The following is a 56764-nucleotide window of genomic DNA, read 5'->3' on the forward strand; positions in this document are numbered from 1 at the left end:
CGCTGGCGTACCGCCGCGCAACACGATCCGGCGGCGGCCGAGCCGCTCGACGAGCCGCGCATCGCCGCGGCCGTCGCGCGCACGCTGGCCGCGCAGAGCGCGGGCGCGGTGCGCGCCGTGTTCAACCTGACCGGCACCGTGCTGCACACGAACCTCGGGCGCGCTCTGTTGCCCGACGACGCGGTGCGCGCGGTGGTCGACGTGCTGACGCGGCCAGTCAACCTCGAATTCGATCTCGCCACGGGCCGCCGCGGCGATCGCGACGACCTGATCGACGATCTGCTGTGCGAACTGACGGGCGCGGAAGCCGCGACCGTCGTCAACAACAACGCGGCGGCCGTGCTGCTGGCGCTGTCGGCGCTGGCGACGAAACGGGAAGTCGTCGTGTCGCGCGGCGAGCTGGTCGAGATCGGCGGAGCATTCCGCATTCCCGACATCATGAGCCGCGCGGGCGCCAGGATGCGCGAGGTCGGCACCACCAACCGCACCCATCTGCGCGACTACGCGGAAGCCATCGGCCCGCGCACCGCGCTGCTGATGAAGGTGCATTGCAGCAACTACGCGATCAGCGGCTTCACGAAGGAGGCGACGCTCGCCGAACTCGCGCCGCTCGCGCGCGAGCACGGGCTGCCGGTGGCCGTCGATCTCGGCAGCGGCACGCTCGCTGACCTGTCGCAATGGGGCCTGCCGCACGAGACGACCGTGCAGGAAACCGTCGCCGCCGGCGCAAACGTTGTCACGTTCAGCGGCGACAAGCTGCTCGGCGGGCCGCAGGCCGGCCTGATCGTCGGCGATCGCGCGCTGATCGCGAAGATCAAGAAACATCCGCTCAAGCGCGCGCTGCGTGTCGGCAAGCTGACGCTCGCGGCGCTCGAGCCGGTGCTGCGCCTCTACCAGTCGCCCGAGTTCCTGCGCGACCGGCTCACGACGCTGCGGCTGCTGACGCGCCCGCAGCGCGAGATCGCCGAGGCCGCCGAACGCGTGCGTCCGGCGCTGCAGGCCGCGCTCGGCAGCGGTTTCGACGTGACGGTCGAGCCGATGTTCAGCCAGATCGGCAGCGGCGCGCTGCCGGTCGACCAGTTGCCGAGCGCCGGGCTCGTCGTACGCACGGCGGACGGCAAGCGCGGCGGCCGTGCACTGGCGCAGCTCGAGAAACGGCTGCGCGAATGGCCGCGCCCGGTGATCGGCCGCGTCGCCGACAATGCGCTGCGGCTCGACCTGCGCTGCCTCGAAGCCGCCGACGAGGCGGTGTTCGTCGCGCAATGCGTGCCGCTCGCGGGGCCGGCTGCATGATCGTCGGTACCGCGGGGCACATCGACCACGGCAAGACGACGCTGGTGCGCGCGCTGACGGGCGTCGATACCGATCGCCTGAAGGAAGAGAAGGCGCGCGGCATCTCGATCGAGCTCGGTTACGCGTATACGCCGCTCGACAACGGCGACGTGCTCGGCCTGATCGACGTGCCGGGCCACGAGAAGCTGATTCATACGATGGCGGCCGGCGCATGCGGGATCGACTTCGCGCTGCTCGTGATTGCCGCCGACGACGGCGTGATGCCGCAGACGCGCGAGCATCTCGCGATCCTGCAATTGCTCGGCGTCACGCATGGCGCCGTCGCGCTGACGAAGTGCGATCGCGTCGATGCCGCACGCGTGGCCGAAGTGCGTGACGAGATCGCCACGTGGCTGAACGACTCCACGCTGGCCGGCGTGCCGATTTTCGAAACGCGTGCGACGGCTGCGGACGATCCGGGCGTCGCCGCGTTGAAGCGTTACCTGGCTGACGCGGCGATCGCGTGGCGCGCCCGCCGCGACGACGGGCTGTTCCGGCTCGCGGTCGATCGCGTGTTCACGCTCGCGGGGCAGGGTACCGTCGTGACGGGCACCGCGTTCGCGGGCCGCGTCGCGACCGGCGACACGCTCGCGATCGTGCGCACGGGCGGCGCGGCGCGCGTGCGCAGCATCCACGCGCAGAACCGGCCGGTCGAGGCCGGCCGCGCGGGCGAGCGTTGCGCGCTGAATCTGGCCGGGGTCGACAAGGCCGATGTCGAGCGAGGCGACACCGTCGCCGATGCGCGGCTCGTCGCGACCTCGCCGCGTCTCGACGTCGAGCTGACGCTGCTCGTGGATGCGGGGCTCACGCTGACGCACTGGGCGCCGCTGCACGTGCATCTCGGCACGCTGCATCGCGTCGCGCATGTCGCGCTGCTCGACGGCGATACGCTCGCGGCCGGCCAGCGCATGCGCGTGCAACTCGTATTCGACGAGCCGGTGTTTGCGCTGCCGGGCGACCGGTTCATCGTCCGCAATCCGCAGGCGACGCGCACGGTCGGCGGCGGCCGCGTGCTCGATCCGTTCGGGCCGGCGCGCAAGCGTCGTACGCCTGCGCGCCGCGCATGGCTCGACGCGCTGGCCGAATGGCTCGACGCGGGCCGCCTCGATGCGCTGCTCGCGCAGGCGCCGCTCGGCATCCCGCGCGCGATGCTCACGCATCTGACGGGTTTCGCGCCGAATGCGCTGGCCTTGCCGGAAGACGCGCTGGCGATCGGGCCGCGCGACGCCGCGTCGAACGACGGCGCGGTGATTGCCCGGGCGCACTGGCGCGCACTGCAGACGCGGGCGATCGATACGCTGCGCGCGTATCACGAGCGCATGCCCGACGAGCAGGGGCTCGACGCCGCGCGGTTGCGGCGGATGTCAGCGCCGCTCGCCGGCGATGCGCTGTGGCGCGCGCTCGTCGATGTGCTGGTGGCCGGCGGCGAAGTCGCGCGAAGCGGGCCGTGGCTGCACCTGCCGTCGCATTCGGTAAGCCTCGAGCCGCGCGAGGAGGCGCTGGCGCAGCAACTGCTGCCGCTGATTCACGCGGGGCGCTTCGATCCGCCGTGGGTGCGCGACCTGGCCCGTGACACGGGCGCGGCCGAGGACGCGGTGCGCGCGTTGCTGCGCAAGCTCGCGCGGCGCGGTGACGTGCACCAGGTCGTGCGCGACCTGTTCTATCACGCGGGTGTGGTGCGCGAACTGGCGGAACTGGTCGCGCATCTCGCGCCGTTGCGCGCCGGCGGGCTCGATGCCGCGACGTTCCGCGATGCGACGGGGCTCGGCCGCAAGCGCGCGATCCAGATTCTCGAGTTCTTCGACCGGGTTGGGTATACTCGCTTCCACCGCGATCTTCACCTCCTGCGGCCTGACAGCGGTTGGGCGGGTATTCAGGCGTAGGCGCTCGTTGTTCTTTGGGTTCTTTTCCCCACGGAAGGCATTCGTATCCGGTGGTACGGCTGGACTTCAAATCCAGTTGGGGGTGTCAGACACTCCCGGGTAGGTTCGACTCCTGCTGCCTTCCGCCATTCGCCATTCCCGACGCGGAGTAAAATGGCGCGCATTGGTCGATTTTGGTGATTTCATGGATTCGTCCGTATCGCTTCTGCTGGAAGCCGTCGATGCCGACAAGGCAAAGCTGGACGCGGCGCGTCCGCTTCCGCCGCACACGCTGGCGTCTTTGCGCGAAAAGCTGATGCTGGAGTGGACTTATCATTCGAATGCGATCGAAGGCAACACGCTGACGTTGCGGGAAACGAAGGTCGTACTCGAAGGCATTACGGTCGGCGGAAAGTCGCTGCGCGAGCATTTCGAGGCCACCAATCATCGCGACGCGATTCTCTATGTCGAAGAAATCGTCGGCAAGCAGGAGACGCTGTCCGAATGGCAGATCCGGAATATCCACGGGCTGGTATTGAAGGGGATCGACGACGGCGAGGCCGGCAGATATCGCCGGGAGAACGTCGTGATCGCAGGCGCAAGCACGACGCCCCCGGATTTCCTGCATTTGCCGGCTGAAATGGCCGCGCTCATCGATTGGGATACGCAGGCGGGAGCAATGCATCCGGTGGCGCGGGCTGCCGAACTGCATACGCGGTTTGTGAAAATCCATCCGTTTGTCGATGGCAATGGAAGAACGGGGCGGCTGCTACTCAATTTCGAACTGATGAAGTCTGGCTATCCGCCAGCGGTCATTCGCAAGGAAGACCGGCTGGCTTACTACGATACGCTGGACGAGGCGTGCACGACCGGCGACTACAGCGGCATCACGCGCCTGGTGGCCGAGTCAGTGCAGCGCTCGCTCGACGCCTACCTCGGCGTGCTTGGATTGCGCACGTAACGGGCCATTCCGAACACCTCTCAGGCTGGTTCGATCACTGAGGCGTCGTGTCCGGGCCGGTTACTTCAACTCCTGCTGCCTTCCGCCACCCCGTTTCATCTTGTCGACCCGACACGCTTCAATCAACGTGCAATTGCACGACAGCACCGGCGATTGCATTCGCCAAAACTTGATCGGGAAAAGCACTAAAAGTTTGCGATTTTTTTTCGGGCTATAGTCGAATCACTGAAGGTAGACGCGGCGTCCCTTGCCGATACCGTTCAGGTAATGACTGTAGACGGGTGCTGTATGAAAAATAAAATCGACAAGACCGCCGGACCGATCTGGGGCGTGGCTGCAGGACTGCTTCTTGCTGGTGCAGGATTGAGTCTCGGCATTTTCCCGACGTCCCTGCAAAGCTCGGGAAGCGCGAACGACTTCATGGCGTCCGGTATTGCGATGCTGGGCATCTTCCTGGTCGTCTATGCCACACACGAGTTGCGAAGAAGGCGTCCGCACTGAGCGCTCATGTGCTGCTGATCCACCCAGGATGATCCGGGCCGGTTTGCCGGCTCGCGAATACGCACGTCCGTCGCGGGCTACGTCTTGCTGATTTCGTGTTGATAAACGAGTTCGACGATGCGCTTCGTCGGAATGCTGGCGCGCAACCCGTCGACGCTGTCGATCGGAAACCACTTGCATTTCTCGATCTCGTTGTTCGCTTGCGGCGTCTGGTCCGGGCCGACTTCGGCGAAGAACACGTGATGGATCTTCGCGAGGCCGGTGAACTGCATCGAGTAGACGAGATGCTGGCCGGTCATGCCGGTTTCTTCGGATAACTCGCGATGTGCGGCTTCGAGCGGCGTTTCCCCGCGCTTGATCGTGCCGCCGGGAAGGGCCCAGCGCGACGCCGCACGGGCAACGAGCAAGACTTTCTCACCGCGGTAGCAGACGATGGTCGCACGTTCCTTGACCGGGACGGTGCTCGCTTCGGGGGCGTTGGTGGGGGCGGGGGTTTGAGGCATGAAGCAATTCTAACCATCGCGGATCGATCGGCAAAGCGGGTCTGACGTGGTTTGACGATCGATCGTCACCGTCGAGTCTCCGGCCAGGCCGCCCCTGCGTTTCGCAGATTCGAATCCGTGCCCGGCCGGCGCCCGGTCGTCCGCGCCCAGGGGGCGGGACGTCGGCATGAAGTGTGCGATGGCTCGCCCTTCGCTTCGAATCGGGCGACGTTATCCCTCGATGCGGGACATGTCGACGAACATCACTTCCCAGATATGTCCGTCGGGGTCTTCGAAGCTTCGACCGTACATGAAGCCGAGATCCTGCCGGGCGTTGACGTCTGCCTTGCCGCCATGCGCGCCCGCAATGTCGGTCAGCCTGTCCACGCTCTCGCGATCGTCGGCGCTGAGCGCGAGCATGACCTCGCTTTCGCGCCGGGAATCGACGATCGGCTTCTTCGTGAAGCGCGCCCATTTTTCATGCGTCATGAGCATGACGAAGAGCGTGTCCGACAGCACCATGCAGGAACTCGTGTCGTCACTGAACTGCGGATTCATGCTGGCGCCGATGGCGGTGTAGAACGCCGTCGCCTTTGACAGGTCCCGCACCGGCAGGTTGATGAACAGTTGCCTGGACATAGGCGGTTTTCTCCTTCGAGTTGTGGTCGAAACAACGAGTCACGTGCCCGGGTTGCGGTCGCGCGGGAGGTTGCAATCCGGATGTCGTTCAATCAGTTCGTACGGCAGGGTGCCTTTCATGACGTCGCGGCGCCGGCGGCTGAACCCGCTTCTCCCGATCACAGGAGATGCAGGCCGCCGTCGCACTCGATGACGCTGCCCGTGGTGTAGCCATTTCCGATCAGGAAGGCGATGGCCTGCGCGACGTCGTCGGGCTCGCCGATGCGTCCCACGGGCAATGCGCTTGCGTGTTGCTCGAAGAAGGCTTGCCGGGCGTCGTCGGGTAGGCCGTTCCACCACGGCGTCTTCACCACGCCGGGCGAGACCGCGTTGACCCGGGTTGGCGCCAGTTCGCGGGCCAGTACCGGCACCATTGCCTCGATGGCGGCATTGATCGCGGCCAGGCCGCTGGTACCCGGGTTGGCGACGCGCGCGGAAATGGCGGTGACGAAGGTGATGCTGCCCCCGCTGCGCAAGGTCGGCAGGGCCGCCTGCGCCGCCTGGACATGTGGCCAGAACTTCGCGTCGAAGCCGCGCCGCAGGCTGCCCAGATCGAGTTCCCTGAAAGGGCCGGCTCCGTCGCCGCCACTCAATGCGATCACCAGGTGGTCGATGCTCCCGGCGCTCGCGAAGAAGCGCTCCAATTGCTCGCGCTGTGCCCCGTCAAACGCGTCGATACGCACCGATCCGTCGATCGATGCCGTCGCGGCCTGCAACTTGTCCGCATCGCGTCCCGTGGCGATCACGTCGTAGCCGGCGCCGGCCAGTCGCCGGACGGTCGCGAGGCCGATGCCGGACGAGCCGCCCAGTACCACCACCCTGCCAGTGTCGTTGTGCATTGCCTTCCCCGGTGTTTGCGCTACGGTTGTTGCAGCGCCTGGAGATAGCATGCATGCTTGACCGACTATCACTCCAATTGTTTGCGATGATGACTTCCATCATTGAGAATGATCTTCGTCGATTCGATCTCAATCTGCTGCTCGTCTTCCATGCACTCATGCAGGAGCGCCACGTCACGCGTGCGGCGGAGCGGTTGTTTCTTGGTCAGCCCGCGGTGAGCGGGGCGCTGAAACGACTCCGGGCGGCGTTTGGCGACGAGTTGTTCGTGCGCGGCCGGTCGGGCATGGAGCCGACCCCACGCGCGCTGGAGCTTTCCCGGCAGATCGACGCGCTGCTGATCGGTCTTCACGAGACCATGCGGGCGGGGCAACCGTTCGATGCCCGAAACGCCAGCCGGACCTTCCGCATCGGTGTGTCAGAAGCGATAGCGGTCACGTTGTTTCCCGCGTTGTTGAAGATGCTTTCCGCCGAGGCGCCGGGCGTGAAGCTCATCTCCCTGGATACCGACTGCCACCGCGTCTCCAGCATGTTTGAACGAAACGGGATCGAGATTGCGTTGGGGGTGTTCAACGAGTGCGCGCCATGGCAACAGCAGCGCATTCTGCTCGACTGGCGCTTTGTCTGCCTCTACAACCCGAAGCTGATCCGGCCGCGAGGCGAATCGCTGAGCTTGCGCGAGTTTCTGGCGTATCCGCATGCGCTGACTTCGTTCAAGGGCGAGCTGCATGGATTCATCGACGAGCGGCTGGCGTCGCTGGGCAAGCAACGGCGCGTGATATTTTCCAATCCTCACTTTGCGACCCAGCCTTTCATCGCGCGCGACAATCCGGTGCTGGTGACGGTGCCCGACTATATCGCCCGGATCTGGAGCCGTAGCCTGGGCTTGCGCATCAGCCCGTTGCCGTTCGATACGCCGATGCATCAGGTCAGTGCGTTGTGGAAGACCGCGCATCAGGGGGATAGCGGCCTGCGCTGGCTCATCGGATTGACGGAGCAGGCGGCCCGCATGAACTGAGTGATTGGCGCGTGCGTGGCGCGCCGATCCCGGGCAACGCGGACGGGACATACTCGTCCGCCATGAAAAAAGCCGCGCGCCCGATGCACCGGGAGCGCGGCTTGCGGGGGCGCCGGTCAGGCGTCGCGCCGTTACTTCTTTTCCGGCAGGAACCAGTTCATCACGAGCGCGCAGATGCCGCCCGTTGCCACGCCCGATTCCAGCACGTTCTTCAGCGCGTGCGGCAGGCTGTTGAGGATGTCCGGCACTTGCGACACGCCGAGGCCGAGCGCGAGCGACACCGCGATGATCAGCAGTGCGCGACGATCGAGATGGACGCCGGCGAGGATGTTGATGCCCGATGCGGCCACCGCGCCGAACATCACCATCGCCGCGCCGCCGAGCACGGGCTCCGGCACGGCCTGCAGCACGCCGGCGACGACCGGGAACAGGCCGAGCACCACGAGCATCCCCGCGATCCAGATGCCGACGTAGCGGCTGGCGACGCCGGTGATCTGGATCACGCCGTTGTTCTGCGCGAACACCGAGCTCGGGAACGTGTTGAACACGCCGGCCAGCAGCGAGTTCGCGCCGTTCACGAGCACGCCGCCCTTGATCCGTTGCATCCACACCGGGCCTTCGACCGGCTCGTTCGAGATCTTGCTGGTGGCCGTGACGTCGCCGATCGCCTCGAGCGACGTGACGAGGTAGATGATCAGCATCGGCACGAACAGCGCCCATGAGAAGCCGATGCCGAAGTGCAGCGGCGTCGGGACCTGGAACAGCGCGGCCTGGTGCATGCCGGTGAAATCGAGGCGGCCGAGGAACGCGGCCGCGAGATAGCCGATCACGAGTGCGATGACGAGCGCGGTGCTGCGCACCCACACGATCGGCACGCGGTTCAGCAGGATGATCGTGCCGAGCACGAGGCCGGACAGCGTCAGGTTCTCCGCGCTCGCGAAGGTGCCCTTGGCCATCGCGCCATAGCCGCCGCCCATGCTGATCAGGCCGACCTTGATCAGCGTGAGGCCGATCAGCAGCACGACGATGCCGGTGACGAGCGGCGTGATCAGGCGCTTCACGAACGGCAGGATGCGCGACACGCCCATCTCGACGAACGACCCGGCAATCACGACGCCGAAGATCGCGGCCATCACGGTCTCGACCGGCGTGCCTTGCTTGACCATCAGGCTGCCGCCGGCGATCAGCGGGCCGACGAAGTTGAAGCTCGTGCCCTGGACGATCAGCAGGCCGGCGCCCAGCGGGCCGAAGCGCTTGCACTGGACGAAGGTGGCGATGCCGGAAATCACCAGCGACATCGACACGATCAGGGTCGTATCGCGGCTGGACACGCCGAGCGCCTGGCAGATCAGCAGGCCGGGCGTGACGATCGGCACGATGATCGCCAGCAGGTGCTGCAGCGCGGCGACGAAGGCGACCATCGGCGCCGGCCGGTCGTTCGGGCCGTAGACGAGGTCGCGGGCCGAATCTGCGGCGTCGGCGCCGTGGGCGGCGGGTTGGGCGGGGGAGGCGGGTTGCATGGCGAGCGGGCCGGACAAGGTGGAAAGTGCGGCATTTTAGCCGAACGGCCCGCCGGCACCGCTGCAATAGCGGGGATTCGGCGGATCGGGAAAACGGTGGCGGATCGGTGCCCGGGCCGGCCGTGGCCGCGGCGAGCGTCGACTAGCGGGCCCGCCGCGGTGCGGGCGCGGTCGGGGTGCGGGTCGGGGCGGTAATCGCATGGAACCCGGGCAGCTCGGGAATCCGCTGCTCCATGAACTGCAGGAACGTGCGGGTCCGCAGCGGCAGATACCGGCGCGACGCATAGACGAGGTGCAGCGCATGCGGTGGCACCATGTCCCACTTCGGCAGCAACCGGACGAGCTGGCCGCTGTCGATCAGGTCCTGAACGAGCCACGCCGGCCCGCTGCCCACCGCGTTCCCGGCCAGGAAGCATTCCCGCAGCGCCATCGAACTGTTCACGCGATACCGGCCGCGCACCGGAACGACGACTTGCTCGTCGCCGCGCGCGAAGGCCAGTTCGTTGCCGATGTCCGCGCGCGCGTAGCCGACATACTCGTGCTTCGCGAGGTCGTCCGGCTGGCGGAGCTTCGGCGCCCGCGCCACGTACGCCGGCGTGGCGACCAGCAGGCGCGGCGACGACGCGATGTGGCGCGCCACGGCATCCGGCGGCAGCAGCTGGCCGAGGCGAATGGCGACATCGACGCCTTCTTCGACGAGGTCGATCACGCGGTCGGTCAATTGGAGCTCGACCTCGATCTCCGGCCACGCGGCGAGGAATTCGAGCACGAGCGCGTTCAGTCTCAGCTCGCCCAGCCCCAGCGGCGCATTGACGACCAGCTTGCCGACCGGCCGCACCGTTTGCCCGCGCACCTCGGCCACCGCGCTCGCGTATTCGTCGATCACGCGCTTGCAGCGATCGTAGAACCGGCGGCCTTCGTCGGTGGGCGCGAGGCTCGTGGTCGAGCGTTCGAGCAGGCGAACACCCAGTTCCTTCTCGAATGCGGCGACGATCTTGCTGATCGTCGGCTGGCCGGTGCCTTCCTCCCGCGCGACCGCCGAGAAATTGCCGAGCTCGATCGCGCGGACGAACACACGCATGGATCGCAGCGAATCCATCTCATTCCTTTATGGCATGACCCTTATTCAAGTCTCCCATATTCCTGCGCAATGGAGAATGACCTAACGTTCGCGAACCTTCAATCCCTGATGAGGAGTCGACATGAACGAGGCAACGCAATCTTCGGCACTGGACGGTGCGCACGTCGTGGTATTCGGCGGGAGTTCCGGAATCGGCCTCGAGGCCGCGGCCGCCGCGAAGGCAAAAGGCGCCAGTGTCACGCTGGTCGGCCGGGCCCGCGCGAAACTCGAATCCGCCGCACAGGCGATCGGCGGCGCGCGCGTCGCGGTGGCCGACATCGCGGACCGCCATGCCGTGCAGGCCGTATTCGACACGATCACGCGCGTCGATCACCTGGTCGTCACGGCCGGCCGGTTCATTGCCGGCAAGCTGAACGAGACCGATCCCGATCTCCTGCTCGCCGCGTGGCAGGAGCGTATCGCCGGGCCGGTCTACGCGATCCGCGCTGCGTTGCCGCTGATGCCCGCGACCGGCTCGATCGTGCTGACCGGCGGGCAACTGTCGGATCGTCCGGCCGCGCAGGGCACGTCGGTCATTGCTGCCGCCGTGCGCGGGGTCGAGGCGCTGGCGCAGTCGCTCGCGCTGGAACTGAAGCCGATTCGCGTGAACGTCGTCGCGCCCGGCTTCGTCGAGACGCCGCTTTACGACGCGTTCGGTTCGGAAGCGCGCGATGCGATCCTCGCGGGCGCGGCGGCGGCATTGCCCGGCGGCCGCGTTGGGCGCGCCGATGAAGTGGGGGAAGCGATCGCGTTCCTGCTGGGCAACGGCTTCATGAATGGCGAGATCCTGCACATCGATGGTGGCGGGCGGCTGGTCTGAGCCGTGCCTCAGCCTGCCGCGCGCGTGCCGGTGCGACGTGCCGGTGGGCGCGGCGCGCGGCCGTCCGGATACGCGCGCTGGCAGACGGCGATGACCGCATCGCGCAGGCGACGGTGCACGGGGTCGCCGTGCATGCGCGGATGCCATAGCGCGGACACGAGGATCTCGGGCAGGCGCACCGGGATCTCGAAGCTGCGCAGCCCGAGGGCTTCCGTGAGCCCCGGCGAGAACGCGTTGCCGAGGCTCGAGCGCGGCAGGAGCGCGATCAGGTCGGTGCTGGCCGCGACCCGCATCGCATCGGGGTAGCCCGGTACGACGACCTGTACGGAGTGGTTCGAGCCGGCCTTGTTGGTCGAGTCGTCAGCCGGACCGCCGAAATCGCCCAGCTGCGACGCGATCACGTGACGGCAGGCCGCATAGCGCGCGGGCGTGATCCGGCCCGATGCGAACAGCGGGTGCCCGGCGCGCGCCACGGCGACGTGCCAGTCGTGAAACAGCATGCGGGTGTGCAACTCGGGGGCATCGTCGCCGCGTTTGCCGATTTCCAGGTCGACGGTGCCGTCGCGCAACGCTTGCGGATCGCGGTCGGGCTTCGGGACGAAGCGGATGCGCACCTGCGGCGCGATTTCGCCGAGTGCGGCGACCACCGGGCCGGACAGCATTTCCATGAACGAGGCGGCCGCGCGGACGGTGAACGTGGAGGCGTGCGTCGCCATGTCCACGTCGGCCGTCGCCGGCCGCAGCACCGCGCGCGCATCGCTGGCGATCGCATGCACGCGGTCGCGCAACGCGGCGGCGTGCGGTGTCGGCACGAGCTTGCGCCCGGCGCGCACGAGCAACGGATCGGCGGTGGCCATCCGCAGCCGCGTGAGCGTGCGGCTCATTGCCGATGTGCTCAGGCCAAGCCGGCGCGCGGCGCCGGTCACGCTGCCTTCCGACAGCAGCACGTCGAGCGCGGTGACGAGGTTCAGGTCGATGTCTTCCATGGCGACAGGATACGCTTCCGTGCGATTTGACATGGCGTTGGATGCAACTACAAGTTGAATCGGGTGCGTCTGGCGCCTTTCGTGGTGCACACCTATAGTGGCTGCATGACGAAACCCGGCAAAGGCGGAAACCATGCAATCCACTGAATCGAACCGAAACGTCCCTGCGCTCCTGCTCGTCGCGGCCTCGCGCGGCCTCGGGCTCGCGATGGCGGAGGCGTTCCTGGACAAAGGCTGGCGCGTAACGGGCACCGTGCGCGCAGGATCGGGACGCACGAAGCTGCACGAACTCGCCGACCGGTTCGACGGCCGGCTCGACATCGAGACGCTCGACATTTGCGAACCGGTGCAACTGGCCGCGCTGCGCGAGCGGCTGGCGGGCCGGCGCTTCGACATGCTGTTCGTGAACGCGGGCACGACGAACGAGCCCACCGAAACGATCGGCGAAGTGACGACCGACGAGTTCGTGCGCGTGATGATCACGAATGCGCTGGCGCCGATGCGTGTGATCGAGACGCTGCAGGATCTCGTGACCGACGATGGCCTGATCGGTGCGATGTCGTCGGGGCAGGGCAGCGTCGCGAACAACGTCAGCGGGATGCGCGAGGTCTATCGCGGCAGCAAGGCCGCACTGAACCAGTTCATGCGCAGCTTCGCGGTGCGCCAGGCCGATACGCGGCGTGCGATGGTGCTGATGGCGCCCGGCTGGGTCCGCACGGAACTCGGTGGGCCGGATGCGCGCCTGACGATCGAGGAAAGCGTGCCGAGTCTCGTCGACGTGCTGATCGCAAAGCGCGTGCGCCCGGGGCTCGAATATCTCGACTATCTGGGGCGGACGGTGCCGTGGTGACCGCGAACTGACACCGGAAGGCGCGGCCGCCACGAGCGGATTCACCGTCCCCGGGAAACTACCGATATGGTTGCGAGCGCAACTAGAATCGCTGCGTCGCACAACCGGATGCGCTTGACATGCCCGCGTCCGGCGCCGTAAATTGCCCCGGCAGATCTAGATAAGAGACTATCTGTAAGATGGTCTCTCCATGCGTCGATCGCATCTGCAATGTCGAGCCTCTTACAGAACAAATATACGGAGGCCGATTGTGCAAACGATCGCGGTCAAGCTTCATGGCATTGAAGACGTCATCTCCTTTCTCGACACGCGCCCCGGTATCGCGGGCAGGGCGGGACTCGTCTGGTGGCTGTCGCTCGGCGGGCTGTTTCTCGACGCATTTTCCAACTCGGCATTGAGCGCCGGCCTCGGGCCGATGACGCACGAATTGCATCTGTCGGCCGCGCAGGTCGCGTGGATGACGTCGTTTGCGTCGTGGGTCGCGATCGCGTTCAACCCGATCGGCGGCTGGATGGCCGACCGGTGGGGGCGCGTGCGGCCACTGATCGCCGCGAAGCTGCTGTCGGTGATCGGTGCGCTGCTGGTGGTATTCGCACCGGATTTCAACACGATTCTCGCTGGCCGCTTCTTCGTCGGGATGGCGTACGGGATCGATTTCGCGATCGCGATGGCGATGCTCGCGGAATTCACGCCGGGCCGCCTGAAGAGCCGGCTCAATACGTGGCAGGGCATGTGGTACACGGCCGTCTGCCTGAACCTGCTGCTCGCGCTGCTGTTTCACGCATGGCAGGTCGGCGATTCGATCTGGCGTTACTCGGTGGCGGCCACCGCGGTGTTCGGCGCTGCGATCCTCGCGCTGCAATGCGCATTCCTCGTCGAAAGCCCGATCTGGCTCGCGCGCAAGGAGCGTCTCGACGACGCGGCCCGCGCGATGACGCGCATCTACGGGCAGGCATTCGTTGCCGCGCCCGCGCATGAACGCACGCCGATCGTCAATCCGGCGACGCGCGGCTTCGCGAACGTGCTGCTGATCTTTCGCGGTGTCTACCTGCCACGCACGATCCTGGCCGCGACCGTCCAGATCGGTCAATCGATCGAGTATTTCGCGATCGGTTGGTATTTGCCGCTGATCAGTGCCGCGCTGTTCGGCAAGGACTTCGTATACGCGACGCTCGGCGCGCTCGTGTTCAACCTGTTCGGGATCGTCGGCGGCTTTTCGTCGTCGACGGTCGGCCGCCGGGTCGGCCTGCGCCGCGCGTCCGCGATCGGCTTCGCGGCGGTGTGCGCGATGCTGGTCGTGCTCGGGCTGTTCCATGCGCGCATGCCGCTGTGGCTGTCGGTGGTCGTGCCGTCGCTGTTCATCCTGTTCCACTCGGCCGGCCCCGGCGCGAACGGCAAGAGCCTGTCGTCGCTGTCGTTTCGCGGCGAGCTGCGCGCGGGTGCGAACGGCATCGTCGGCGCGCTCGGCTCGATCGGCGCGGCGCTCGGCCTGCTGGTCTTCCCGCTGTTTCGTGCGCGCTACGGCCTCGAACACACGTTCCTGATCCTGGCGATCGTGCCGTGCGTCGCGAGTGCGATCTGCTTTGCGATCCGCTGGGATCCGACGCGCACGACGATCAATCCCGACAACGAACCCGACGCGCCGCACTTCGGCGACGATGCACGCGTCACGTCGGCCTACCTGAACCCCGCCATCGAGAAAACGCCGCGATGACCGATTCCCGAAACGTCATTCTCGCCATCGACGAAGGCACGTCCGGCACACGTGCCGCGCTTGTCGACGCGAGTGGGCACGTGTCGTGCCTTGAATACCTGCCGCTGTCGGTCGACAGCCCGCGGCCGGGCGTCGTCGAACAGGATGCGAATGCCATCCTCGACAAGACGCTCGCGGTCTGCCGCGCCACGCTCGCGCAAGCGCAGCGACTGGGCGTACGCGTCGTCGCGCTGGCGCTCGCGACGCAGCGCGCGACGGCCGTGCTGTGGGATACGCGGACCGGACGCGCGCTCGTGCCCGCGATGGTCTGGCAGGACACGCGTCATGCCGCCGAGCTCGACCGTCTCGCGGCCGACTGGGATCGCGTGCTCGTGCCGCAGGTCGGCCGGCCGGCAGGCGTGCGTTCGCCGTATCTGTGGGCCGTGCATCAGATGCGTACGTCGCAGGCCGTTGCCGATGCGCATCGCGCCGGCTGTCTCGCGTTCGGCACGATCGATACGTGGCTGCTGTGGCACCTGTCGGAGGCGCGCGAGTGCGTGACGACACCGACCAACGCCACCTCCGCCAGCGCGTACCTGCTCGGCGAGCATCGCTATTTCGAATCGTGGCTCGACGCGCTGGGCTTTCCGCACGCGTTGTTGCCCGCGCTGCGCGAGGATGCCGACGCGTTCGGCCGTACGCGCGAAGACCTGCTCGGTATCGACGTGCCGATCCTCGCGTGTGCGGGCGACCAGTTCGCGGGCGCCGTCGGTCTCGGCTGCGTCGAGCGCGGCCAGGCGATGTGCGTGCACGGCACCGGCAGCTTCGTCGACTTGCTGACCGGCACGGCGCGCCCGGACGCCGGATCGCACGCGCAACCCGGTCACGCGCACGACGGCACGCTGGCGATGACGGCGCGGCGGCATGGCGGCGTGTCGCATTACTCGCTCGAAACCTTCGTCGCGACGACCGGCTCGGCGTTGCGCTGGGTCTGCGAAAAACTGCGCTGGTTCGACGATCCCGCGCAGATCAGCGCGCTGGCCGGCACGGTGCAATCGGCACGCGGCGTGACGTTCGTGCCGGCGCTCACCGGCCTGCGCGTGCCGCGGATGGAGCCGAACGCGCGTGCACTGCTGTCGGGCATCTCGATCGCAACGACGCAGGCCGAGGTGGCGTACGCAGTGCTCGAAGGCATCGCGCATTCGGTCGCGTCGTGCATGGAGGCCAACCAGGCCGTCGCGCGGGCCGACGTCTCGGAGCTGATCGTCGGCGGCGGCCTCGCGGGCAGCGACACGCTGCTGCAGATCCAGGCCGACGTGAGCGGTGTACCCGTGCGGCGGATGCGCGAAGGCGATCGCGCGAGCCTGCGCGGCGCGGCGTTTCTCGCGGGTGCGTCGGGGCTGCTGTGGGATTCGCTCGACGCGGCCCGCGCGACGCTCGTCACCGACGCCGTTTTCGAACCCTCGATCGACGCGGACAGCCGGCAGCGCCGGCGCGCGGCCTGGCATGCGCGGATCGCATCCGAGCTCGCGCACGCGGCCGATTTCGCTCATGCGTGAGCACGGAGAACGACCAGCATGATGTTTTTGCCATCCAGAAAACCCCAGACGGACCGGGCCGGCATGACGGGCACCGAGCCGCTGCGCGTGAACCGCGACGACCATCTGGCGCGACTCGAGACGGACACGTTCGACGTGCTGATCGTCGGGGGCGGCGTGACGGGCGCGTATGCGGCGTTCGACGCGAGCCTGCGCGGGCTGCGCGTCGCGCTCGTCGAAAAGAGCGATTTCGCATCGGGCACGTCGTCGAAATCGTCGAAGATGGTGCACGGCGGGCTGCGCTACATCGAACAGGGCAATCTCGGGCTCGTGCGTCATTCGCTGCTCGAGCGGCAGCGGCTGCGGCGCAACGCCCGCCATCTCGTGCAGCGGCTGCCGTTCCTGTTCCCGGTGATGGAGCGCGAAGGCGTGTTCGACGCGCGTCTCGCGAAAGCCTTCGAAAGCCTGCTGTGGACCTACGACATCGCCGGCGGCTGGCGCGAGGGCATCCTGCACCAGAAGCTGACGAAGGCCGAGGTCCTGTCGCATTGCCCGACCTTCAACGAAACGTACCTGACCGGCGGCTTCCTGTACTTCGATGCGCGCGTCGACGATGCGCGCCTGACGCTGAACCTCGTGCGCACGGCCGCGTTTCACGGTGCGGCCGTGGCGAACCATGCGCGCGTGGTCGAGCTGACGCGCGATGGCCACGGCAAGGTCGACGGCGCGATCGTGCATGCCGACGGCCGCGAGCGGCGCGTGCGTGCGCGCGTGGTCGTGATGGCGACGGGCGTCTGGCTGCGCGACTGGACCGGCGCGCGCAAGGGCGACACGGCCGCGTTGCAGGTGCGGCCCGCGAAGGGCGTGCACGTCGCGATCCCGTGGCTGAAGATCCGCAACGACTGCACGGTGACGATCCCCGTGCCGGGCCGCAACCGCCGCGCGACGATCACGCGCTGGGGCAACGTGTCGTATCTCGGCACGACCGACGAAGACTACGACGGCGATCTCGACGACGTGCATTGCACGCGGCAGGAACTCGATTTCCTGCTCGAAGGCGCGCGTTCCGCGTTGAAAGTCGACCTGAATGCGGACGACGTGGTGGGCAGCATCGCCGGCTGCCGGCCGCTCGTCGGGCCGCCCGGCGGCAAGACGATCGAGATGAAGCGCAATCACGAGATCCACGTCGCGCCCGACGGGCTCGTGACGATCGTCGGCGGCAAGCTGACGACGTCGCGGCACATGGCCGAGCAGACGATCGATACGGTCGGCAAGCTGCTCGGCCGCCGCACGCGCTGCCGCACGAAATCGGCATACCTGCTCGGCGCGGCCGGCTATGACCCGCAGGCGATCGTCGCCTCGGGCGGGCTCGCCGCGCATCTCGGCGAACGCTACGGCACCGAGGCGCGCTTCGTCGGCGACCTCGCCGATGCGGCGCCGTCGCTGCTCGCGCCGATCGTCGAAGGGTTGCCGTACAGCGAAGCGGAAGTGCTCTACGCGGTGCGTCACGAATTCGCGCGCAGCATCGATGACGTGCTGTCGCGGCGCACCCGCGCGCGGCTGATGGCGCGCGATGCGTCAGCGCGCGCCGCACCGCGCGTCGGAGCAATCCTCAAGGCGGAGCTCGGCCTGTCCGATGCGGCCGTCGCCAGCCAGGTGCGCGACTACGTCGCCGCCGTCGCCCTCGAAAAGTCCATCCTCATGGGAGATAACGGATGATCAGCAAGGAAGCCATCAAGCGCGGCTACAACCGCGGCAACTACGTCGTCGGCGCGCACACGCCGCCGCCATACTCGCTGAACCTGCCGGCGGCAGGCAGCGCGCCCGTCGAGGCAGGCATGCAGCGGGCCCCGGTCACGGTGTCGCCGCAGCAGGTCGATGCGCTGCGGGCGGTGGCCGACGAGGTGCTGGCGCAGCCGGCCGACGTCATCGCGTGGACGCGCGACTGGTGGGCCGCGTCGATGGTCGCCGAGACGGGTGGCCGGCCGGCGACGCCGCACGCGGTCGTCGTGCGCGTGTCGACGGTCGAGCAGGTGCAGGCCGTGATGCGCATTGCGCATGCGGCGACGATTCCGGTGACGGCGTCGGCCGGCCGCAGCAACGTGACGGGCGCGGCGCTGCCGGTGCGCGGCGGCATCGTGCTCGATGTGTGCGGGCTGAACCGGCTGATCGGCGTCGACACCGAGAGCCAGATCGTCGACGTCGAGGCGGGGATGTTCGGCGACGTGTTCGAGGAAACGCTGCAGCGCGAACACGGGCTGACGATGGGGCACTGGCCGTCGTCGTTCGGGATCAGCACGGTGGGCGGCTGGATCGCGTGCCGCGGCGCGGGGCAGCTGTCGACGCGCTACGGCAAGATCGAGGACATGGTGTTCGGGATGGACGTGGTACTCGCGGACGGCAGTCTGGTCACGCTCGGCGGCCATTCACGCGCGGCGGTCGGCCCGGATCTGCAGCAACTGTTCATCGGCAGCGAGGGCACGCTCGGCATCATCGTGCGCGCGCGCCTGAAGCTGCATCGGCTGCCCGACTACGGCCGCGCGATCGCGTACGGCTTCGACACGTTCGCGGCCGGCCTCGACGCGTGCCGCGAGATCCTGCAGCGCGGCGCGAACCCGGCCGCGCTGCGGCTCTACGATGAACTCGAAAGCGGCGTGCAGTTCGGCCTGCCCGATACGAACGTGCTGTTGATCGCCGACGAAGGCACGCGGGAGATCGTCGACGCGGTGATGGCGGTCAGCGCGCGCACCTGCGAGGAAAGCGGACGGAGGCTCGACGGCGACGCGATCTTCGAGAAGTGGCTCGACACGCGCTACCTGACCGGCAAGAGCGCGGAAGGCTTCACGCGCAGCCCGGGCTTCGTCGCCGACACGCTGGAGATGTGCGGCCGCTGGCGCGACCTCGCGGCGATCTATCGCGACGTGGTGGCCGCGCTGCAGGCCGTGCCCGGAACGCTGGCCGGATCCGCGCACCAGTCGCATGCCTACGCGGACGGCGCGTGCCTGTATTTCTCGTTGCGCGGCGATGTCGCGGTGGCCGAGCGGGCCGCGTGGTACCGCGCGGCGTGGGACGCGGCGAACGCGGTGCTGATCCAATACAATGCGACGTTGAGTCATCACCACGGCGTCGGGCTGCTGCGTTCGCCGTACCTGCGCGATTCGCTGGGCTCGGCATTCCCGGTGCTGCAGACGGTGAAGCGCGCGCTCGATCCGAAACATATTCTCAACCCCGGCAAGCTCGGCCTCGGCGACGAGACCGGCCCGCGAGTCGACCGGTAAACGCCATGGACAAGTCGCTGGGCGCGCGCCTCGCCCGTCATCCCGTCATCGCCACGCTGTACGGCGTCGAGCAGGCGGACAGCTTCATCGACAGTGCGGCCGAGGTCGGCATCGTCGCGAACGTCGATCTGCGCCGGCTGCAGGCGGTGGTCGTGGCGCTCGCCCGGGCCGGCAAGTTCGTGATCGTCAACATCGACAGTTGCGACGGGCTGTCGCAAGACAAGGGCGGCGTCGAATATCTGGCCGATATCGGCGTCGCGAGCCTCGTCTCCACGCGCGTCGCGACGATCCAGCGTGCGAACCGCGCAGGGCTGATCACGATGCAGAAGGTATTCGTGACCGACCGCTCGACCTGGCCGCGCAGTGTAAAGGCGATCGAGCAGAGCGATCCGAACCTCGTGCAGCTGATGCCGGCGCCGATGCTCGCGCACCTGAGCGAGGCCGACCGGCAGGCGTTGCCGCCGATCGTCGCGTCGGGCTTCGTCGGCAACGCGGAAGACGTGCGCAGCGCGAGGCGGCACGGTGCAGTCGCGGTGTCGACGAGCGACAGCGCATGGTGGAATTTTGACCCGTCGTCGTGACGGCCCCCCTCGAACCCGGAGCGCAACATGAACGAACCTTACCTGCAGGTCATCGCGCATTTCCACGCCAAGCCCGGCAATGGCGACCGCGTGGTCGCATTGCTCGCGGAGCTCGCGCCCCTGACGCGCGCCGAGCCGAAGAATCTCGACTACGCGTATTTCCGGTCGCCGGAGGACCCCGACCACATCGTGATCCTCGAACGCTACCGCGACGCGGACGGCCTCGACGTGCATCGGGAAACGCCGCATTTCCAGCGGATCGGGTTCGGCGCGATCATTCCGTTGCTCGATCGCCGCGAAGTGTCCAGCTACATGGTGCAGCCGGGCACCGGCACGGCGACGCCACCGGGAGGCGCCCGATGAACCCGTTTCAATTCCGTACCGTTCCGACGCAGGTCGTTGAATTCGGCGCCGCGCGCCAGCTCGGTGCATGGTTGCGCGAACGCTTTCCGGCGCTCGTGCGGCTCTGTGTCGTCACCGACGCGTTCCTGCATCGCAGCGGCGTACTCGCGCCCGCGCTGGAGAGCCTCGCTGCGCACGGCTGGCAGGTCACCGTGATCGACGACGTGATCGCCGATCCGCCCGAACACGTGGTGCTGGAAGCGACCGAGAGGGCCGTCGCGGCCGATGCGGAGATCGTGCTCGGCCTGGGCGGCGGATCGTCGATGGACGTCGCGAAGCTGATCGCGGTGCTCGCGCCGGGGCAGCAGGCGCTGGCCGACATGTACGGCGTCGACAAGGTCACGAGCGCGCGGCTGCCGCTCGTGCAGATGCCGACGACGGCCGGCACCGGCTCCGAAGTGACTGCCGTGTCGATCGTCACGGTCGGCGAGGCGCGCAAGATGGGCGTCGTGTCGCCGCACCTGTTCGCGGACGTCGCGATCCTCGACGCCGAACTGACGCTCGGCCTGCCGCGTGCGGCCACGGCCGCGACGGGCATCGACGCGATGGTGCATGCGATCGAGGCCTACACGTCCGCGCGGCTGAAGAACCCCATATCCGACATGCTGGCCGTGCACGCGCTGACGCTGCTGTCGCGCAACCTGCTCACGGCGTGCGACGACGGCCGGAACCGTCACGCGCGCGAGGCGATGCTGGTCGGCGCGATGTTCGCGGGGCAGGCGTTCGCGAATGCACCGGTCGCGGCCGTGCACGCGCTGGCCTATCCGGTCGGCGGGATCTTCCATGTGCCGCACGGGCTGTCGAATGCGCTCGTGCTGCCGCACGTGCTGCGTTTCAACGCGCCGGCCGCCGCGCCGCTGTATGCGGAACTCGCGGCGATCGTCGCGCCGTCGGCGGCGGGCAGCGATGAAGCGCGCACGCACGCGCTGATCGCCGAGATCGACCGGCTGATCGTCGCGACGGGCATTCCGCGCACGCTGCGCGAGGTCGGCATCGGGGAAGGCGACCTGCCGAGGATGGCGTCGGATGCGATGCTGCAGACGCGCCTGCTCGTGAACAATCCGCGCGAGGTGACGGAGGCCGACGCGCTGGAGATCTACCGGCAGGCGTGGTGAGGCGGCAGGCGCGTCGCGCCGCCCGTCATGCATTCACGGTGCGCTCGCGGCCTGCCGCGCGGGCCATGCCGCGATGCATGCGCATGCGAGCGCCACGGCCACGAGCCCGCATCCGGCCCACGGCGTGACGCGCAGCGCGTCGCGTTCGACGAGCACGCCGCCGAGCGCCGAGCCGAGTGCGACACCCGCATGCATGGCCGACACGTTGATGCCGACGCTTGCATCGGCCAGTGACGGCACGGTGTGGATCAGGAAGTTCTGCACGATCGGCGAGATCGACCAGCTGATGCCGCCCCACAGCATCATCGCGGGTACGAACGCGAGCGGCGATATACCGGCCGCCGGCAGCACGGCCATCGCGACGAGAAACACGGCCGGGCATGCCCACAGCGCGCGCGACGCGCCGAGCCGGTCCGAGAAGAGTCCGCCCAGCCATGCGCCGGTCACGCCGGCGATTCCAAACGCGACGTACAACCCTTCGAGCGCGGCCGCGCCGGGTGACAGCACGGCCTGCAGATACGGCGTGAGATACGCGAACAGCGTGAAATGTCCGCCGATCATCGCGATGGAGACGAGCTGCGCGGCCATCAGCCGCGGGTGCGCGAGCACCGCGCGATATGACGGCGTGCCTGCTGCATCCGCGGCAGCGATGACAGCGGACGGCGCCATGCGCGGCAATCGCCGGCCAAGCCAGATCGCGAGCGGCAGCGCAGGCACCGCGATCGACACGAACACCGCGCGCCAGCCGGCCCAGTCGGCGATCCGCATCCCGATCGGCACGCCGAGCACGAGCGAGGCGCTGATGCCCATGAACACGATGCCGATCGCGCGGCCGCGTTGCGACGCCGGCGCGAGCTCGGCTGCGAATCGCGTCGCGACGAGAATCAGCGTCGCGCAGCTCGCGGCCATCAGCACGCGTGCGGCAAACAGGCTCGCATAGCCGGGGCTGGTCGCGGCGCCCAGGTTCGCGGCCGCGAACACGCCGAGCGACGCGAGCAGTGCGGTGCGCCGCTCGATACGTGCGACGCAGGCCGCCGCGACGAGCGCGGCCAGCGCGAAGACGGCGGAGAAGATCGTGGTGAGCTGGCCGGCGGCGGCGATCGACACGTGCAGGCCGGCGGCGATGGCCGGCAGGATGCCGACGCAGATGTTTTCGGCGACACCGGCCAGGAACACGGCGGCGGCCAGCAGATAGATGCGAACGTCCAACGGAACCCCCTCCTGTACGCGCGACGCGGCAGCGCCGGGCAGGGGGCGGGCCGCATCGGAACGAATCGACGGATGGGTTTCGAGGCGAGGCTTCGGTTATCCCGGAAAGCAGGACGGTACCGCACGGTCAGGCGGTGCGCAAGTGTGGGCGCTTGCGCCCGCGCCGATGCCGTGCTGCAGCCCGGTAGAAACGCCGAGCATGCCCGCCAGGCCGCCGTTACGCGGTAGACGCGTCGGCACCGGCCGCCACCACGTACGCCGAAGCCTGCTTCGTGCCGTCCGGCCGCGTTTGCAGATAGACGCCCTGGATTTCCGGCTCGAAACCCGGCAGCGCGTTGATCCCGGCTTCGAGCGCACGGAAGTAGTCGAGCGCCGGGCCGCCCCACCGTTCGCCGGGCACCACGCAGAAGATGCCGGGCGGATAGGGCAGCGCGCCTTCCGTCGCGATCCGGCCTTCGATGCGATCGAGCGTGACGAGCTCGACGTTGTTGCGGATCAGCTCGGCGTTCGCGGCCTGCGGCAGCATCGCCTGCTTCGGGAACTGCGCACGCCGGAACATCAGCTTCTGCAGATGCTTCATGTCGTGGCTGCGATAGAAGTCGTGCATCCGCTGGCACAGCTGCCGCAGGCGCATGTTGCCGTACAGCTCGGGATACGCTTCGCACAGCGATGGAATCGCTTCGCGCAGCGGCGTGTCCTGGTCGAGATGGCGTTCGAACTGCGCGAGATGCGCGACCAGATGCTGCAGCTTGCCGAAACTTTCGGAAGGCGTGAGCAGGAACAGGATCGTGTACAGGTCGGCCTTCTCGGGCACGACGCCGTGCTCGCGCAGGTAGCGCGCCAGGATCGGCGCCGGCGCACCGAAAGCCGCGTATTCATGCGTGTCGCGATCGATGCCGGGCGTCGTCAGCAGCAGCTTGCACGGGTCGACGAAATACTGGTCGTCCGCATAGCCTTCGAAGCCGTGCCACGTGTCGGCCGGATGAAAGCGGAAGAAGCGCAGGTCGTCGACGATCTGCTCGGTCGGGTAGTCGGCCCACGGGCGGCCGTCGATAGTCTGGGGAACGAACGGTCGGATCTGGCGGCAGGTCTTCAGCAGCAGCTTGCGCGCGTCGACGCCATGCGCGACGCAGTCGCGCCACAGGCGCTTGCCGGCCGGGCCCGCATGCATCTGCGCGTTGACGTCGAGCGCGGCGAACATCGGGTAGAACGGGCTCGTCGACGCATGGATCATGTACGCGTTGTTGAAGCGCCGGTGATCGCAGAAGCGCTTCTGGCCTTCGATGTGGCTGTCCTTCTTGTGGATCTGCGACGTCTGCGAGAAACCGGCCTGCTGCTTGTGCACCGACTGCGTGACGAAGATGCCGGGATCGTCGGGGCCGAGCGTGAGCATCAGCGGCGAGCAGTCCTGCATCATCGGGATGAACTGCTCGTAGCCGACCCACGCCGAATCGAACAGGATGTAGTCGCACAGATGCCCGATCCGGTCGACGATCTCGCGCGCATTGTAGATCGTGCCGTCGTAGGTGCCGAGCTGGATCACCGCGAGCCGGAACGGGCGCGGCAGGCCGGCGCGCTCCGGTGCGACGTCGCGGATCGCGTCGCGAATGCGCGTTTCGTCGAGCGCCGCGCTGTCGACGCCGCCGATGAGGCCCCACGCGTTGCGCGCGGTCTCGAGGTAGACCGGCCGCGCGCCCGACAGCACGAGCGCGCCGAGGTGCACCGACTTGTGGTTGTTGCGATCGAACAGCACGAGATCGTCGGGCGCGAGCAGCGCGCTCGTGACGACCTTGTTCGACGTCGATGTGCCGTTCAGCACGAAGTACGTCTTGTCTGCGTTGTAGATCCGCGCGGCATTGCGCTGCGCTTCCAGCGCGGGGCCTTCGTGGATCAGCAGGTCGCCGAGCCGGACATCGGCGTTGCAGAGGTCGGCGCGAAAGATCGTCTCGCCGAAGAAGTCGAAGAACATCCGGCCGAGCGGGTGATTCGAGAAAAACTGCCCGCCCTGGTGGCCGGGGCAGTCGAATTCGACATAGCCGCGCTGCACGTATTCGCGCATCACCTTGAAGAACGGCGGCAGCAGGTTCTCGCTGTAGATGTCGGCGGCGGCGGAGATCTGCCGGCCGTAGTAGTGGCGTCCGCCGTGGCGGAGCTGGATCACGCCGCTCGCGCTCGGCAGGATCGACGGCGGCACTTCCTGGTCGGGCTCGACCGCGACGAAAAACGGAATCGCGAATCCGGTTCTTTCGACGGTTTCAAGCACCTGTTGCGCCGAATCGATTCCGACGACGATGGCCGCGATATTCGTGAAATCGGTCTGGAATACGTCGACCTGTTCGTGCGTGGTGAGGAAGGCGCCAATCAGCGCCGGCTCGACTGCGATTTTCAACAGGCTCACGCGAACTCTCCCGTCAATGTGCGGAAAACGAGATCCGCATTCGCACGGGCGCACAATCCGCGTCATCCGACACGCGCTGCAGCCGATTGAAACGCTCCCGCGAATGCTGAATGCCGAATGGCGCGCCGCACGAAGAAGCCTTGCGCGGCGCGGCGCAGCCGCCGCCGGTCAATGCACGGCGCAGCCGATCGTAGCAACAAAACCCGGCGAATTCAATCGACCGGAATCGCCAATCCGATTGGTGGGCGAAACCGCTCCAATAATCGGGAATCGGCGTGCTGCAATGCACATCAAAATGAACCGATTGTGAAAGGCGATTTGAAAACGTTCGACCGTTTCGCCGATTCGTCTGCTTTTCATCAAAAGGCATCTATGGCATAGTCGGCTCCGAATTGGATGGCGAATCAAACCGGATTTGCGAGCGTCTCATGCCGCTGCCCGTGGCCTGCTGTCCGCGTGCTCGTGAGACGAATTGAACCCAACGAAGCATCGGAACAACGAGGGCAGCAACATGAATACGTCCGTCGGTGGCATTCGTCGTCTCGGCATGCGCGCGTTATTGGTCGATGACGAGATCACGCAGGAAACCGCGACCGGGCGTGCGGTCCGCACGCTGAGCGCGGAGCTCGTGCAGCGCGATATCGACGTGCTCACGGCCACCTCGGCCGACGACGCGATCATGCTGATCCGTTCCGATCCGTCGATCCAGTGCGTGCTGCTCGACTGGGATCTCGGCGTGGACGGCCACGGGCCGTCCGAGGCCGTGGTCGATGCGATCCGGCATCGCAACGCCAACGTGCCGATCTTCCTGCTGGCCGACCGCAGCGTCGCATCGTCGGTGCCGTCCAGGGTGATGGGGCAGGTCGACGATTTCGTGTGGCTGCTCGAGGACACGGCCGACTTCATCGGCGGGCGCATCCATGCGGCGATCGAACGCTATCGCGCCACCGTGTTGCCGCCGATGTTCGGCGCGCTCGCGAAATTCTCGCGCGTCTATGAATACTCATGGCATACGCCCGGCCACACGGGCGGCACGGGCTTCCTCAAATCGCCGGTCGGCCGCGCGTTCTTCGAATACTTCGGTGAAGCGCTGTTCCGTTCCGACCTGTCGATCTCGGTCGGCGAGCTCGGCTCGCTGCTCGACCACTCGGGCCCGATCGGCGAAAGCGAGCGCTACGCGGCGCGCGTGTTCGGCGCGCATCGCACGTATCACGTGACGAACGGCTCGTCGACGTCGAACCGCATCATCCTGATGGCGAGCGTGAGCCGCGACCAGATCGCGCTGTGCGACCGCAACTGCCACAAGTCGGCCGAGCACGCGATGACGATGTCGGGCGCGATCCCGACCTACCTCGTGCCGACCCGTAACCGCTACGGGATCATCGGGCCGATCGCGTCGGATCGCCTCACGCAGGCGGCGATCCGCGAGGCGATCACGTCGAACCCGCTGACGGCCGGGCTCGCCGACCGCCAGCCGAAGCACGCGATCGTCACGAACTCGACGTACGACGGCCTGTGCTACAACGTCGCGCGCGTCGAGGAGTTGCTCGGCGCGAGCGTCGATCGGCTGCATTTCGACGAAGCGTGGTACGGCTACGCGCGTTTCAACCCGATCTACCGCGATCGCCATGCGATGCACGGCGACCCGCGCGACCATCGTGCGGACCGCCCCACGGTGTTCGCGACGCAGTCGACGCACAAGCTGCTGACCGCGCTGTCGCAGGCGTCGTACATCCACGTGCGCGACGGCCGCAACCCGATTCCGCATGGCCAGTTCAACGAAACATTCATGATGCACGCGTCGACGTCGCCGAACTACGCGATCATCGCGTCGAACGACGTCGCGGCCGCGATGATGGACGGCCCCGGCGGCGCGGCGCTCACGCACGAGTCGATCGAGGAGGCCGTCGCGTTCCGGCAGATGATCGCGCGGATGAACAGCGAGTTCGGCGCGAAGGGCGACTGGTTCTTCGAGTGCTGGCAGCCCGACACCGTGCTCGAGACGCGCACCGGCCGCACGCTGCCGTTCCACGACGCGTCGCCCGAGCTGCTCGCGAGCGACCCGTCGTGCTGGGTGCTGCGCCCCGGCGCGCAATGGCACGGCTTCGGCAATATCGAGGACGGCTACTGCATGCTCGATCCGATCAAGGTGTCGATCGTCACGCCGGGCGTCGCGCCGGCCGGCGGCCTGATGCCGGTCGGCATTCCGGCGAGCGTCGTGACCGCGTATCTCGATGCGCGCGGGATCGTCGTCGAGAAAACCACCGACTTCACGATCCTGTTCCTGTTCTCGATCGGCATCACGAAGGGCAAGTGGGGCTCGCTCGTCAGCGCGCTGTGCGACTTCAAGCGCGACTACGACGCGAACCTGCCGCTCGACATGGCGATTCCGTCGCTCGCGAAGGCGCATGGCTCGCGCTATGCGGGCATGGGCCTGAAGGACCTGGCCGACACGATGTTCGCGGCGATGGAGCAGCTCGGCACGACGCGGTTGATGTCGGAGGCGTTCTCGATCCTGCCGAAGCCGGAGATGAGCCCGGTGCGCGCGTACGAGCATCTGGTGCAGGGCCGCGTCGAGCAGGTCACGCTCGAGGAACTGGCCGGACGCACGGTCGCCACCGGCGTCGTGCCGTATCCGCCGGGCATTCCGCTGTTGATGCCGGGCGAGAACGCGGGGCCGGCGGACGGCCCGGTGCTCGGTTACCTGAAGGCGCTCGAAGCGTACGACCGGCGCTTCCCGGGCTTCGCGCACGATACGCACGGCGTGGAAGTCGAGGACGGCACGTACCGCGTGTATTGCCTGACGGCCTGAACGCGCGACCGGCCGCGCAACGGCCTTACATCGAGGGATCGACATCATGGAAAACACAGCGCGCATGTCCGACGCGGCCGCCGCGGCCGCGCCGAAGAACCGGATGAACGTCTGGCAGCTGACCATCCTCACGGCGGTCAACATGATGGGCTCCGGCATCATCCTGCTGCCGTCGAAGCTCGCGCAGGTCGGCACGATCTCGCTGCTGTCGTGGATCGTCACGGCCGGCGGCTCGCTCGCGCTGGCCTATGCGTTCGCGCGCTGCGGGATGCTGAGCCGCAAGCCGGGCGGGATGGGCGGCTACGCGGAATACGCGTTCGGCAAGGCCGGCAACTACATGGCGAACTACACGTACGGGCTGTCGCTCGTGATCGCCAACGTCGCGATCGGCGTCACGGCGGTCGGCTACGGCACCGTGCTGTTCGACGCGACGCTGTCGCCGCTGCAGACCGGCCTGTGGACGATCTTCCTGCTCGTGCTGACGACGGTCGCGAACTTCGGCGGCTCGCGCATCACCGGCCGGATCGGCGCGGTGACGGTGTGGGGCGTGATCATTCCGGTCGTCGTCGTGTCACTGATCGGCTGGTTCTGGTTCAGCGGCGCGACCTGGGGCGCCGCATGGAATCCTAACAACCTGCCGTTCGGGCCGGCCGTCGGCAGCTCGATCGCGGTGACGCTGTGGGCGTTCCTCGGGCTCGAATCGGCGTGCGCGAACTCGGACGCCGTGGAGAACCCGGAGCGTAACGTGCCGATCGCCGTGCTCGGCGGCACGATCGCGTCGGCGATCTTCTACATCGTGTCGACCAACGTGATCGCGGGGATCGTGCCCAACGCGCTCCTCGCGAAGTCGAATGCGCCGTTCGGCATCGCGTTCGCGACGATGTTCACGCCGACGGTCGGCACGATCGTCACCGCGCTGATGGTGATCGCGTGCATCGGCTCGCTGCTCGGCTGGCAGTTCACGGTCGCGCAGGTGTTCAAGAGCTCGGCGGACGTCGGCTACTTCCTGCCGGTGTTCGCGCGTGCGACGCGCACCGGCACGCCGATCGTCGGGATGGTGATCCTGCTGGTCGCGCAGGTCGCGCTGGCGCTGATGACGATCAGCCCGGAGCTGAGCAGCCAGTTCCAGAAGATCGTCGATCTAGCGGTCGTCACGAATCTCGTGCCTTACGTGATGTCGATGGCTGCGCTGATCACGATCCAGAAGGTCGCGAAGGTGCCGCCGGCGAAGGCGCTGCTGACCAACGTGATCGCGATGGTGGCGACCGCGTATAGCTTCTATGCGCTGTTCAGCTCGGGCGAGCAGGCGCTGATGCTCGGCGGCCTGTGCGTGTTCCTGGGCTGGACGCTGTTCGGCTTCGTCAGCGCGCGCTTCTACCAGATGGAAGTCGATGCCCACGTGAAGGAGCCGGGGAAGTCGCTGCAGGCGTGACGGGGGCGGCGCGCGCCGCCGTTATCGGGCAGGGCGGGCCAGCAGCGGCGGGAGGTCCTGCTTCAGCAGGTCGACGACGGCCCGCACGCGCGGCGGCAGCGGCCGCTGCGCATGCACGAGCACGTTGAGCGCGAAATCGGGAATCACGTAGTGCGGCAGGAGCTCGACGAGCGTGCCGGCCGCGAGCGCGTCGGCGCAGGCCGGCTGCTGGACCACGCCGATGCCGCCGCCGGCCACGATCGTGTCGAACATCGGGCGCCAGTGGCTCGTCGTCATGATCGTGCGGATGCGCGCGTAGTCGAGCGCGTCGCCGTCGCGCCGCAGCGGCAGTCGTTCACTCGCGAAGACGCCTTTCACACGGACGAACGGATGGTTCGCGAGATCGGCCGCCGTGTCGATCGGGCCGTGCCGCTCGAGATACGACGGCGCGGCAACGAGCCGGCGGCCGACCGCGCCGACCGGATGCGCGACGAACCCGCCGTCGCCGAGCTGGCCGACGCGGATCGAGATGTCGACGCCTTCCGTGACCGGATCGACGATGTCGTCGTTCAGGACCAGGTCGATGTGCAGGTTCGGATACGCGCTGCGGACATGCATCAGCACACCCGGCAGCACGACCTCGCCGATGCATTGCGGCGCCGCGAGCCGGATCGTGCCGTCGAGTGCGTTCTCCGTCTTCGACACCGATGCGACCGCGTCGTCGGCCGCTTCGAGCAGTTCCTTGCTGCGTTCGTAGAAGATCCGGCCTTCTTCGGTGCACGTGAGGGTGCGGGCACTGCGCAACAGCAGCCGTGTGCCGAGATGCTTCTCGAGCCGCTCGATGCGCTCGCTGACGGCCGGCTGGCCCATGTCGAGATCGCGCGCCGCGCCGGACATCGTGCCGCGCTCGACGACCCTCACGTAGATGCGCATCGTCGCCAGCAAATCCATGAAGTCGCGCCCCTTGTCCGGTTCCGGTTGATGCCGATCGACGGATGGTATCAAAGCAGGGCCGCCCGATGGTGCGCGACGAACCGATACTGACCATCGGTTGGCGAAGCCGCGTGTGTTCGCCGGTGCGATGGGGGACAATCGGCATCCGTGCGATCGACGGGAGACGACGACATGACGCAACAGGATGACGCAGTGCGCACGCGCTGCGTCGCATGGCAGATCGTGCAGACGTGGCAGGCAGCCGAATGGTGCCGGCTCGTCGAGTCGCGCACGGGAATCGATCTGTCGGGATCGGTGTCGGGTGCGGTCGACGGCTCGCCGTTTCGCATCGATTACGCGATCGCATGCGACGCCGACTGGCTCACGCGCTCGGCAAGCATCACGCAGTGGGGCGGCACGCAGCCGCCGCGGCAGTGGGATATCCGCCGTGACGCAGGGCGATGGACGATCGACGGCGTCGACGTCCCGGCGCTCGCGGGCGCGACCGACCTCGATCTCGGCTTCAGCCCGTCGACGAATACGCTGCCGATCCGGCGGCTCAGGCTGGCCGACGGCGAAGCGGCGGTGATCCACACCGCGTGGCTGCGCTTTCCGGATGTCGCGTTCGTGCGGGGCGAGCAACGCTATACGCGTACGGCGGAGCGCGTGTACCGCTACGAAAGCGGCACGTATGCGGCCGATATCGCGGTCGACGAAGCAGGTCTGGTCACCGACTACGACGAATGGCGGCGCATCGGCGCGGCACCCGCACGCTGAATCACGCGTACCGCGCCGCGCGTCAGCGTGCGCTCGCGACCGACAGCTTGCCCGGAATCAGCTTCAGCGCGCTGAATGAATCCGCGATGTTCTGCTGATACGCGAGCGTCGCGTCGCTGATCGGCTGCACGCCGTAGCCGGCGCGCTTGAGCGCGACTTCGAGCGTCGGCGCATCGAGGCCGACGAGCGGCGACAGTTGCGTGGCGACTTCGGGCACATGGTCGCGCGCCCAGCGGTCGACCGCGTCGACTTCATCGAGCAGCGCGCGTATGACCTGCGGGTGGGCCGCCGCGTATTTGCGTGCGGCGAGGTAGTACTGCGTATTGCGCACGAGCCCTTCGCCGTTCGCGATCACGCGCGCGCCGATCTGCCGTTCGGCGGCGGCCAGGTACGGATCCCAGATCACCCATGCATCGACGTTGCGCTGCACGAACGCGGCGCGTGCGTCGGCGGGCGTCAGGTAGATCGGCTGGATGTCGGCATACGTGAGCCCCGCATGTTCGAGCGCCTTCACGAGCAGGTAATGGACGTTCGAACCCTTGTTGAACGCGACCTTCTTGCCGCGCAGCTGCGCGACGTTGCGGATCGGCGAATCGGGCAGCACGACGATCGCCTCGCCCTGCGGCGCGGGCGGCTCGTTGCCGATGTAGACGAAATCGACGCCGCCCGCCTGCGCGAAGATCGGCGGCGTCTCGCCGACCGTGCCGACGTCGATCGCGCCGGCGTTCAGGCCCTCGAGCAATTGCGGGCCGGCCGGAAATTCGAGCCACTGCACGGTGACGCCCTGGCTCGCGAGCCGTTTCTCCAGCGTGCCGCGCGCCTTGAGCACGACGAAGTTGCCGTATTTCTGGAAACCGACGCGCAGCCGCGTGCCGCTGTCTTGCGCATGAGCCGGCAGGCCGGCGAGCGGGCCGAGCGCGAGCCCGGCCAGCCCGGCGGCCGCGCCTTGCAGCCACTGGCGGCGATGCGGGTTCGCCGGTGTCGGTTCAACGTCTGCGTGCGGTGTGTCGTTCATCGAGGCGTCCTGCGTGCGGGTTCACGGGCCGCGCGCTAAAGACGGCGCGGCCGGCGCAGGGCGGGCCCGATGCGGGCGCTGCGCGCAACGGGCCGGCCCGCGCCGGATTCAGGACGATACGGCCGCGCAGGCCGGCGGCCAACCAACGAATCCGCATATGCAAATCAGCGGCGAACCAGGTGGACGGGTTCGGGCCGGTGATCGGCACGCGAACCCGCCGGCACGGCCCGCCGGGCCGGCGAGTTCGCACGCGTGCACACGCAGCCGCCGGGCGTTCGATGAACGGCTGTCACGACCCTCAATCGGAGCCGGCCGGGCTTTCCTCGATCGAATCGACGCGATCCGGATAGAACGCGAGGTGCCCGCGGATCGCGTCGACGGCCGGATAGGGCGCCTCGTAGGTCCAGACGGCATTCACGGCGCGCTCGCCGCCGACCGGGATCGAGTAATAGGCGGCGTCGCCCTTGTACGGACAGTACGTCGCGTGGTTGGTGCGTTGCAGCAGCGTCAGGTCGGCGTCCTCGCGCGGGATATAGAACACCGCCGGGTAGGCGGCTTCGCGCAGCGCCAGCGCGCGGCGCGTATCCGCGACGACCCTGCCGGCCGCCTTGACCACGACGCGCCGCTGATGCAGTTCGACCGTGATCGGGTGATCGGGGCCCGGCGTCTTCACCGGGCGAGCAGACGTTTCGGAGCTGACAGGCATCGTGTGTCCTCCTGGAATCGGCGGCGCGGCGGCGTCGGGCGAATCCCGGCGCGCCGGTGCCGGCGTTGGCCAGCCGATACGATGCGCCATTTCGGGCGAGTCTGCAGGGGGCCGGAAGACGGCGGCGCGAGACGGCCGCCCGGCGCTCGCGTGGACGTTTTCATGCACGGGCAGCGGGATGCAGCCACGACGATAAGCAACGCGAAATTAATTGGTAAGCGATCGGCGGGAGGCGCGCGAAGATCGGCCGTCGTCATTTTCATGACAGCTCTTTCCTGAATCCGTCACCATGAAGAAAGCTTTCGTTTCGTCAGCCGCGCGTCGTGCGCGTGGCGTCCCCCATGCCGCGATCGCCCTGCGTTGTCTCGCGGCGTCGCTGCTGCTCGCCGGCGCGGCCACGCACGCGCTTGCCGCGCCGTCCGGCAAGACGCTCGTGTATTGCACCGAAGGCAGCCCGGCGGGCTTCGATCCGGGCCAGCATACGACGAGCACCGATTTCGATGCGAGCACGTACCCGGTCTACAACGGGCTCGTGCAGTTCAAGCGCGGCACGCTCGATCTCGAGCCGGCGCTCGCGACGCGCTGGGACGTGTCGCCCGACCAGCGCACGATCACGTTCCATCTGCGGCGCGACGTGAAATTCCAGACCACCGCGTGGTTCAAGCCGACGCGGCCGTTCCAGGCCGACGACGTCGTCTTCACGTTCCACCGGATGCTCGATCCCGACGATCCGTTCCGCAAGGCCTATCCGGTCAGCTTCCCGTATTTCAGCGACCTCGGCTTCGACCGCAACGTCGAGCGCATCGACAAGGTCGACGACTACACGGTGCGCTTCGTGCTGAAGACACCCGACGTCGTGTTCGTGCGCAATCTCGCGATGGCGTTCGCGTCGATCCTGTCGGCCGAGTATGCGTCGCAGCTCGCGGCGCGCCATCGCGAGGCCGACATCAACCAGTTCCCGGTGGGCACGGGGCCGTTCCTGCTGCGCACGTACCAGAAGGACGCGCTGATCCGCTACGACGCGAATCCCGACTACTGGAAACCGGACGACGTGAAGCTCGCGCGCCTCGTGTTCGCGATCACGCCCGATCCGGCCGCGCGCCTGCAGAAGCTGGTGGCCGGCGAATGCCAGGTATCGGCGTTTCCGCGGCCGGCCGATCTCGACACGGTGCGGCGCGACCCGAAGCTGACGTTGTTCTCGGGGGTGGGTTTCAACGTCGGCTTCGTCGCGTACAACACGCAGCATGCGCCGCTCGATCGCGTCGACGTGCGGCGCGCGCTCGACATCGCGATCGACAAGTCGGCGATCATAAAGACCGTGTTCAACGGCGACGCGACGATCGCGACGAACCCGATGCCGCCCGCGCAATGGTCGTACAACCCGCGGCTGAAGGATGCGCCGCGCGACCCGGCGGCCGCGAAGGCGCTGCTCGCGCAGGCCGGCTTCCCGAACGGCTTCGACCTGACGCTGTGGGCGATGCCCGTGCAGCGCCCGTACAACCCGAATGCGCAGTTGATGGCGCAGCTGATCCAGCAGGACTGGGCGAAGATCGGCGTGCGCGCGAAGATCGTCAGCTACGAATGGGGCGAATACAACCGCCGCGCGAAGCACGACGGGCAGCACGACGCGATCCTGTACGGCTGGTCGGGCGACAACGGCGACCCCGACAACTGGCTCGGCACGCTGCTCGGCTGCGACGCGGTGCACGGCAGCAATCTCGCGAAGTGGTGCAACCAGGATTTCGAGAAGCTGGTGGACGCGGCGCGTTCCAATGGGGATGTCGCAAAGCGCACGGCGCTGTACGAGCAGGCGCAGGTCGTGTTCAAGGACCAGGTGCCGTTCACGCCGATCGCGACGTCGATCGTGTCGCTGCCGGTGTCCAAGCGCGTGCACGGGCTGACGTTCTCGCCGCTCGGCGGGCATCGCTTCGACGGGGTCTGGCTGGATTGACGGGCGGGCCGCGCGGACGGTGCTGTCGTCCGCGCGGTGGGGCACGAACCGGGAAAGGCCGGCGCGATGCAGTGCGCGCCGGCTGCCGGCAGAGCGGTTCAGTTCAGTTGAGCGCGACCGCCGCCGCGGCTTCGACCGGCGAGCCTTCGAGCGCGACCGACGGCCGGCCGTCGGGGCCGACCGGCACGTCGCCGATGAGCGTCGTGCGATACAGCTGGCGATCGAAGTCGAGATCGAAGATGTCGACCGGCGCGAGGTGGGCGGTCGCGCGGTTGTCCCAGAACGCGATGCTGCGCGGTTCCCACTTGAAGCGGATCGTGAATTCCGGCCGTGTCACGTGCTCCCACAGCAGTTCGAGCAGCGCCTGGCTCTCGCGCGGCGTCAGCCCGACGATCGATTTCAGGAAGCTCGGGCTCACGTACAGCGCGCGTTCGCCGGTCTCCGGATGCACGCGCACGAGCGGGTGCTCGGTGACGAGCGGGCGGCGCTCGACCGCGTCGTCGAACGCACCGGTGGCGCGCGCGCCGGCCGGCGGCGTGAAGCGGTGAATGCCGCGCAGGCCGTCGACGAAGCCGCGCAGCGGCGCCGACAGCGTTTCGTACGCCCGCACGAGGTTCGTCCAGTGCGTGTCGCCGCCGTACGGCGGGATCGTCACGCCGCGCAGGATCGACGCCCACGGCGGGTTCACGGCGGCCGTCACATCGGTGTGCCAGCCGGTCCACGGGCGGCGCACCGGTTCGCCTTCGAAGCGCGTCGCCTTGCGATGCTTCGCGATCGAGTAGACGGCCGGATGCCCGTCGACGTGCCCGAACACCGGGTGGCCGACCGTCGGTTCGCCGAACTGCGCGGAGAACGCGACATGCTGCTCGTGCGTGAGGAATTGCTCGCGAAAGAAGATGACGCGCCATTTCAGCAGCGCGGCGCGGATCGCCGCGATCTGCGGCGTGGTCAACGGTTGCGTGAGGTCGACGCCGCGGATTTCCGCGCCGATATGGGCGGACAGCGGAATCACGTCGACCGGCTGGGCGGCGGGTTCGAGTAGGGCGCTCATGCGACGCTCCTGGCGGAAGTGGAGGGGGCGGAGGGCCGACATCGTTGCGCGTGCAAGCGTCGGTCCGGAGGCGGGAAGGGCATGGTCGGTGTCCGGTAGCGGAAAGCGGGGGCAGGCGCGGCGGCGCACGGAGCGCCGCCGCCGCGCGACGCGGGCGTTACTGCAGCGTCGCGCCCGGCCCCTTCAGCACGACGCTCTGGCGGCCGTCGATGCCGACCGGCACGTCGCCGTGCACGGTCGCGCGGCGCACGACGCGGCGCGCATCGCCGTAGTCGTTGATCGCGTAGTGCTGCGTCGCGCGGTTGTCCCAGATCGCGACGTCGCCTTCCTGCCAGTTCCAGCGCACGGTGTTCTCGAGACGCGTCACGTGTTCATGGAACACCTGCAGCAGGTGCGCGGAATCCTGCGCCGACAGCCCCTTGAGCCGCTGCACGAAATGCCCGAGCACGAGCGTGCGTTCGCCGGTTTCCGGATGGACGCGCACGACCGGGTGCTCGGTTTCGTAGACGGTCGACGTGAACACTTCGCGGTAGCGCTTCAGTTGCGTATCGTCGGCATGCACGTGCGTCGACGCGTAGTCGTACGCGTTGGTATGCAGCGCCCACAGCGTGTCGGCGAGCGCGCGCAGCGGGTCGGGCAGGTTCGTGTACGCGGCGGCCGTGTTGGCCCACACGGTGTCGCCGCCGAACGGCGGAATCACGACAGCACGCAGGATCGAGATCTTCGGGTACGCATCGACGAAGGTCACGTCGGTGTGCCACGAATTGGCGCGCGCGCCGTGCGCGGAATCGAGTTCGAGCAGGGCTGTGCTGCCGTCGACGGACGGCACGGTCGGGTGCGCGACGGTTTTGCCGAAGCGGCGTGCGAACGCTTCCTGCGCGGTGTCGTCGAGATGCTGCTGGCCACGGAAGAACAGCACCTTGTGGCGCAGCAGCGCGGCCTGGATCGCATCGAACGTCGCGTCGTCGAGCGTGCCCGACAGGCGCACGCCGGCGATCTCGGCGCCGATCCGGCCGGCGACCTGGCGAAGCTGGAGCGGCGTGGCGGCCGTGCGCGGCGCGGCGTGCGAAGCATGCGAAGACGGGTGAGCGGCGTGCTGGACTTCGGACATCGGGAGTCTCCTGGAGTCGGGTCGGTCGAGTCTCCATTCAAGCAGGGACCGCGCGCAATCGGAACCGATGAATCGTCACAACCTTAGCGTGTGCGCAGCGATGATCGATATGCGTCGTCATGCTGAGCAATGCGGTGCGGCATGCGTGCTACCACGCAAGCCGCCATTCGCCGATCCGGTGCGGGCGCGGCGTGTCGATGCGCTTACCGCCCGGGCGATCGTGGCCCGGCGGTTCGTGGTCGTCGAAATCGGCGAGCACGGTGTCGCGCAATCGCGCGAATTCCGGCGAATCACGCCGGCGCGGGCGCGGCAACGCGACATCGACGATGCGTTCGATGCGGCCCGGGCGCGGCGCCATCGTCACGACGCGGTCGCCGAGATACACGGCTTCGTCGACGTCGTGCGTGACGAGGATCATCGTGATGCGCTCCTGTTCCCAGATGCGCAGCAGTTCGTTCTGCATCCGCGCGCGTGTCTGCGCGTCGAGCGCGCCGAACGGTTCGTCGAGCAGCAGCACGCGCGGGCGGTTCACGAGGCCGCGCGCGATCGCGACGCGCTGCGCCATCCCGCCCGACAGCTGGTTCGGATACGCGTGCTCGAAGCCGTTCAGCCCGACGAGCGCGACGTGATCGGCAACCGCGCGCCGCTTCGCGGCCGCGTCGAGCGGCGCGTTGCGCAGCGCGGCCTCGATGTTCTGCGCGACGGTCAGCCACGGGAACAGCCGGTGATCCTGGAACACGATTCCGCGCTGCAGCGACGTGTCGCGCACGCGTTCGGCACCGGCCCGGATCTCGCCCGCGTAATCGGTATCGAGCCCGGCGATCAGCCGCAGCAGCGTCGACTTGCCGCAACCGCTCGAGCCGACGATCGTGACGAATTCACCGGCGCGCACGTGCAGCGACACGTCGTCGAGTACGGCGAGCGCGGCGCCGCGTTGCGCGTAGTGCTTGCTCACGTGGAGGATGTCGAGCGAATCGGAGGCGAGGGTCGTCATGGCGGTGCGAGAAAGAGGGTGACGAGAAAGGAAACGGCGATCAGCGCGTCAGGTCGCCGCGCCGGGCCAGCACCTTGCGCTCGATCGCCCGCGCGATCGCGTTCAGCGCCCAGCCGGTCACGCCGACGACGATGATCCCGAACAGCACGAGATCCATCCGGAACTGTTCGCTGCCGTCGATCAGCGTGTTGCCGATCCCGCTGCCGGCGACCAGCAGGTATTCGGCGCCGAGCGTCGCGAGCCACGAATAGATCAGGCCGAGATACAGCCCGGTGAAGATCGACGGCAGCGCGGCCGGCAGGATCACGTAGCGCACGAGCTGGAGCCGCGAGTAGCGCAGCGCACGGGCGACGTCGACATACGCGCGCGGCACCGCGTGAATGCCGTCGCAGGTGTGCGCGGCGACGGGCAGCAGCGCGGCGAGCGACAGGAACACGACCTTGGCGACGTCGCCGAGGCCGAACCACACGGAAATCAGCGGAATCCACGCGAACAGCGAGACCTGCTTGAACGTGTCGAAGCTCGGGCCGACCATGCGTGCGGCGACGCGCGACAGCCCGAGCACGGCGCCGAGCAGCAGCCCGCCCATCGCGCCGAGCACGAAGCCGCACGCTTCACGCGCGAGCGACGCGGACAGCGCGCGGCCGAGTGCGCCGCTCGTGGCTTGCGCCCATGCGGTGCGCAACACGTCGGCGGGGCCGACGAGCAGCCCGCTGCTCACGAGGTGCGCGGAAGCGATTGCCCACCACAGCGCGAACGCGACGAGCGGCAGCACGAAGCCGCGCCAGTCGGGGGCGCGCAGGCGACGGGCGGTCGCGGTGGCGGGCGGGTTGGTGTCAGGCGCGGCAGCAGGATACGTCAACGGTGGGGCTCCTTCGATTGCGCGGGCAGGGGCGGCGCTTCAGCCGCGGAACGCGGACGGCACGCCGCGGCGCAAGCGCGCTTCGAGTGCATCGAGCAGCCGGTTGATCAGCAGGCCGACCGCGCCGACGACGATCACGGCCGCCATCACGAGGTCGAGCTGGAACAGCTGGCGGCCGTACACGATCAGGTAGCCGAGCCCTTCGGACGACGCGACGAGCTCGACGACGACGAGCGCGAGCCACGACTTCGTGAACGCGAGCCGCACGCCGGTCGCGAGCGTCGGGATCGCGGCGGGCAGCACGACGTGCACGATGCGTTGCCGCCGCGTGTAGCCGAATACGCTGGCGACTTCGTCGAGCGCGGGCGGCGTCTGGCGAAACCCTTGCAACGTGCTCAGCGTGACGGGGACGAGCGCCGCATGCGCGATCAGCAGGTACTTGAGCGGTTCGCCGACACCGACGAGCAGCAGCAGGAACGGCAGCCAGCCGAGCACCGGAATTTGCACGAGCGCATTGAAGCTCGGCAGCACGTAGGCTTCCAGCGTGCGCGACAGGCCGAGCGCGACGCCGGTCGCGAAGCCGAGCAGCGTGCCGGCGGCGAAGCCGACCAGCACGCGCTGCAGGCTGATCAGCGTGTGGCGCACGAGGTCGCCGCTCGTCGCGAGATCCTTGAGTGCGTCGAACACGCGTTCGGGCGGCGGCAGGATCTGCGGCGCGATCCAGCCGCGCGCGCTGCCGATGCTCCACAGCACGAACAGCAGTGCAGGCAGCAGCCACGGCGCGAGCCGCCACGACCACCGCTTCACGGCCGCCGCACGGTGCGGCGGCGCGGCGAGCGCGTGGCGCCCGGATGACGGAATGGAAAACGCGGTGTCGCTCATCGTGGCGGGTCCGGGTCAGGAAAGCGGCTTGCCGGCCGCGTCGTAGCGTGGCCAGTAGCTTTCGAGCTTCAGCGTGCGCAGCGCATTGTCGAGATACTTCGGCTCGAACCAGCCATCGACGTCGACCGGCTGGCGGATCAGCTTCAGCGCCAGCGCATCCTGCGCGACGGACTTGTAGCGCGCGACGAAGAACGGATCGATCAGCGGCGACAGGCGGTCCTTCAGGCGCTGGTTCGCATAGTCGGCCTGCCACGACGACACAGGCACGCCGCTTTTCGCCCACAGCTTGAACAACGCGTCGCGGTTCGCTTCGTCGGACGACCATTGCGCGCCCTTCACGACAGCGGTGACGACGCGCTGCACGATGTCCGGATGCGCGCGCTCGAACTCGTCGAGCACGAGCAGGTGAGTCTGGCGCGTGAGTTGCGGGCCGTCGTTCTGCGATTCGTAGATGATCTTCGCGAGCCCCGCGTCGCGCAGCTTGTACAGCTGGTAATCGCCCACCGACGCATCGATGCCCTTCGACGCGAGCGCGGCGAGCGAGCTCGCGGCGTCGAGATTGATCACGCGCAGGTCGCGTTCGCCGAGGCCGTTCTTCGCGAGCGCGTTGTCGGCTACGAGCTGCAGGTTCGTGCCGCGGAAGATCGACACGCGGCGATCCTTCAGGTCCTTGATCGAGCGGATGGGGGAGTCGGGCGGCACCGCGATCTTGACGCCCGAGCGCACGCTCGCGGCGAGCAGCAGGCGCGTCTTGATCCCGTTCGCCCGCGCGAGCACGGCGGGCAGGTCGCCCTGGTACGCGAAGTCGAGCGCCTTGTTGGCGATCGCCTCGTTGACGGCCGGCCCCGCGCCCTTGAAGAACAGCCATTCGACCTTGATGCCGTCGGCCGCGAACTCCTTTTCGACCAGCTGCTGCAACTGCGCGGTGGCCGCACTCGAGCCGCCGAACGTCGGCGGATCGCCGGCGCCTTGCTGGGCGACACCGATGCGGATGGTGGCGGGCTTGTCGGCGTGCGCGGCGGCGGCCGGCAACGCAATGAGGGACGCGATCAGCAGCGAGCGAAGCAGGCGCAGTGGAAGCATGAATCGATGGGTCCGGAACGTTGGGAGGAGCGACACCGGGCCTCAGCCCGTCGGCGCATTCTCGATGACGGCCCGGGGCCGGACAAGAAACGATTTGAACTATGCTTATCGCCGTTTTCCGGGTTGGTGCGCCGGGCGATTCATTCCATCCGGATGAGAACGGCATTCACATGCATCTGACATTCAATCAGGATTCCAATCAAGTCGATTGAAGCCGGAAGCGGCATCATGAAATTGCCGATTGGAAAGTCGCATTGAACACGCGGGTGGATTCGCGCGACGATCACTTGCCGAATCCGGGCCTAAAAACGGGGGCAGGTAGTCAGCGACATGCGATGCGAGTCCGTCATGCACGCCGGGACGGCAAGGCGGGCGTGGCCAGACGCGCGCATGCGGTGCGGCCCGGCATGCCGATAAATCGAATGGAAACCGGGGCGGAAATTCACGCGCTGAAATAGTCGGCATGCGCGTTCCGATCGACGAACCATTCGCTGTCATGCGAGAAAAAATGACCGTAAATGGATGGTATGGAATTCATCGTTGCACGATGAAATCCATAAATGCATCCGACGCCAAATAATTTGAATTCGCCTGAAAAATTGTCTATACCCTAGACGAATCAGCGCGGTTGCATCGTGCGGGAAGACCGCACAACGGATGCAGGCACGCAACGATCGAAGATGTCGTTTGCACGCCGCGTGTTGCAGTCGTCGAGAGGATTCCGGGGGATGCGGGCGACCTCGTGCCAGGGTCGCGCGCATGCATCGCAACGGGCGAAGGCCCTGCGCAACCGCCGGAGCAACGGAGCATCTTTGCGTTCAACGGTCGGTCACCGACCCCGTTACACGGAGGTTGCCATGCTGCAATACGTCAAGTCCCTGCTGCGTGACGAACGTGGCGTCAGCTCGCTCGAATACGCCGTGCTGGCCGGCATCGTCGTGGTCGCGCTCGCGGCGGTCGGCGTGATCCTCAGCAGCACCAGCGGCGGCCTGCCGAGCGTGTTCACGACACTGATCAACAAGGTGACGAGCCTGATCTGATCCCCTGAACCCGCGCGCCACCGACGAACACCGGGATCCGCAGCGGTAGAACGTGTCCGGCCGGGGCGTGTCGACGGACGGCTCTCCCATGCTCACGCTCGTGCAGTCGGTGGCCACGGTGTTGCTGGCCTCGCTCGCCGCGCAGGATCTGCGCGACCGGCGCCTGTCCAATCGCGCGGTGCTCGCGTTCGCGACGCTGTATTTCGTCGCGGCCGTGTTCGCGCGCGACGGGCTCGCGCCGCTGGCCGGCCATGTCGCGACCGGGGCGGCGATGCTGCTGCTGTTCGGCGGCATGCGCCACGCGGGCTGGATCGGCGGAGGCGACGTCAAGCTGGCGGCGGCGGTATTCCTGTGGGCCGGCCCGGCACTGGCGTTTCCGGTGCTGATGGCCGTCGGGGCGGGCGGTGCGCTGTGCGGCGTCGCGTTGCTGGCGGCGCGGCCGTGGCGCGCAGCGCCGGTTCGCGCGGTCGCCGCGCGCGGCGTGCCGTACGGCGTCGCGCTCGCGCTCGGCGGCACGCTGGCCGTCTGGGCGTCGTTTCCATACACGGTTTCGCTTACCTAGCCGGGGGGACGCACGCCGCCATGCCCAAACCGCTGAGACTGGCCGTGCTCGTCGTTGCCGCCGGCATCGGTGCGTTCATCCTGCGCGAGCTGTACGTCGCCGCGTCGACGCCGTCGGTGCCCGCCGAAACGGATCAGGCGCGCGTGCGGGTCGCCGCCGCCGATTTGCCGGAAGGGCTGCTGCTGCGCGACAACGATCTCGCGTGGAAGCGCATGCCGCGCGCGCAGGTGCCGGCCGGCGCATTCGTCGAGTCGCAGCCGGGCGCGGACCTGAAGGGCGCGCTGCTGCGCAACCACGTCGGCGCGGGCGCACCGATTCGTGTCGAGAACGTGATACCGGCCGGCGCGCCGGATTTTCTCGCGGCCGCGCTGCAGCCCGGCATGCGCGCGATTTCGGTGCCGGTCGACGACGTGTCCGGCAACGCGGGGCTGATCCAGCCGGGCGACTTCGTCGACGTGTTGCTGACGCAGCAGATCGGCGGCTCGGCGACGTCGCCCGGCACGTTCGAAGCGGAGACCGTGGTGCGGCGTGCGCGCGTGCTCGCGGTCGGCTCCGAATTCCAGCGCGCGAAGGCGCCCGCGAGCGCACCGGATGCGACCGCCCGCGCCCGCACGGTCACGCTCGAGGTCGCGCCGCGCACCGCGCAGGTCGTGCTGGTGGCGACCCGCCTCGGCTCGCTGTCGCTCGCGCTGCGCAGTTTCGCGACGAGCGACCGGCGGCAGCCGGCAGGCGGCGACGCGCAGGAGCCCGATACGCAGCCCGTGTGGGCCGGCGACGTGTCGCGCGCGGCCCGCGAGGCCGCACGCGAACCGTCCGCCAGGCCGGAGTCGGGCGCGCGGCCGGCGTGGCGGAGCAACGCGGTCGTGATCTATCGCGGTTCGTCGGTCGACGACGGATCGCGTGGCGGCGGCACCGGCACGCCGGGCCTGCCGCCGCTGCCGGCCGGGCTGCCGGCGTGGCCGGCGATGCCTGCAGTGCCTGCAATGCCCACGACGACGGGCGGCGCGAATGTCGCGGCGGAGACGACTGCGCAACCGCCGGCAATGGCGGCGCAGTGACGGATTGACGATTCGGGCCGGCCGCCCGGCGGCCGGCATTTGACGGGAACACGCATGGTGCGCATGGTTCGTTGGATCGCTATCGGGGGCCTGGCCTGCATCGTCGCGTCCGGGAGCGCGTTGGCGCAGGTCGCACGCGCGCCGGACGCGGGCGCGGCGCTGTCGATTGCGACCGGCAAGGGGGAACTGCTGTCGCTGCCTGAACCCGCGGCCGCGATGTTCGTCGCCGATCCGTCGATCGCGGACATCCAGGTGCCGTCCCCGCGCACCGTGTTCGTGTTCGGCAAGAAGGCGGGCACCACCACGCTGATCGCGCTCGGCGCGAACCATCGCCCGATCCTGCGCAAGACGGTGATCGTGCAGGTCGACACGGCGTCGCTGCAGGGCGTGCTCGACAGCCGCTTTCCGCAGCTGAAGCTGTCGGTGTCCGGCGCGCCGGGCTCGCTGATGGTGTCGGGCAAGGTGCCGAGCGCGGCCGACGCGGACGCCGTGATGCAGTCGCTCACGCCGTACCTGCACGACAAGGAAAAGATCGTGAACCGGCTCACGCTGTCGCGCCCGATCCAGGTGAACCTGCGCGTGCGGGTGACCGAGGTGAGCCGCAACATCACGCAGCAGCTCGGCATCAACTGGAGCTCGCTGGGCGGCGCCGGCAACTTCGTCGGCGGGCTGCTCAACGGGCGCACGCTGTTCGATCCGACGAACGGCCTGTTCAACCTGTCGCCGACGGGCGCCTTCTCGGTGCTCGGCGGGTTCCGCGCGGGGCGCTGGTCGATCGACGTGGTGCTCGACGCACTCGACCAGGAGGGCTTGATCACGATGCTCGCCGAACCGAACCTCACCGCGATGTCCGGCGAGACCGCGAGCTTCCTCGCGGGCGGCGAGATTCCCGTTCCGGTTGCGCAGACCGGCAACACCGGCGTGATCACGGTCGAGTACAAGCCGTTCGGCGTGTCGCTCGACTTCACGCCGACCGTGCTCGCCGACAACCGCATCAGCCTCAAGGTGCGCCCGGAAGTCAGTGAGGTCGATCCGAGCAACAGCGTGACGACGGGCAGCATCAAGGTGCCGGCGCTCACGGTGCGGCGCGTCGACACGACGGTCGAGCTGTCGAGCGGGCAGAGCTTCGCGATCGGCGGGCTGCTGCAGAGCCAGACGGCCGACACCGTGTCGCAGATTCCGGGGCTCGGCCGGCTGCCGATCATCGGCCGGCTGTTTTCGTCGAAGAACTTCCAGGACAACAAGACCGAGGTGGTCGTGATCGTCACGCCGTACGTCGTGCAGCCGACCGGGCCCGGCCAGCTCGAGCAGGCGATCGACACCGTCGCGCGGCCGAGCAGCGACCTGGAGTTCGCGGTGCAGCGCAACCTCGGGCTCGACCTGCTGTCGGGCGACACGCCGCGCCTCGTCGGCGCCGCGGGCTTCGTGTACTGAACCGGAGGCGCACATGCGAACCCGATCGATCGTTGCCGCACTCCTGCCGCTGGTGTGTGCGGGCTGCCTGTCGGCGCCGCCGCCGGTCAACCTGCCCGATGCGCGGTCGATCGGCTTCGACGGCGCGCACGCGGTGGCGCCCGATTGCGCGAAGCTGATGCAGCCGTCGCATCTCGTCGACGCGGGGTACGCGCGGCCCGGCGTGCCGTTCGGCTGCGCGACCTATTCGAACCTCGCGGCGATGCTCGCGCGGCCGGAGGATCTCGTCGCGCCCGTGCCGTACGGCGGCGCGGATGCGCAGACGGCCGCCGACGCGGTGCGCCGCTACGTCGAGGATCGCGTGAAGCAGCCGACGCCCGGCAAGACGCAGACGACCGGCTCGCCCAGCCATTGATCGCCCGGATGCCATCACGATGCCGCCCATGAACCTCCTCGACCGTCAGCACACCCGGCGCGCCGCGTCCGCGGGCGCGGCCGATCTCGTCGCGGTCGTCGCCGATTCGGGCAGCGAGGACGTGATACGCCGCGTCACGCAGGAGCTGGCGATCACGCGCACCCAGCTGCAGCTTGGCACCTGCGACGATGCGATCGGGCTGCTGCAGCAGTACGAGCGTTCGCCGCGCCAGCTCGTCATCGACGTGTCCGATTCGGTGCTGCCGGTGTCGGACCTGATGCGGCTCGCCGACGTGTGCGACCCGTCGGTGCGCGTCATCGCGATCGGCACGCAGAACGACGTCGGGCTGTTTCGCAACCTGCTCGGCATCGGCGTGCAGGACTACATCGTCAAGCCGCTGACCGTCGAGTTGATGCGGCGTGCGCTGACCGCGACGGAATCGGTCGTGCAGGCGCGCACCGGCAAGGTCGTGAGCTTCGTCGGCGCGCGCGGCGGCGTCGGCGCGACCACGATCACGGTGAGCCTCGCGCGCTTCCTGGCGAGCGAGAAGCGCCGCCGGGTGGCCTACGTCGACCTGAACCTGCATGGCGGCGGCGCGAACTCGATGTTGGGGCTGTCCAGCAACAACGGGCTGATCGAGTTGCTGAACATGGGGCAGCGTCCCGACGACGCGTTGTTCGAGCGCATGTTCGTGACGAAGGGCGACCGGCTGCACGTGCTGTCCGCCGAGCTGGCCTACGGCGCCGACGTCACGCTGGGCGACCAGGCCGTCGCGCGCCTGGTCGACATGCTGAAGGACCGTTTCCACTACGTGCTGTTCGACGTCGGCAGCGGCGCCGGCAAGCTGCTCGAGGACGCGCTCGTGGCGTCCGATCTCGTCCACGTCGTGGTCGACCGTTCGGTGCACGCCGCGTACGAAGCCGCGCGGCTCGTGCGCTTCGTGCGGGAACTGCCCGGCGAGCGGCTGCTGTCGATGGTGCTGAACAACCCGCTTGCCCCGGTCGCGGGCCGCGTCGAGCCGGTCGATTTCGAGGCGGCGTTCGGCGGCGCGACGCTGCACGAGCTGCCGCACGAGCCGCAGACGCTCGCCGTTGCCGAGAACCTCGGCGAGCCGATCGAAGGCGCGAAGCGCAACGGCTTCCTGGACCAGATCCGGCAGCTCGCGAACGGCATCACCGGCGAGCCGATGGCCGTCGCCGAGCCGTGGTATGCGCGGCTCGTCAAGTGGAGGAAGGGAACGTGACGTTCGGCACCCGCAACCGGCCGCCGGCGGATCCTGTGCCGGCCGAGCCACCGGCCGCGACGCCCGCCGTGGCGCGCGAGGCCGCGCCATCGGCCCCGGCTCCGACCGCGGCGGACACGCCTGCACCGACACCGGCCCGTACACCCGTGGCGGCCGACACCCACGAGGCGCTGATCCGGTCGAGCAAGTTCGACGCGATCCGCAGCGCGGTGTTCGCGTCGATGAACATGTCGGCGGCGCTGATGAAGACGCGCGACGAAGTGCGCGCGGGCATCGAGCAGGTGGCCGCGCATACGGTCGAGCGCGAGCGGCTGAAGATCACGGCCGGCGAGCAGGTGCTGATCATCGACGCGATCCTGAACGACATGTTCGGCGTCGGGCCGATCGAGCCGCTGCTTGCCGACGATTCGGTCACCGACATCCTCGTCAACGGGCCCGACCAGGTCTACGTCGAGCGCGCGGGCCGGCTCGAGCTCACGTCGCTGAAGTTCCGCGACGACGCGCATGTGGCGAGCGTCGCGCAGCGGATCGCGGCGGCGGTGGGGCGCCGCGTCGACGAGAGCAGCCCGATGGTCGATGCGCGGCTCGCCGACGGCAGCCGCGTGAACGTCGTGCTGCCGCCGATCGCGATGCGCGGCCCGTCGATCTCGATCCGCAAGTTCGCGAAGCGCGACATCACGCTCGCGCGGATGGCGCAGCAGGGCAACATTTCACATCCGATGCTGCAGGTGCTCAAGGTCGCGTGCGCGTGCCGGCTGAACATCGTGATCTCGGGCGGCACCGGCTCGGGCAAGACGACGTTGCTCAACGCGCTGTCGCAGCACATCGAGCAGCACGAACGGATCGTGACGATCGAGGATGCGGCCGAGCTGCAGTTGCTGCAGCCGCACGTCGTGAGCCTCGAGACGCGGCCGGAGAATACCGAGGGGCTCGGCGGGATCTCGCAGCGCGATCTCGTGCGCAACGCGCTGCGGATGCGGCCCGACCGCATCATCCTCGGCGAGATTCGCGGCCCCGAGGCGTTCGACGTGCTGCAGGCGATGAACACGGGGCACGACGGCTCGATGACGACGATCCACGCGAATTCGCCGCGCGATGCGATCAGCCGGCTCGAGAGCATGGTCATGATGGCGAACGCGAACCTGCAGCTGCTGTCGATCCGGCGCCAGATCGCGAGCGCCGTGCACCTGTTCGTGCAGATCGAGCGGATGCGCGACGGCGTGCGGCGCGTCACGCGGATCACCGAGATCGTCGGGATGGAAGGCGAGGTGGTGATCACGCAGGATCTGTTCGCGTTCCGCCAGGAAGGCGACACGACGCGCGACGCGGTGAAGGGCGTGTTCGAGGCGTCGCCGTTGCGGCCGTCATTCGCGGCGCGCGCCGCGTACTACGGCGTCGAGGATGCGCTCACCGAGGTGTTCCGGCAATGAGGGCCGCCGACCTGTTCGCGGTGGGCGCGTTCGTGATGATCCTCGCGATCGGGCTTGTGCTGTCGTCGTGGTTCGATCGCGCGAGCCGCACGCCGGCCCAGCGCATCCGCGCGCGGATGCGCCGGCTGTCGCCGTCGCTCGCCGGGCGCGACGGGCTCGCCTCCGCCACGCCCGGGGTCGCGCTGTTCAACCTCGAGCGCCGCCAGGGCCGCCTGCGCGCGTGGCTGCAGCGCCGCGTGACGCGCGTGCGCGCGGTCGGCGGCAAGGGCGGCGTGCGGATCGTCGTCGCGAGCACGATCGCCGGCGCAATCGTTGCGATCGTCGCGGTGAAGCTGATCGGGCCGCCGGGCATCCTGCGTCCGCTGATCTACGTCGGGTTGCCGCTGGTCACGATGCGCGCCAGCTACCGTGCGCTGGTCGAGCGCTTCCGGATTCGTTTTCTCGAAGCGTTCCCGGACGCGATCGACGTGATCGTGCGGGCCGTGCGCGCGGGCATTCCGGTCACGCAGGCGATCAGCATGGTCGGCGACGGCGCGGCCGAGCCGGTGCGCGCGACGTTCCGCTCGATGGGCGACAGCCTGCGCGTCGGCGCGGATCTCAAGGACGTGCTGACGCAGGCGGCCGACCGGCTGATGATCGCGGACTTCTCGTTCTTCACCGTCTACCTGCTGCTGCAACGCGAGACCGGCGGCAGCCTCGGCGAAACGCTCGACGAGCTGTCGAGCATCATCCGCACGCGTCGCGACATCCGCCTGAAGACGCGCGCGCTGACCGCCGAAGGGCGCATCACGACGAACATCATTTCGGCGGTGCCGTTCGTGATGATCGGCGCGCTGTTCCTCGTGAACCGCGATTACGTGATGCTGCTGTTCACGACGCACCCGGGACACACGATGCTGACGATCGCGGCCGGGTTGCTGACGGTCGGCCTGCTGGTGATCCGCAAGATCTCGAAACTGGATACCGCGCGATGACGATGTCGATACTGGCTGCCCGTGGCCTCGAGTTGCTGTTGTTGCTCGGCTGTGTCGCGGTGGCGCTCGCCACGCCCGGCGGCGGCACCCGCCAACGGATCGCCGCGCGCGTGCGGCAGGCTGCCGGCCAGCATCCGCCGGCATCGATGGCGGGGTGGCTGCAGCCGGGCGGCGTCCGGCTGGATCTCACGCGCCGGCTCGCGCAGCTGGGCGAACGGTTGCCGGTGCTCGACCCGATGCAGCGCGTGAAGCTCGGCCTGCAGCTGACGCGCGCGGGCTTTCGCGAGCGCCGCGCGGCGTCGGTGATGATCGGGATCAAGCTGAGCTGCGGCGTGCTGTTCGCGTGCGGCGCGATCGTGTTCAGCCCGCTGATTCCGCGCTTCGGCGAATACTTCGTGATCCGCGCGCTGGCGATGATCGCCGCCTTCGTGATCGGCGTGATCGTGCCTGAATACGTGCTCGGCGTGATGATCCGGCGGCGGCGCCGGATCATCGCCGCGTGCTTTCCCGATGCGCTGGACCTGCTGGTGATCTGCACGATGGCCGGCAACAGTCTCGCGTCGGGCATCCGGCGCGTCGCGCACGAACTGGCGCGCATCTGCCCGCCGCTCGCCGACGAGCTGACCGTATGCGCGGACGAGCTGACGCTGAGCGGCGACGTGTCCGCGACGCTCGCGCATTTCGCGATGCGTGTCGATTTCACGTCGGCGCGCTCGCTCGCGACGACGCTGACGCAGTCGCAGCGGTTCGGCACGCCGATCACGCAGGCGCTGCGCACGCTGTCGCGCACCGAGCGCACCGAGCAGATCGTCGCGCTCGAGGAACGCGCCGCGAAGCTTGCGCCGAAGATCACGCTGCCGATGATGCTGTTCATCCTGCCGACGGTCTGCCTGATCGCGGCGGGCCCGGCGGCGATTCGCCTGCTCGAGGTGTTCAGATGACACGATCCGTCATACGCGCGTTCGCGCTCGCGGCCGTGCTGCCGGTGCTGGCCGGCGGCTGCGGCGCGCCGGGCGTCCAGACGCGGCCGGTGCTGTCGCACAAGAGCGACGACCCGCAGGCCGAACTGCGCATCGCCGACAGTGCACTGGCCGGCGGCAACGTCGATCTCGCGTCGACGCTGTACGAGAAGGTGCTCGCGAAGCATCCCGATTCGCTCGCGGCGCGCCTCGGGCTCGGCGACGTCAACTACCGCGCGGGCGACCTGGAGCGCGCGCGGATTCTCTATGACGAAGCGCAGCGGCAGGCACCCGCGGAACTCGGCCCGCAGCTCGGGCTCGCGCGCGTCGCGTTGCGGCAGCGGCGCCTCGATGAAGCCGCGCAGCGCTACCGCGACCTGCTCGCCGCGCAGCCGAACCATCCGCTCGCGGCGGAGGGGCTCGGCACCGTGCTCGACCTGCAGGGGCGTCATGCGGATGCGCAGGTCGTGTATCGCGACGCGCTGCGCGCGCATCCTGACGCGCAGGGGCTGCGCGTCGACCTCGGGCTGTCGCTCGTGCTGAGCAACCGGCCGCGCGAAGGCGTGAACGTGCTGCTCGACGTCGCGGGGCTGCCGTCCGCGCCGTGGCAGGCGCGCCAGAACCTCGCGTTCGCGTACGGCGTGCTCGGCAACACCGATTCGGCGAAGAAGCTGCTGTCCGCGGAGTTGCCCGCGTCGGCGGTGGCCGACAACCTGCGCTTCTACCAGGCGGTGCGCGCGCGGCTGGCGTCGCGCGGGGGTGCCGGGGTGGTCGGCGGGGCCGGTAGCCCGCCGCCGCTGTCCGGCGCGGCGCTGGAGCCGGGTGTCGTACCACCGGGTGCGGGGGCCGCAAAATGACACGCGGGGCGATGGGCGCCCGCCACGCGCGCGGCGTCGTGTCCCTCGAGTTCGTGCTGATGCTGCCGTTCCTGCTGATGGTGCTGATCGGCATCATCGACACGAGCCTGCTCCTGTGCGACAAGGCCGTCATCACGAACGCGAGCCGCGAGGCGGCGCGCGCCGGCGTCATGCTGCGCGTGCCGATGCTGACCACGACGCAGATCGCGAACATCGCGCAGACCGCGATGCAGAACAGCCTGATCACCGGCGGCGCGGCGACGACACCGGCGGTGACCGTGACGCAGGCGAACGGCACGACGTCGGGCACCGCGCTGACGGTGACGGTGACCTACACGTATTCGGGGCTCGTGCTGGGCTCCGCGTTCAGCGCGCTCACCGGCCCGGTGACGGTCTCGGCGACGTCGGTGATGCTCTATGAATGACGTGACCGCCACGCCACCCGTCGGCGCCGAACGGCAGCGCGGTTCGGTCGCGCTGTTCTTCCTGCTGTTCCTGATTCCGCTGCTGTCGTTCGGCGCGCTGGCGATCGACATCGCGTGGGTCATCACGGTGAACAACCAGTTGCAGAACGCGGCCGACGCGGCCGCGCTCGCGGGGGCCGATGCGATGATGTCGCCGAGCGGCGGCGCGGTGAACTGGTCGCAGGCCGCGCCGGCGGCGAATGGGGTGATCGCGCAGCACTCGGCGGCCGGCGCGGCGCTGTCGACCGGCACGGTGACCACCGGATACTGGAACGTGACGCGCAACCCCGCCTCCATGCAGCCGACGACCATCACGCCGGGCCAGTACGACGTGCCGGCGGTGCAGGTCACCGTGTCGCGCGCGCCCGGCGTGAACGGCGGCTCGATTCCGCTGCTGCTCGGCGGGCTGCTGGGGATCCCCGGCGCATCCGACAGCGCGACCGCCGTGGCGGTGCTGGCGGCGCCGGGCGGGGTCGGGGCCGGCGGGCTGTTTCCGGTCGCGATCGACCAGTGCGTGTACAACCTGTACTGGAACGCGTCGACCAACCAGCCGCTGATCAATCCGCTGACGGGCCAGCCGTTCGAATTCTCGATCACGAACGGCCAGGTCTACGGCCTGCTGTGCATGGGTGGGCAGTGGACGTCGTTCCAGTCGAGCGCGACCGACACGACGACGATGGGCGGCCTGATGACAACCGGCAATCCGACGACGCTCAACATCGGCGACACCATCAATCTCGCGACCGGCGTGAAGGCGACGCTCTATACGTCGGTGCCGGTCGGCGCGACGGTGGTGCTGCCGGTCGTCACGCAGACGGCGACCAGCACCTCCGTGCCGATCGTCGCGTTCGCGCCGTTCCATATCGACGTGTCGCTGGGCGGCACATACAAGTACATCCAGGGCCATTTCGTCGCCGGCGTGAAGATGACCGGCGTCGCGACCGGCGTCGGGCCGTACTACGGCATCTACGTGCCGCCGCGGCTCGCGTTCTGAGCCTCCGGGCCGGCGCGGCGCAGCAGCACGAGGAGCGCGAACAGCGTCACGACCGGGCCGATCTGCGGCCCTTGCAGCCACGGGTTCAGGTATTCGACGGCCGGCAGCAGCCACATGAGCGCGATCGCGGTCTGCTCGCCGCGCAGCCAGCCGTCCTGCCAGCCGATCGCCAGCAGGCACGCGATCGCGATGCCGAGCCAGGCGAGCTCGTAGTGCCACACGTACGGGTTCGCCGCGAGCGTGGCGACGGCCAGCACCGCCGCACGCAAGCGGACGTCGCGTGAGCGTGTCCACACGATGCAGGCGGCGGCGATCGCCAGCGCCGCGATGCACGCTTGCCCTGCATACGCGGCGCCAGGCGGCAGGCCCGCGAGGCGGAGCGCGGCGAACGGCGCCGGCGACGCGAGCCAGAACACGATGCCTTGCTCGAGGAGGAGCGTGCGCGCGAGCGCCGTGCCGGCGACGAACAGGCGAAGCGATTCGACGCCGCAGATCAGGATGCTCAATGCGGTGAACGCGGCGGTGGCGAGCGCGGCCCACGCGATCGTGCGCCAGGCGCGCGTGGCGACCAGCACGAACGGGAACAGCAGCGCCATCTGCGGCTTCGCCGACAGCAGGCCGATGCAAAGGCCGGCCCACATCGGCCGACGGTCGGCCCAGCAGACGGCCAGCGCCGCGCACGACGCGGTGAGGAACGCGTTCTGCCCGAACATCCCGGTGACGAACACGCACGGGGCGGCGAGCAGCGCGAACGCGCCGACGCGCCGCAACCCGGGGAGCGCGCCGAGCCCCGATACGCGCGCTGCGGCGAATCCGAACACGACGATGCCGAACGCGACGAACAGCGGATAGCCGATCGCATAGGGCAGCAGCGCCAGCGGCGTTACGAGCAGCAGGTTGGTGGGCGGGTACAGCCACGCGACGAGGTCTTCGCGGCGGAACTGCGGGAACAGCTCGGCCGCCAGCCGCGAGAAGGTCGGCAGATCGTACGCTTGCCACGGCGAGCCGTGCAGCATCACGTACGACGCCGACCAGAACACCGCGTAGTCGGGGCCCGGGCGCGACGGCGCGGTGGCGGGCGCGTGACGGACGACGGCGATCCAGATCGCGACGAACAGCGCGTAGCACGCGAGCGCGACCGCGCTGTACGCGACGACGCGCCGGGGTGTCAGCCATGCGCGGACGGGAGGGACCGCCGATCGTATCGCTTGTCGGGGGAGATCCATGCGTCGTGCGCGCGGTTACTTGATGGACGCTTTCCGCGCGGCGCCGTGGCCGGTCGCGGCGGGCTGCGACGTTCGGCGGCGGGCCGCGTGCGTGCGCTTGAGCGGAAACTGCAGCAGCTGTGACGCCGGATGCGCGGCGGCGTCCCGCTGCGCGTGATAGCGCCGCCGCACGAGATAGACCGGTCGCTGCTTGGATTCGTGATAGATACGGCCGAGGTATTCGCCGATCACGCCGATGCCGATCAGCTGGATGCCGCCGATGAACAGCATCACGGAGATCAGCGACGCGTAGCCGTGCACGGGGTTGCCGAACAGCAGCGTGCGCATGACGATGAAGGCGCCGTAGACGAACGACAGCGCGGCGAACGCAAGGCCGATGTAGGTCCACACGCGCAGCGGCACGGTGCTGAAGCTGGTGATGCCTTCGAGCGCGAAGTTCCAGCGGCGCCATCCGGAGAATTTGGAGCGGCCGCCGCTGCGCGGCGCGCGCGTGTATTCGATGAGCTCGATGCGATAGCCGACCCACGCGAACAGGCCTTTCATGAAGCGCCGCCGCTCGGGCAGCGCGCGCAGCGCGTCGACGACCTGGCGATCCATCAGGCGGAAATCGCCGACGTTTTCGGGCATCTCGACTTCGGAAAGGTGGTTGTGCACGCGGTAGTAGAGCGCGGCGGCCACGCGCTGCATCAGCGGATCGCACCTGCGGTCGGTGCGCTTCGCGGCGACGACCTCGGCGCCGGCGAGCCAGCGCTCGACCATCGCGGGGATCAGCGCGGGCGGGTCCTGCAGGTCGGCGTCGATCAGGATCACGGCGGTGCCGGCGGCTTCGTCGATGCCGGCGGTGAGCGCGGCTTCCTTGCCGAAGCGCCGGGTGAGATCGACGATGCGCACGCGCGGGTCGCCGGCGGCGACGTCGATCAGCCGGCCGAGCGTGTCGTCGCGGCTGCCGTCGTTGATGCAGACGATCTCGAAACGGACCGACTCGACCGATTCGAGGATCGGCAGCGTCGTGGCAAAGAACGCGTCGATGGCTTCTTCCTCGTCATGGAACGGCACGACGAGCGAGACCAGTGGTTTTCTGGCATGCGCGGACATACGTCCCCCGAGAGATCCGGCCTGCGCTGCGCCGTATGGATCCGGTCGTCGCCGGCGGCAGGCCGGACGACTGGCGTTCTGAACATTGTAGGCAGGAATCGGGGATTCGTAACACGAATCGATGCCGGCGCGGCAATGCGCGCGCGGACGCCAGGTCGACTGGCCGGACGTTGAGGCCGGCGGCGTTGTGCCGCGCGAGCGCGACTTGGTGCGTGATTGCCCGGCGCGACGCGCGGCGACCGGCTTACTGGGTCGCGGTCGCGGAAGGCCACGACGCCCCGCGCGCCGATGCATCCGGTTGTACGTCGATTCGCACGGCGGGCGATGTGCCGACGCCGTTCGCGCCGTCGACGTCGTGGACGGACGGCGGCCCGATCGTCGAGCGCTTGCCGTTCGCCGGATTCGAGCGCGACGGCGGGCGCGGCCCGTGGCGGGCCGTGCTGCACCGGGCCGTGCCGGCCGCGGGCGAGCGTTGCACGTTCAACCAGTCCGGCCCGGCGCTGCTGGTCGCCGCGATGCGCACGCTCGTCGCGTCGACGGTCGGTGACCTCGATATGGCGCGCCCACGTTGAACGCGGCCACGCGCGTCATCGTTCAGGCCGATACGCTCCGGATCGCGATCGATGCGACATCGACGCGCCGCGGCAGGATCGCGTCGGCCGCCGCGCGGTCGGCGACACGCTGCAGCACGTCGATGTCCGCGCCGCTGAGGCTGCGCTGCGCGAGCGCGGCCCGTCGCGCGATGTCGGTGGCCGCGTCGGGCGGCAGGCGCGTGAGCGACGCATAGACGCTCGCATAGTCGGCCGGATGCGCGAGCGCCCATTGGCCCGCGCGGGCGAGCCGCGCCAGCACGTCGGCGAGCGCCGCGCGCTTCGCGCGATCGTCGAGCGTCTCGACCGGCGACGTCAGGAACGCCAGCCCGGAATTGATGCCGCTGCCGTCGCGGACGATGCGCGCGCCGCGCCGGACCGCATGCCCGTAGTACGGATCGAACGTCGCCCAGATGCCGATCCGCTTCGCCTCGAACGCGGCGAACGCATCGACGGGCAGCACGAAGCGCACGTCGACATCGCGCGGCGCGAGGCCGTGTTCGCGCAGCGCGCCGTACAACTGGTACTGCGAGATGCTGCCGCGAGCGGACGACACGACGACGGTTTGCCCTTTCAGGTCGGCGACGGTGCGGACCGGCGAATCGGGCTGCACGACGATGCCGAGCGACGTCGGCGAGCCGACGCGCGTCGCGACGATCCGCAACGACGGGTCGCCGAGCGCGGCGGTCAGCACGGGCAGGTCGCCGGCCGGCGCGAGATCGATCGCGCCCGCGCGCTGCGCCTCGAACAGCGGCGCGGCACCCTGGAAATTGGCCCAGCGGAACCGGTACGGCGTGCCGTCGAGCACGTGCGCGGCTTCCGCGAGCGCGCGCAGGCCGCCGGCCTGGTCGCCGAGCACGAGCGTCACGCCCGACAGGTCGGCGCCGGCCGCCTGGGCGGGCCGTGCGATGGCGCCGGCGAGCGGCGCGGCGGCGAGGGCGGCAAGACGCTGCAGCACGCGGCGGCGCGGCGGGGCGGAGGCGGGATTCATCGGCGGGGTGTCCTCGGTGATCCGCGCGCAGGCGGCGCGGCTGCCGGGCAGGTTACGGAATCGGTTTCCGGCCGACAAACATCGAATCGTGCAATGCATATTCGTGTGGCGACGGCCGACATCGCCGCCCGCGCCGCATGCGGGCGTCGAGGCGGGGCTTACGCGGCCGACGGAACCGTCCGCAGGAACGCGCGCACCGCCGGCGCCTTTTCGAAGCGCCGGTGCGCAAGCGCCAGTTCCGACGTGATCGGCTTGCCGGCGATCGGCCGGTACACGACGCCCGGCAGCGACACGCAGCCGGCGAGCGCATCGGGAATCACCGCCACCCAGCCGTTCACGGACACGCACGCGAGCACCGCGAGCAGGCCGCCCGGGCGGGCGGCGATCAGCGGTGCGAAGCGGCCGCGGCGCGCGACGTCGAGCGTGCCGCGCTCCTGTTCGGGCACCGCGAAGCGCGCGTCGGCGAGGTCGGCCGCGCGAATGGCCGACATCGACGCGTAGCGTGACCCGGCCGGCACGGCGGCGACGAACACGTCGCGCTGCAGCGTGACGACCCGCAGGCCGCCGGGCAGCGGCAGCGGCGGGCGCACGTACGCGAGGTCGAGCCGGCCCGTGTCGAGCTGGTTCGCGACGTCGTCCATCGGCACTTCGCGCAGGTTCAGCTCGATGCGCGGGTGCGCGTCA

The 56764-nt window shown here is 68.7% G+C and carries 53 protein-coding genes and 1 tRNA gene (2 of these 54 running past the window's edge); 32 read left to right on the forward strand and 22 right to left on the reverse strand.

What is annotated here, in order from left to right; genetic code table 11:
* The 5 genes from selA to CFB40_RS22450 form a co-directional block, all read left to right on the forward strand.
* Positions 1–1293, forward strand: the 3' portion of a protein-coding gene (gene selA, locus CFB40_RS22430; RefSeq protein ID WP_089432413.1) for an L-seryl-tRNA(Sec) selenium transferase. The gene continues 147 nt to the left of window position 1, outside the view; the window shows 1293 of its 1440 coding nt (coding positions 148–1440); the start codon falls outside the window, past its left edge; its stop codon occupies positions 1291–1293.
* The gene (gene selB, locus CFB40_RS22435; RefSeq protein WP_089433279.1) at positions 1290–3215 is read left to right on the forward strand and encodes a selenocysteine-specific translation elongation factor; all 1926 of its coding nucleotides are present in this window, start codon (positions 1290–1292) and stop codon (positions 3213–3215) included. The genes selA and selB overlap by 4 nt, the downstream gene beginning before the upstream one ends.
* A gap of 32 nt (positions 3216–3247) precedes the next feature.
* A tRNA-Sec gene (locus tag CFB40_RS22440) sits at positions 3248–3343 on the forward strand.
* A gap of 56 nt (positions 3344–3399) precedes the next feature.
* Positions 3400–4155, forward strand: coding sequence for a Fic family protein (locus tag CFB40_RS22445; protein ID WP_089427918.1), 756 nt, complete (start codon positions 3400–3402; stop codon positions 4153–4155).
* Positions 4156–4443: 288 nt separating this feature from the next.
* The gene (locus tag CFB40_RS22450; protein ID WP_089427917.1) at positions 4444–4656 is read left to right on the forward strand and encodes a hypothetical protein; all 213 of its coding nucleotides are present in this window, start codon (positions 4444–4446) and stop codon (positions 4654–4656) included.
* A gap of 77 nt (positions 4657–4733) precedes the next feature.
* On the opposite strand, the gene CFB40_RS22455 is transcribed toward CFB40_RS22450, so the two are convergent.
* The 3 genes from CFB40_RS22455 to CFB40_RS22465 form a co-directional block, all read right to left on the reverse strand.
* Positions 4734–5159 (reverse strand): NUDIX hydrolase, encoded by a 426-nt coding sequence (locus CFB40_RS22455; RefSeq protein ID WP_089427916.1) that lies wholly within the window; start codon positions 5157–5159, stop codon positions 4734–4736.
* A gap of 210 nt (positions 5160–5369) precedes the next feature.
* A complete protein-coding gene (locus CFB40_RS22460; protein ID WP_089427915.1) occupies positions 5370–5777 on the reverse strand; it encodes a VOC family protein in 408 nt (135 codons plus the stop codon).
* 158 nt (positions 5778–5935) lie between these two features.
* Positions 5936–6655, reverse strand: coding sequence for an SDR family oxidoreductase (locus CFB40_RS22465; protein WP_089432414.1), 720 nt, complete (start codon positions 6653–6655; stop codon positions 5936–5938).
* 53 nt (positions 6656–6708) lie between these two features.
* On the opposite strand from CFB40_RS22465, the gene CFB40_RS22470 reads away from it, so the two are divergent.
* Positions 6709–7671 carry a LysR family transcriptional regulator gene (locus tag CFB40_RS22470; protein WP_256976883.1) on the forward strand — a complete coding sequence of 321 codons (963 nt, stop codon included), beginning with the start codon at positions 6709–6711 and terminating at the stop codon, positions 7669–7671.
* Between the two features lie 131 nt (positions 7672–7802).
* Here the strand turns inward: CFB40_RS22470 and CFB40_RS22475 are convergent, their stop codons facing one another.
* Together CFB40_RS22475 and CFB40_RS22480 are read right to left on the reverse strand one after the other, a co-directional pair.
* Positions 7803–9191, reverse strand: a complete 1389-nt coding sequence (locus CFB40_RS22475) for a nucleobase:cation symporter-2 family protein (protein ID WP_089427913.1) — start codon at positions 9189–9191, stop codon at positions 7803–7805.
* A gap of 142 nt (positions 9192–9333) precedes the next feature.
* Positions 9334–10290: a LysR family transcriptional regulator gene (locus CFB40_RS22480; protein ID WP_089432415.1), complete on the reverse strand. Its 957-nt coding sequence runs from the start codon at positions 10288–10290 to the stop codon at positions 9334–9336.
* A 103-nt stretch (positions 10291–10393) separates the two neighbouring features.
* On the opposite strand from CFB40_RS22480, the gene CFB40_RS22485 reads away from it, so the two are divergent.
* Complete coding sequence (locus tag CFB40_RS22485; protein WP_089432416.1) at positions 10394–11131, forward strand: SDR family oxidoreductase; 738 nt, start codon at positions 10394–10396, stop codon at positions 11129–11131.
* Positions 11132–11139: 8 nt separating this feature from the next.
* Here CFB40_RS22485 and CFB40_RS22490 read toward each other — a convergent pair whose 3' ends face one another.
* Positions 11140–12117, reverse strand: coding sequence for a LysR family transcriptional regulator (locus CFB40_RS22490; protein ID WP_089427910.1), 978 nt, complete (start codon positions 12115–12117; stop codon positions 11140–11142).
* 133 nt (positions 12118–12250) lie between these two features.
* On the opposite strand from CFB40_RS22490, the gene CFB40_RS22495 reads away from it, so the two are divergent.
* The 8 genes from CFB40_RS22495 (at position 12251) to CFB40_RS22530 (ending at position 21574) form a co-directional block, all read left to right on the forward strand.
* A complete protein-coding gene (locus tag CFB40_RS22495) occupies positions 12251–12967 on the forward strand; it encodes an SDR family oxidoreductase (protein WP_089427909.1) in 717 nt (238 codons plus the stop codon).
* 250 nt (positions 12968–13217) lie between these two features.
* Entirely contained in the window at positions 13218–14681 is a 1464-nt protein-coding gene (locus tag CFB40_RS22500) for an MFS transporter (protein WP_089427908.1), read from the forward strand.
* Positions 14678–16219, forward strand: a complete 1542-nt coding sequence (locus CFB40_RS22505; RefSeq protein WP_089432417.1) for an FGGY family carbohydrate kinase — start codon at positions 14678–14680, stop codon at positions 16217–16219. Before CFB40_RS22500 ends, CFB40_RS22505 begins: the two co-directional genes overlap by 4 nt.
* A gap of 18 nt (positions 16220–16237) precedes the next feature.
* Positions 16238–17917: a glycerol-3-phosphate dehydrogenase/oxidase gene (locus CFB40_RS22510; protein ID WP_089432418.1), complete on the forward strand. Its 1680-nt coding sequence runs from the start codon at positions 16238–16240 to the stop codon at positions 17915–17917.
* Positions 17914–19476, forward strand: coding sequence for an FAD-binding oxidoreductase (locus CFB40_RS22515; RefSeq protein ID WP_089432419.1), 1563 nt, complete (start codon positions 17914–17916; stop codon positions 19474–19476). The genes CFB40_RS22510 and CFB40_RS22515 overlap by 4 nt, the downstream gene beginning before the upstream one ends.
* A gap of 5 nt (positions 19477–19481) precedes the next feature.
* Entirely contained in the window at positions 19482–20057 is a 576-nt protein-coding gene (locus tag CFB40_RS22520; RefSeq protein ID WP_047850244.1) for a glycerol-3-phosphate responsive antiterminator, read from the forward strand.
* Positions 20058–20084: 27 nt separating this feature from the next.
* Positions 20085–20420, forward strand: coding sequence for a putative quinol monooxygenase (locus CFB40_RS22525; protein ID WP_089427904.1), 336 nt, complete (start codon positions 20085–20087; stop codon positions 20418–20420).
* Positions 20417–21574: an iron-containing alcohol dehydrogenase gene (locus CFB40_RS22530; RefSeq protein WP_089432420.1), complete on the forward strand. Its 1158-nt coding sequence runs from the start codon at positions 20417–20419 to the stop codon at positions 21572–21574. The genes CFB40_RS22525 and CFB40_RS22530 overlap by 4 nt, the downstream gene beginning before the upstream one ends.
* 33 nt (positions 21575–21607) lie before the next feature.
* Here CFB40_RS22530 and CFB40_RS22535 read toward each other — a convergent pair whose 3' ends face one another.
* From CFB40_RS22535 to CFB40_RS22545, 3 genes are all read right to left on the reverse strand, one after another.
* Positions 21608–22783, reverse strand: coding sequence for an MFS transporter (locus CFB40_RS22535; protein ID WP_089432421.1), 1176 nt, complete (start codon positions 22781–22783; stop codon positions 21608–21610).
* Between the two features lie 217 nt (positions 22784–23000).
* Positions 23001–25181, reverse strand: coding sequence for an ornithine decarboxylase (locus tag CFB40_RS22540; RefSeq protein ID WP_089432422.1), 2181 nt, complete (start codon positions 25179–25181; stop codon positions 23001–23003).
* A gap of 13 nt (positions 25182–25194) precedes the next feature.
* Positions 25195–25551: a hypothetical protein gene (locus CFB40_RS22545; protein ID WP_143329874.1), complete on the reverse strand. Its 357-nt coding sequence runs from the start codon at positions 25549–25551 to the stop codon at positions 25195–25197.
* 141 nt (positions 25552–25692) lie between these two features.
* On the opposite strand from CFB40_RS22545, the gene CFB40_RS22550 reads away from it, so the two are divergent.
* Together CFB40_RS22550 and potE are read left to right on the forward strand one after the other, a co-directional pair.
* Positions 25693–27993, forward strand: coding sequence for an Orn/Lys/Arg decarboxylase N-terminal domain-containing protein (locus tag CFB40_RS22550; protein WP_089432423.1), 2301 nt, complete (start codon positions 25693–25695; stop codon positions 27991–27993).
* Between the two features lie 46 nt (positions 27994–28039).
* Positions 28040–29425, forward strand: a complete 1386-nt coding sequence (gene potE, locus CFB40_RS22555) for a putrescine-ornithine antiporter (protein WP_089427898.1) — start codon at positions 28040–28042, stop codon at positions 29423–29425.
* 21 nt (positions 29426–29446) lie between these two features.
* Here potE and CFB40_RS22560 read toward each other — a convergent pair whose 3' ends face one another.
* Positions 29447–30355, reverse strand: a complete 909-nt coding sequence (locus CFB40_RS22560; protein WP_089427897.1) for a LysR family transcriptional regulator — start codon at positions 30353–30355, stop codon at positions 29447–29449.
* 174 nt (positions 30356–30529) lie between these two features.
* On the opposite strand from CFB40_RS22560, the gene CFB40_RS22565 reads away from it, so the two are divergent.
* Entirely contained in the window at positions 30530–31114 is a 585-nt protein-coding gene (locus CFB40_RS22565) for a putative glycolipid-binding domain-containing protein (protein WP_089427896.1), read from the forward strand.
* A gap of 22 nt (positions 31115–31136) precedes the next feature.
* Here the strand turns inward: CFB40_RS22565 and CFB40_RS22570 are convergent, their stop codons facing one another.
* Positions 31137–32129 (reverse strand): sulfonate ABC transporter substrate-binding protein, encoded by a 993-nt coding sequence (locus CFB40_RS22570; RefSeq protein WP_089427895.1) that lies wholly within the window; start codon positions 32127–32129, stop codon positions 31137–31139.
* Between the two features lie 298 nt (positions 32130–32427).
* Positions 32428–32835: a DUF427 domain-containing protein gene (locus CFB40_RS22575; protein WP_089432424.1), complete on the reverse strand. Its 408-nt coding sequence runs from the start codon at positions 32833–32835 to the stop codon at positions 32428–32430.
* 289 nt (positions 32836–33124) lie between these two features.
* On the opposite strand from CFB40_RS22575, the gene CFB40_RS22580 reads away from it, so the two are divergent.
* Entirely contained in the window at positions 33125–34786 is a 1662-nt protein-coding gene (locus CFB40_RS22580; protein ID WP_089432425.1) for an ABC transporter substrate-binding protein, read from the forward strand.
* A gap of 103 nt (positions 34787–34889) precedes the next feature.
* Here the strand turns inward: CFB40_RS22580 and CFB40_RS22585 are convergent, their stop codons facing one another.
* The 6 genes from CFB40_RS22585 to CFB40_RS22610 all read right to left on the reverse strand — a co-directional run bounded on the left by CFB40_RS22585 (position 34890) and on the right by CFB40_RS22610 (position 40769).
* A complete protein-coding gene (locus CFB40_RS22585) occupies positions 34890–35837 on the reverse strand; it encodes a TauD/TfdA dioxygenase family protein (protein WP_089432426.1) in 948 nt (315 codons plus the stop codon).
* 157 nt (positions 35838–35994) lie between these two features.
* A complete protein-coding gene (locus CFB40_RS22590; protein ID WP_089432427.1) occupies positions 35995–36948 on the reverse strand; it encodes a TauD/TfdA dioxygenase family protein in 954 nt (317 codons plus the stop codon).
* A 148-nt stretch (positions 36949–37096) separates the two neighbouring features.
* Positions 37097–37942 carry an ABC transporter ATP-binding protein gene (locus CFB40_RS22595; RefSeq protein ID WP_089432428.1) on the reverse strand — a complete coding sequence of 282 codons (846 nt, stop codon included), beginning with the start codon at positions 37940–37942 and terminating at the stop codon, positions 37097–37099.
* A 40-nt stretch (positions 37943–37982) separates the two neighbouring features.
* A complete protein-coding gene (locus CFB40_RS22600) occupies positions 37983–38804 on the reverse strand; it encodes an ABC transporter permease (protein WP_089432429.1) in 822 nt (273 codons plus the stop codon).
* A gap of 39 nt (positions 38805–38843) precedes the next feature.
* Complete coding sequence (locus CFB40_RS22605; RefSeq protein ID WP_089432430.1) at positions 38844–39686, reverse strand: ABC transporter permease; 843 nt, start codon at positions 39684–39686, stop codon at positions 38844–38846.
* A gap of 15 nt (positions 39687–39701) precedes the next feature.
* Positions 39702–40769, reverse strand: coding sequence for an ABC transporter substrate-binding protein (locus tag CFB40_RS22610; RefSeq protein WP_089427887.1), 1068 nt, complete (start codon positions 40767–40769; stop codon positions 39702–39704).
* 857 nt (positions 40770–41626) lie between these two features.
* Between CFB40_RS22610 and CFB40_RS22615 the strand changes: the two genes are divergently transcribed.
* The 12 genes from CFB40_RS22615 (at position 41627) to CFB40_RS22670 (ending at position 52178) form a co-directional block, all read left to right on the forward strand.
* Positions 41627–41809: a Flp family type IVb pilin gene (locus CFB40_RS22615; protein WP_041493341.1), complete on the forward strand. Its 183-nt coding sequence runs from the start codon at positions 41627–41629 to the stop codon at positions 41807–41809.
* Between the two features lie 88 nt (positions 41810–41897).
* The gene (locus CFB40_RS22620) at positions 41898–42371 is read left to right on the forward strand and encodes an A24 family peptidase (protein ID WP_089432431.1); all 474 of its coding nucleotides are present in this window, start codon (positions 41898–41900) and stop codon (positions 42369–42371) included.
* 20 nt (positions 42372–42391) lie between these two features.
* Positions 42392–43429, forward strand: coding sequence for a Flp pilus assembly protein CpaB (gene cpaB / locus CFB40_RS22625; RefSeq protein WP_089432432.1), 1038 nt, complete (start codon positions 42392–42394; stop codon positions 43427–43429).
* A gap of 54 nt (positions 43430–43483) precedes the next feature.
* The gene (locus CFB40_RS22630; RefSeq protein ID WP_089427884.1) at positions 43484–44863 is read left to right on the forward strand and encodes a type II and III secretion system protein family protein; all 1380 of its coding nucleotides are present in this window, start codon (positions 43484–43486) and stop codon (positions 44861–44863) included.
* A gap of 13 nt (positions 44864–44876) precedes the next feature.
* Positions 44877–45257 carry a CpaD family pilus assembly lipoprotein gene (locus CFB40_RS22635; protein ID WP_089427883.1) on the forward strand — a complete coding sequence of 127 codons (381 nt, stop codon included), beginning with the start codon at positions 44877–44879 and terminating at the stop codon, positions 45255–45257.
* A gap of 19 nt (positions 45258–45276) precedes the next feature.
* On the forward strand, positions 45277–46500 hold the full coding sequence (locus CFB40_RS22640) for an AAA family ATPase (protein WP_089432433.1): 1224 nt from the start codon (positions 45277–45279) through the stop codon (positions 46498–46500).
* A complete protein-coding gene (locus CFB40_RS22645) occupies positions 46497–47930 on the forward strand; it encodes a CpaF family protein (protein ID WP_089433281.1) in 1434 nt (477 codons plus the stop codon). Before CFB40_RS22640 ends, CFB40_RS22645 begins: the two co-directional genes overlap by 4 nt.
* Positions 47927–48904: a type II secretion system F family protein gene (locus CFB40_RS22650; protein ID WP_089427881.1), complete on the forward strand. Its 978-nt coding sequence runs from the start codon at positions 47927–47929 to the stop codon at positions 48902–48904. The genes CFB40_RS22645 and CFB40_RS22650 overlap by 4 nt, the downstream gene beginning before the upstream one ends.
* Entirely contained in the window at positions 48901–49845 is a 945-nt protein-coding gene (locus CFB40_RS22655) for a type II secretion system F family protein (protein WP_089427880.1), read from the forward strand. The genes CFB40_RS22650 and CFB40_RS22655 overlap by 4 nt, the downstream gene beginning before the upstream one ends.
* Positions 49842–50720 carry a tetratricopeptide repeat protein gene (locus CFB40_RS22660; protein WP_089427879.1) on the forward strand — a complete coding sequence of 293 codons (879 nt, stop codon included), beginning with the start codon at positions 49842–49844 and terminating at the stop codon, positions 50718–50720. Before CFB40_RS22655 ends, CFB40_RS22660 begins: the two co-directional genes overlap by 4 nt.
* Positions 50717–51145, forward strand: a complete 429-nt coding sequence (locus CFB40_RS22665; RefSeq protein ID WP_089427878.1) for a TadE/TadG family type IV pilus assembly protein — start codon at positions 50717–50719, stop codon at positions 51143–51145. Before CFB40_RS22660 ends, CFB40_RS22665 begins: the two co-directional genes overlap by 4 nt.
* Positions 51138–52178 (forward strand): TadG family pilus assembly protein, encoded by a 1041-nt coding sequence (locus tag CFB40_RS22670; RefSeq protein ID WP_089432434.1) that lies wholly within the window; start codon positions 51138–51140, stop codon positions 52176–52178. Before CFB40_RS22665 ends, CFB40_RS22670 begins: the two co-directional genes overlap by 8 nt.
* Here CFB40_RS22670 and CFB40_RS22675 read toward each other — a convergent pair.
* A complete protein-coding gene (locus CFB40_RS22675; RefSeq protein WP_089432435.1) occupies positions 52151–53404 on the reverse strand; it encodes a glycosyltransferase family 87 protein in 1254 nt (417 codons plus the stop codon). The two genes, CFB40_RS22670 and CFB40_RS22675, sit on opposite strands and share 28 nt — an antisense overlap.
* 15 nt (positions 53405–53419) lie before the next feature.
* The gene (locus tag CFB40_RS22680) at positions 53420–54499 is read right to left on the reverse strand and encodes a glycosyltransferase family 2 protein (protein WP_089432436.1); all 1080 of its coding nucleotides are present in this window, start codon (positions 54497–54499) and stop codon (positions 53420–53422) included.
* A gap of 212 nt (positions 54500–54711) precedes the next feature.
* Between CFB40_RS22680 and CFB40_RS22685 the strand changes: the two genes are divergently transcribed.
* Positions 54712–55071, forward strand: a complete 360-nt coding sequence (locus tag CFB40_RS22685) for a phage protein NinX family protein (protein WP_089432437.1) — start codon at positions 54712–54714, stop codon at positions 55069–55071.
* Between the two features lie 22 nt (positions 55072–55093).
* On the opposite strand, the gene CFB40_RS22690 is transcribed toward CFB40_RS22685, so the two are convergent.
* Positions 55094–56080 (reverse strand): ABC transporter substrate-binding protein, encoded by a 987-nt coding sequence (locus CFB40_RS22690; protein ID WP_089427873.1) that lies wholly within the window; start codon positions 56078–56080, stop codon positions 55094–55096.
* A 158-nt stretch (positions 56081–56238) separates the two neighbouring features.
* Positions 56239–56764 carry the 3' portion of a LysR family transcriptional regulator gene (locus tag CFB40_RS22695; RefSeq protein WP_089432438.1) on the reverse strand. It continues 353 nt past the right edge of the window, so only the last 526 of its 879 coding nucleotides appear in the window; its start codon lies beyond the right edge, outside the window — the gene reads right to left on this strand; its stop codon occupies positions 56239–56241.

It is taken from the genome of Burkholderia sp. AU31652, from assembly GCF_002223155.1.
GTDB lineage: Bacteria > Pseudomonadota > Gammaproteobacteria > Burkholderiales > Burkholderiaceae > Burkholderia.

Coding starts and splice junctions, on each gene's coding strand:
- selB (WP_089433279.1), top strand. CDS start 1,290: ATGATCGTCGGTACCGCGGGGCACATCGACCACGGCAAGACGACGCTG.
- CFB40_RS22445 (WP_089427918.1), top strand. CDS start 3,400: ATGGATTCGTCCGTATCGCTTCTGCTGGAAGCCGTCGATGCCGACAAG.
- CFB40_RS22450 (WP_089427917.1), top strand. CDS start 4,444: ATGAAAAATAAAATCGACAAGACCGCCGGACCGATCTGGGGCGTGGCT.
- CFB40_RS22455 (WP_089427916.1), bottom strand. CDS start 5,159: ATGCCTCAAACCCCCGCCCCCACCAACGCCCCCGAAGCGAGCACCGTC.
- CFB40_RS22460 (WP_089427915.1), bottom strand. CDS start 5,777: ATGTCCAGGCAACTGTTCATCAACCTGCCGGTGCGGGACCTGTCAAAG.
- CFB40_RS22465 (WP_089432414.1), bottom strand. CDS start 6,655: ATGCACAACGACACTGGCAGGGTGGTGGTACTGGGCGGCTCGTCCGGC.
- CFB40_RS22470 (WP_256976883.1), top strand. CDS start 6,709: ATGCTTGACCGACTATCACTCCAATTGTTTGCGATGATGACTTCCATC.
- CFB40_RS22475 (WP_089427913.1), bottom strand. CDS start 9,191: ATGCAACCCGCCTCCCCCGCCCAACCCGCCGCCCACGGCGCCGACGCC.
- CFB40_RS22480 (WP_089432415.1), bottom strand. CDS start 10,290: ATGGATTCGCTGCGATCCATGCGTGTGTTCGTCCGCGCGATCGAGCTC.
- CFB40_RS22485 (WP_089432416.1), top strand. CDS start 10,394: ATGAACGAGGCAACGCAATCTTCGGCACTGGACGGTGCGCACGTCGTG.
- CFB40_RS22490 (WP_089427910.1), bottom strand. CDS start 12,117: ATGGAAGACATCGACCTGAACCTCGTCACCGCGCTCGACGTGCTGCTG.
- CFB40_RS22495 (WP_089427909.1), top strand. CDS start 12,251: ATGCAATCCACTGAATCGAACCGAAACGTCCCTGCGCTCCTGCTCGTC.
- CFB40_RS22505 (WP_089432417.1), top strand. CDS start 14,678: ATGACCGATTCCCGAAACGTCATTCTCGCCATCGACGAAGGCACGTCC.
- CFB40_RS22510 (WP_089432418.1), top strand. CDS start 16,238: ATGATGTTTTTGCCATCCAGAAAACCCCAGACGGACCGGGCCGGCATG.
- CFB40_RS22515 (WP_089432419.1), top strand. CDS start 17,914: ATGATCAGCAAGGAAGCCATCAAGCGCGGCTACAACCGCGGCAACTAC.
- CFB40_RS22520 (WP_047850244.1), top strand. CDS start 19,482: ATGGACAAGTCGCTGGGCGCGCGCCTCGCCCGTCATCCCGTCATCGCC.
- CFB40_RS22525 (WP_089427904.1), top strand. CDS start 20,085: ATGAACGAACCTTACCTGCAGGTCATCGCGCATTTCCACGCCAAGCCC.
- CFB40_RS22530 (WP_089432420.1), top strand. CDS start 20,417: ATGAACCCGTTTCAATTCCGTACCGTTCCGACGCAGGTCGTTGAATTC.
- CFB40_RS22545 (WP_143329874.1), bottom strand. CDS start 25,551: ATGCCTTTTGATGAAAAGCAGACGAATCGGCGAAACGGTCGAACGTTT.
- CFB40_RS22550 (WP_089432423.1), top strand. CDS start 25,693: ATGAATACGTCCGTCGGTGGCATTCGTCGTCTCGGCATGCGCGCGTTA.
- potE (WP_089427898.1), top strand. CDS start 28,040: ATGGAAAACACAGCGCGCATGTCCGACGCGGCCGCCGCGGCCGCGCCG.
- CFB40_RS22560 (WP_089427897.1), bottom strand. CDS start 30,355: ATGGATTTGCTGGCGACGATGCGCATCTACGTGAGGGTCGTCGAGCGC.
- CFB40_RS22565 (WP_089427896.1), top strand. CDS start 30,530: ATGACGCAACAGGATGACGCAGTGCGCACGCGCTGCGTCGCATGGCAG.
- CFB40_RS22570 (WP_089427895.1), bottom strand. CDS start 32,129: ATGAACGACACACCGCACGCAGACGTTGAACCGACACCGGCGAACCCG.
- CFB40_RS22575 (WP_089432424.1), bottom strand. CDS start 32,835: ATGCCTGTCAGCTCCGAAACGTCTGCTCGCCCGGTGAAGACGCCGGGC.
- CFB40_RS22580 (WP_089432425.1), top strand. CDS start 33,125: ATGAAGAAAGCTTTCGTTTCGTCAGCCGCGCGTCGTGCGCGTGGCGTC.
- CFB40_RS22585 (WP_089432426.1), bottom strand. CDS start 35,837: ATGAGCGCCCTACTCGAACCCGCCGCCCAGCCGGTCGACGTGATTCCG.
- CFB40_RS22590 (WP_089432427.1), bottom strand. CDS start 36,948: ATGTCCGAAGTCCAGCACGCCGCTCACCCGTCTTCGCATGCTTCGCAC.
- CFB40_RS22595 (WP_089432428.1), bottom strand. CDS start 37,942: ATGACGACCCTCGCCTCCGATTCGCTCGACATCCTCCACGTGAGCAAG.
- CFB40_RS22605 (WP_089432430.1), bottom strand. CDS start 39,686: ATGAGCGACACCGCGTTTTCCATTCCGTCATCCGGGCGCCACGCGCTC.
- CFB40_RS22610 (WP_089427887.1), bottom strand. CDS start 40,769: ATGCTTCCACTGCGCCTGCTTCGCTCGCTGCTGATCGCGTCCCTCATT.
- CFB40_RS22615 (WP_041493341.1), top strand. CDS start 41,627: ATGCTGCAATACGTCAAGTCCCTGCTGCGTGACGAACGTGGCGTCAGC.
- CFB40_RS22620 (WP_089432431.1), top strand. CDS start 41,898: ATGCTCACGCTCGTGCAGTCGGTGGCCACGGTGTTGCTGGCCTCGCTC.
- cpaB (WP_089432432.1), top strand. CDS start 42,392: ATGCCCAAACCGCTGAGACTGGCCGTGCTCGTCGTTGCCGCCGGCATC.
- CFB40_RS22630 (WP_089427884.1), top strand. CDS start 43,484: ATGGTGCGCATGGTTCGTTGGATCGCTATCGGGGGCCTGGCCTGCATC.
- CFB40_RS22635 (WP_089427883.1), top strand. CDS start 44,877: ATGCGAACCCGATCGATCGTTGCCGCACTCCTGCCGCTGGTGTGTGCG.
- CFB40_RS22640 (WP_089432433.1), top strand. CDS start 45,277: ATGCCGCCCATGAACCTCCTCGACCGTCAGCACACCCGGCGCGCCGCG.
- CFB40_RS22650 (WP_089427881.1), top strand. CDS start 47,927: ATGAGGGCCGCCGACCTGTTCGCGGTGGGCGCGTTCGTGATGATCCTC.
- CFB40_RS22655 (WP_089427880.1), top strand. CDS start 48,901: ATGACGATGTCGATACTGGCTGCCCGTGGCCTCGAGTTGCTGTTGTTG.
- CFB40_RS22660 (WP_089427879.1), top strand. CDS start 49,842: ATGACACGATCCGTCATACGCGCGTTCGCGCTCGCGGCCGTGCTGCCG.
- CFB40_RS22665 (WP_089427878.1), top strand. CDS start 50,717: ATGACACGCGGGGCGATGGGCGCCCGCCACGCGCGCGGCGTCGTGTCC.
- CFB40_RS22670 (WP_089432434.1), top strand. CDS start 51,138: ATGAATGACGTGACCGCCACGCCACCCGTCGGCGCCGAACGGCAGCGC.
- CFB40_RS22675 (WP_089432435.1), bottom strand. CDS start 53,404: ATGGATCTCCCCCGACAAGCGATACGATCGGCGGTCCCTCCCGTCCGC.
- CFB40_RS22680 (WP_089432436.1), bottom strand. CDS start 54,499: ATGTCCGCGCATGCCAGAAAACCACTGGTCTCGCTCGTCGTGCCGTTC.
- CFB40_RS22690 (WP_089427873.1), bottom strand. CDS start 56,080: ATGAATCCCGCCTCCGCCCCGCCGCGCCGCCGCGTGCTGCAGCGTCTT.